The organism is Nocardioides sp. AX2bis (genome assembly GCF_902506435.1).
Classification (GTDB): Bacteria; Actinomycetota; Actinomycetes; order Propionibacteriales; family Nocardioidaceae; genus Nocardioides.
The window spans coordinates 1,009,028-1,066,061 of record NZ_LR733215.1; the positions used below are offsets into that span (position 1 = coordinate 1,009,028).

53 protein-coding genes (2 of these 53 cut by a window edge) are annotated in these 57,034 nt (G+C 71.3%); 26 read left to right on the plus strand and 27 right to left on the minus strand.

Features of this window, described 5'->3' with window-relative positions; all coding sequences use genetic code 11:
- A protein-coding gene (locus GV155_RS04825) for an acyl-CoA dehydrogenase family protein (protein WP_160005759.1) crosses the window boundary here: on the plus strand, window positions 1–1,147 show its 3' portion. 47 nt of this gene lie to the left of the window's left edge; only the last 1,147 of its 1,194 coding nucleotides appear in the window; the start codon falls outside the window, past its left edge; its stop codon occupies window positions 1,145–1,147.
- 287 nt (window positions 1,148–1,434) lie between these two features.
- Here the strand turns inward: GV155_RS04825 and GV155_RS04830 are convergent, their stop codons facing one another.
- The 6 genes from GV155_RS04830 to GV155_RS04855 form a co-directional block, all read right to left on the minus strand.
- Window positions 1,435–2,277, minus strand: a complete 843-nt coding sequence (locus tag GV155_RS04830; protein WP_160005761.1) for an alpha/beta hydrolase — start codon at window positions 2,275–2,277, stop codon at window positions 1,435–1,437.
- 10 nt (window positions 2,278–2,287) lie between these two features.
- On the minus strand, window positions 2,288–3,514 hold the full coding sequence (locus GV155_RS04835; RefSeq protein WP_160005763.1) for an MFS transporter: 1,227 nt from the start codon (window positions 3,512–3,514) through the stop codon (window positions 2,288–2,290).
- On the minus strand, window positions 3,511–4,140 hold the full coding sequence (locus tag GV155_RS04840) for a Maf family protein (protein WP_201300055.1): 630 nt from the start codon (window positions 4,138–4,140) through the stop codon (window positions 3,511–3,513). Before GV155_RS04840 ends, GV155_RS04835 begins: the two co-directional genes overlap by 4 nt.
- Window positions 4,137–5,873, minus strand: a complete 1,737-nt coding sequence (locus GV155_RS04845; protein ID WP_160005765.1) for an alkaline phosphatase D family protein — start codon at window positions 5,871–5,873, stop codon at window positions 4,137–4,139. The genes GV155_RS04840 and GV155_RS04845 overlap by 4 nt, the downstream gene beginning before the upstream one ends.
- Window positions 5,874–6,044: 171 nt before the next feature.
- A complete protein-coding gene (locus GV155_RS04850) occupies window positions 6,045–6,293 on the minus strand; it encodes an acyl-CoA carboxylase subunit epsilon (RefSeq protein WP_201300056.1) in 249 nt (82 codons plus the stop codon).
- Window positions 6,293–7,924, minus strand: a complete 1,632-nt coding sequence (locus tag GV155_RS04855; protein ID WP_160005767.1) for an acyl-CoA carboxylase subunit beta — start codon at window positions 7,922–7,924, stop codon at window positions 6,293–6,295. Before GV155_RS04855 ends, GV155_RS04850 begins: the two co-directional genes overlap by 1 nt.
- Before the next feature lie 79 nt (window positions 7,925–8,003).
- Here GV155_RS04855 and GV155_RS04860 point away from each other — a divergent pair, with 79 nt between their 5' ends.
- Genes GV155_RS04860 through GV155_RS04880 form a run of 5 tightly spaced genes read left to right on the plus strand, consistent with a single transcriptional unit; the run spans window position 8,004 to window position 12,802 of the window.
- Entirely contained in the window at window positions 8,004–8,843 is an 840-nt protein-coding gene (locus GV155_RS04860; RefSeq protein ID WP_236553995.1) for a biotin--[acetyl-CoA-carboxylase] ligase, read from the plus strand.
- Window positions 8,844–8,851: 8 nt separating this feature from the next.
- The gene (locus tag GV155_RS04865; RefSeq protein ID WP_236554000.1) at window positions 8,852–9,877 is read left to right on the plus strand and encodes an adenylate/guanylate cyclase domain-containing protein; all 1,026 of its coding nucleotides are present in this window, start codon (window positions 8,852–8,854) and stop codon (window positions 9,875–9,877) included.
- A 43-nt stretch (window positions 9,878–9,920) separates the two neighbouring features.
- Window positions 9,921–11,099: a 5-(carboxyamino)imidazole ribonucleotide synthase gene (locus GV155_RS04870; RefSeq protein ID WP_160005773.1), complete on the plus strand. Its 1,179-nt coding sequence runs from the start codon at window positions 9,921–9,923 to the stop codon at window positions 11,097–11,099.
- A gap of 4 nt (window positions 11,100–11,103) precedes the next feature.
- Entirely contained in the window at window positions 11,104–11,658 is a 555-nt protein-coding gene (gene purE, locus GV155_RS04875; RefSeq protein WP_160005775.1) for a 5-(carboxyamino)imidazole ribonucleotide mutase, read from the plus strand.
- Window positions 11,633–12,802, plus strand: coding sequence for a heparan-alpha-glucosaminide N-acetyltransferase domain-containing protein (locus GV155_RS04880; RefSeq protein WP_160005777.1), 1,170 nt, complete (start codon window positions 11,633–11,635; stop codon window positions 12,800–12,802). The genes purE and GV155_RS04880 overlap by 26 nt, the downstream gene beginning before the upstream one ends.
- Window positions 12,803–12,877: 75 nt before the next feature.
- Here the strand turns inward: GV155_RS04880 and GV155_RS04885 are convergent, their stop codons facing one another.
- Window positions 12,878–13,174 (minus strand): hypothetical protein, encoded by a 297-nt coding sequence (locus GV155_RS04885; protein ID WP_160005779.1) that lies wholly within the window; start codon window positions 13,172–13,174, stop codon window positions 12,878–12,880.
- A 95-nt stretch (window positions 13,175–13,269) separates the two neighbouring features.
- Window positions 13,270–13,695, minus strand: coding sequence for a CoA-binding protein (locus GV155_RS04890; protein ID WP_160005781.1), 426 nt, complete (start codon window positions 13,693–13,695; stop codon window positions 13,270–13,272).
- Between the two features lie 57 nt (window positions 13,696–13,752).
- Between GV155_RS04890 and GV155_RS04895 the strand changes: the two genes are divergently transcribed.
- Both GV155_RS04895 and GV155_RS04900 read left to right on the plus strand, forming a co-directional pair.
- Window positions 13,753–14,925 carry an acyl-CoA dehydrogenase family protein gene (locus GV155_RS04895; protein ID WP_328820786.1) on the plus strand — a complete coding sequence of 391 codons (1,173 nt, stop codon included), beginning with the start codon at window positions 13,753–13,755 and terminating at the stop codon, window positions 14,923–14,925.
- Between the two features lie 672 nt (window positions 14,926–15,597).
- Window positions 15,598–19,515 (plus strand): YobI family P-loop NTPase, encoded by a 3,918-nt coding sequence (locus tag GV155_RS04900; RefSeq protein ID WP_160005785.1) that lies wholly within the window; start codon window positions 15,598–15,600, stop codon window positions 19,513–19,515.
- Between the two features lie 635 nt (window positions 19,516–20,150).
- On the opposite strand, the gene GV155_RS04905 is transcribed toward GV155_RS04900, so the two are convergent.
- Window positions 20,151–23,171: a hypothetical protein gene (locus GV155_RS04905; RefSeq protein ID WP_160005787.1), complete on the minus strand. Its 3,021-nt coding sequence runs from the start codon at window positions 23,169–23,171 to the stop codon at window positions 20,151–20,153.
- 591 nt (window positions 23,172–23,762) lie between these two features.
- On the opposite strand from GV155_RS04905, the gene GV155_RS04910 reads away from it, so the two are divergent.
- Window positions 23,763–24,866, plus strand: a complete 1,104-nt coding sequence (locus tag GV155_RS04910; protein WP_160005789.1) for a 3'-5' exonuclease — start codon at window positions 23,763–23,765, stop codon at window positions 24,864–24,866.
- Window positions 24,867–24,935: 69 nt separating this feature from the next.
- On the opposite strand, the gene GV155_RS04915 is transcribed toward GV155_RS04910, so the two are convergent.
- Window positions 24,936–26,282 carry a DUF3987 domain-containing protein gene (locus tag GV155_RS04915; RefSeq protein ID WP_160005791.1) on the minus strand — a complete coding sequence of 449 codons (1,347 nt, stop codon included), beginning with the start codon at window positions 26,280–26,282 and terminating at the stop codon, window positions 24,936–24,938.
- Entirely contained in the window at window positions 26,279–26,446 is a 168-nt protein-coding gene (locus tag GV155_RS04920; protein WP_160005793.1) for a hypothetical protein, read from the minus strand. Before GV155_RS04920 ends, GV155_RS04915 begins: the two co-directional genes overlap by 4 nt.
- 1,017 nt (window positions 26,447–27,463) lie before the next feature.
- Here GV155_RS04920 and GV155_RS04925 point away from each other — a divergent pair.
- Window positions 27,464–28,771 carry a hypothetical protein gene (locus tag GV155_RS04925; protein ID WP_160005795.1) on the plus strand — a complete coding sequence of 436 codons (1,308 nt, stop codon included), beginning with the start codon at window positions 27,464–27,466 and terminating at the stop codon, window positions 28,769–28,771.
- A gap of 196 nt (window positions 28,772–28,967) precedes the next feature.
- Here GV155_RS04925 and GV155_RS04930 read toward each other — a convergent pair whose 3' ends face one another.
- The 6 genes from GV155_RS04930 to GV155_RS04955 form a co-directional block, all read right to left on the minus strand.
- Window positions 28,968–29,495, minus strand: a complete 528-nt coding sequence (locus GV155_RS04930; RefSeq protein WP_160005797.1) for a hypothetical protein — start codon at window positions 29,493–29,495, stop codon at window positions 28,968–28,970.
- 378 nt (window positions 29,496–29,873) lie between these two features.
- The gene (locus GV155_RS04935; RefSeq protein WP_160005799.1) at window positions 29,874–30,572 is read right to left on the minus strand and encodes a hypothetical protein; all 699 of its coding nucleotides are present in this window, start codon (window positions 30,570–30,572) and stop codon (window positions 29,874–29,876) included.
- 1,035 nt (window positions 30,573–31,607) lie between these two features.
- Complete coding sequence (locus GV155_RS04940; protein ID WP_160005801.1) at window positions 31,608–32,807, minus strand: DUF3179 domain-containing protein; 1,200 nt, start codon at window positions 32,805–32,807, stop codon at window positions 31,608–31,610.
- On the minus strand, window positions 32,804–33,694 hold the full coding sequence (locus tag GV155_RS04945; RefSeq protein ID WP_160005803.1) for a cytochrome c biogenesis CcdA family protein: 891 nt from the start codon (window positions 33,692–33,694) through the stop codon (window positions 32,804–32,806). Before GV155_RS04945 ends, GV155_RS04940 begins: the two co-directional genes overlap by 4 nt.
- On the minus strand, window positions 33,694–34,206 hold the full coding sequence (locus GV155_RS04950; RefSeq protein WP_160005805.1) for a TlpA family protein disulfide reductase: 513 nt from the start codon (window positions 34,204–34,206) through the stop codon (window positions 33,694–33,696). The genes GV155_RS04945 and GV155_RS04950 overlap by 1 nt, the downstream gene beginning before the upstream one ends.
- 37 nt (window positions 34,207–34,243) lie before the next feature.
- Window positions 34,244–34,525: a DUF427 domain-containing protein gene (locus GV155_RS04955; protein ID WP_160005807.1), complete on the minus strand. Its 282-nt coding sequence runs from the start codon at window positions 34,523–34,525 to the stop codon at window positions 34,244–34,246.
- A 176-nt stretch (window positions 34,526–34,701) separates the two neighbouring features.
- Between GV155_RS04955 and GV155_RS04960 the strand changes: the two genes are divergently transcribed.
- The 5 genes from GV155_RS04960 to GV155_RS04980 all read left to right on the plus strand — a co-directional run bounded on the left by GV155_RS04960 (window position 34,702) and on the right by GV155_RS04980 (window position 38,781).
- The gene (locus GV155_RS04960; RefSeq protein WP_160005809.1) at window positions 34,702–35,244 is read left to right on the plus strand and encodes a carboxymuconolactone decarboxylase family protein; all 543 of its coding nucleotides are present in this window, start codon (window positions 34,702–34,704) and stop codon (window positions 35,242–35,244) included.
- Window positions 35,245–35,431: 187 nt separating this feature from the next.
- Window positions 35,432–35,998 (plus strand): RNA polymerase sigma factor, encoded by a 567-nt coding sequence (locus GV155_RS04965; RefSeq protein ID WP_160005811.1) that lies wholly within the window; start codon window positions 35,432–35,434, stop codon window positions 35,996–35,998.
- Window positions 35,995–36,273: a zf-HC2 domain-containing protein gene (locus tag GV155_RS04970; RefSeq protein WP_160005813.1), complete on the plus strand. Its 279-nt coding sequence runs from the start codon at window positions 35,995–35,997 to the stop codon at window positions 36,271–36,273. The genes GV155_RS04965 and GV155_RS04970 overlap by 4 nt, the downstream gene beginning before the upstream one ends.
- Window positions 36,270–37,712 carry a dihydrolipoyl dehydrogenase family protein gene (locus tag GV155_RS04975; protein ID WP_201300057.1) on the plus strand — a complete coding sequence of 481 codons (1,443 nt, stop codon included), beginning with the start codon at window positions 36,270–36,272 and terminating at the stop codon, window positions 37,710–37,712. Before GV155_RS04970 ends, GV155_RS04975 begins: the two co-directional genes overlap by 4 nt.
- Window positions 37,702–38,781: an NAD(P)/FAD-dependent oxidoreductase gene (locus GV155_RS04980; RefSeq protein WP_160005815.1), complete on the plus strand. Its 1,080-nt coding sequence runs from the start codon at window positions 37,702–37,704 to the stop codon at window positions 38,779–38,781. The genes GV155_RS04975 and GV155_RS04980 overlap by 11 nt, the downstream gene beginning before the upstream one ends.
- Before the next feature lie 4 nt (window positions 38,782–38,785).
- Here the strand turns inward: GV155_RS04980 and GV155_RS04985 are convergent, their stop codons facing one another.
- The 4 genes from GV155_RS04985 to GV155_RS05000 form a co-directional block, all read right to left on the minus strand.
- Entirely contained in the window at window positions 38,786–40,060 is a 1,275-nt protein-coding gene (locus GV155_RS04985) for a radical SAM protein (protein ID WP_201300058.1), read from the minus strand.
- A gap of 164 nt (window positions 40,061–40,224) precedes the next feature.
- On the minus strand, window positions 40,225–40,917 hold the full coding sequence (locus GV155_RS04990; protein WP_236554002.1) for a TVP38/TMEM64 family protein: 693 nt from the start codon (window positions 40,915–40,917) through the stop codon (window positions 40,225–40,227).
- A 74-nt stretch (window positions 40,918–40,991) separates the two neighbouring features.
- Window positions 40,992–41,636: a CDP-alcohol phosphatidyltransferase family protein gene (locus GV155_RS04995; protein ID WP_160005821.1), complete on the minus strand. Its 645-nt coding sequence runs from the start codon at window positions 41,634–41,636 to the stop codon at window positions 40,992–40,994.
- Entirely contained in the window at window positions 41,636–42,316 is a 681-nt protein-coding gene (locus tag GV155_RS05000) for a TVP38/TMEM64 family protein (protein WP_160005823.1), read from the minus strand. The genes GV155_RS04995 and GV155_RS05000 overlap by 1 nt, the downstream gene beginning before the upstream one ends.
- Before the next feature lie 105 nt (window positions 42,317–42,421).
- Here GV155_RS05000 and GV155_RS05005 point away from each other — a divergent pair, with 105 nt between their 5' ends.
- The 8 genes from GV155_RS05005 to GV155_RS05040 all read left to right on the plus strand — a co-directional run bounded on the left by GV155_RS05005 (window position 42,422) and on the right by GV155_RS05040 (window position 49,118).
- The gene (locus tag GV155_RS05005) at window positions 42,422–43,660 is read left to right on the plus strand and encodes an ABC transporter substrate-binding protein (protein ID WP_201300059.1); all 1,239 of its coding nucleotides are present in this window, start codon (window positions 42,422–42,424) and stop codon (window positions 43,658–43,660) included.
- Entirely contained in the window at window positions 43,657–44,508 is an 852-nt protein-coding gene (locus tag GV155_RS05010) for an ABC transporter (RefSeq protein WP_160005825.1), read from the plus strand. Before GV155_RS05005 ends, GV155_RS05010 begins: the two co-directional genes overlap by 4 nt.
- Window positions 44,505–45,329 (plus strand): ABC transporter permease, encoded by an 825-nt coding sequence (locus GV155_RS05015; RefSeq protein ID WP_201300060.1) that lies wholly within the window; start codon window positions 44,505–44,507, stop codon window positions 45,327–45,329. Before GV155_RS05010 ends, GV155_RS05015 begins: the two co-directional genes overlap by 4 nt.
- A complete protein-coding gene (locus GV155_RS05020) occupies window positions 45,329–46,471 on the plus strand; it encodes an ABC transporter ATP-binding protein (protein WP_160005827.1) in 1,143 nt (380 codons plus the stop codon). The genes GV155_RS05015 and GV155_RS05020 overlap by 1 nt, the downstream gene beginning before the upstream one ends.
- Before the next feature lie 73 nt (window positions 46,472–46,544).
- Complete coding sequence (locus tag GV155_RS21100) at window positions 46,545–46,778, plus strand: glutaredoxin domain-containing protein (protein WP_442938859.1); 234 nt, start codon at window positions 46,545–46,547, stop codon at window positions 46,776–46,778.
- Window positions 46,775–48,028 (plus strand): bifunctional alpha/beta hydrolase/OsmC family protein, encoded by a 1,254-nt coding sequence (locus GV155_RS05030; RefSeq protein ID WP_160005831.1) that lies wholly within the window; start codon window positions 46,775–46,777, stop codon window positions 48,026–48,028. Before GV155_RS21100 ends, GV155_RS05030 begins: the two co-directional genes overlap by 4 nt.
- Window positions 48,029–48,030: 2 nt before the next feature.
- Entirely contained in the window at window positions 48,031–48,369 is a 339-nt protein-coding gene (locus GV155_RS21105) for a DUF427 domain-containing protein (protein WP_442938860.1), read from the plus strand.
- Window positions 48,366–49,118: a flavodoxin family protein gene (locus tag GV155_RS05040; RefSeq protein ID WP_160005835.1), complete on the plus strand. Its 753-nt coding sequence runs from the start codon at window positions 48,366–48,368 to the stop codon at window positions 49,116–49,118. The genes GV155_RS21105 and GV155_RS05040 overlap by 4 nt, the downstream gene beginning before the upstream one ends.
- Before the next feature lie 15 nt (window positions 49,119–49,133).
- Here the strand turns inward: GV155_RS05040 and GV155_RS05045 are convergent, their stop codons facing one another.
- The 6 genes from GV155_RS05045 to GV155_RS05070 all read right to left on the minus strand — a co-directional run bounded on the left by GV155_RS05045 (window position 49,134) and on the right by GV155_RS05070 (window position 54,252).
- A complete protein-coding gene (locus tag GV155_RS05045) occupies window positions 49,134–49,913 on the minus strand; it encodes a Crp/Fnr family transcriptional regulator (protein WP_236554004.1) in 780 nt (259 codons plus the stop codon).
- Window positions 49,914–50,036: 123 nt separating this feature from the next.
- A complete protein-coding gene (locus GV155_RS05050; protein ID WP_236554006.1) occupies window positions 50,037–50,642 on the minus strand; it encodes a hypothetical protein in 606 nt (201 codons plus the stop codon).
- A 365-nt stretch (window positions 50,643–51,007) separates the two neighbouring features.
- Window positions 51,008–51,325: a hypothetical protein gene (locus GV155_RS20395; RefSeq protein WP_201300062.1), complete on the minus strand. Its 318-nt coding sequence runs from the start codon at window positions 51,323–51,325 to the stop codon at window positions 51,008–51,010.
- Between the two features lie 302 nt (window positions 51,326–51,627).
- Complete coding sequence (locus tag GV155_RS05060) at window positions 51,628–52,947, minus strand: tyrosine-type recombinase/integrase (protein ID WP_160005839.1); 1,320 nt, start codon at window positions 52,945–52,947, stop codon at window positions 51,628–51,630.
- Complete coding sequence (locus tag GV155_RS05065) at window positions 52,940–53,284, minus strand: helix-turn-helix transcriptional regulator (protein WP_160005841.1); 345 nt, start codon at window positions 53,282–53,284, stop codon at window positions 52,940–52,942. Before GV155_RS05065 ends, GV155_RS05060 begins: the two co-directional genes overlap by 8 nt.
- Window positions 53,285–53,622: 338 nt before the next feature.
- On the minus strand, window positions 53,623–54,252 hold the full coding sequence (locus tag GV155_RS05070) for a hypothetical protein (protein WP_160005843.1): 630 nt from the start codon (window positions 54,250–54,252) through the stop codon (window positions 53,623–53,625).
- Between the two features lie 250 nt (window positions 54,253–54,502).
- Here GV155_RS05070 and GV155_RS05075 point away from each other — a divergent pair, with 250 nt between their 5' ends.
- The 3 genes in view from GV155_RS05075 to GV155_RS05085 are tightly spaced (at most 14 nt apart) and all read left to right on the plus strand, a layout consistent with a single transcriptional unit that may run on beyond the window.
- Window positions 54,503–55,927: a hemolysin family protein gene (locus tag GV155_RS05075; protein WP_160005845.1), complete on the plus strand. Its 1,425-nt coding sequence runs from the start codon at window positions 54,503–54,505 to the stop codon at window positions 55,925–55,927.
- Entirely contained in the window at window positions 55,924–56,961 is a 1,038-nt protein-coding gene (locus GV155_RS05080; RefSeq protein ID WP_160005847.1) for a CNNM domain-containing protein, read from the plus strand. The genes GV155_RS05075 and GV155_RS05080 overlap by 4 nt, the downstream gene beginning before the upstream one ends.
- Before the next feature lie 14 nt (window positions 56,962–56,975).
- A protein-coding gene (locus tag GV155_RS05085) for a DUF6153 family protein (protein ID WP_160005849.1) crosses the window boundary here: on the plus strand, window positions 56,976–57,034 show its 5' portion. Its footprint extends 331 nt past the window's final position; 59 of the gene's 390 nt are visible here — the first part of the coding sequence; the start codon lies at window positions 56,976–56,978; its stop codon lies beyond the right edge, outside the window.

The window sequence follows — 57,034 nt, forward strand, 5'->3', positions numbered from 1 at the left end:
CAGCGTCCGCGACTTCGCCGAGGACCGCATCCGACCGCACGCCGCCGACTGGGACCGCGAGCACCACTTCCCGGTCGACGTCGTGCGCGAGATGGGCAAGATGGGGCTCTTCGGGCTCACCGCACCCGAGGCGTACGGCGGGGCCGGCGAGGACGGTGACTTCACCAGCCTCTGCGTGGCGATCGAGGAGCTCGGCCGGGTCGACCAATCGATGGGCATCACGCTGCAGGCGGGCGTGGGCCTGGGGATCAACCCGATCCTGACCTACGGCACGGCCGAGCAGCGCGAGCGCTGGCTGCCCGAGCTGGTCGCGGGCGAGCGGCTCGCCGGGTTCGGCCTGACCGAGCCCGGCGCCGGCTCCGACGCCGGGGCCACCCAGACCCGGGCCGAGATGGTCGGCGACGAGTGGGTGGTCAACGGCGCCAAGCAGTTCATCACCAACTCCGGCTCGGAGATCACCAGCCTGGTCACCGTCACCGCCCGCACCGGCGAGCGCGAGGACGGCCGCCCCGAGATCAGCGCGATCATGCTGCCCTCGGGCACGCCCGGCTTCACCGTGGAGAAGGCCTACGACAAGCTCGGCTGGCACGCCTCGGACACCCACCCGCTGTCGTTCGCCGACGCCCACGTCCCCGCCGACCACCTGCTCGGCGAGCGGGGTCGCGGGTACGCCCAGTTCCTGGCCACCCTCGACGACGGCCGGGTCGCCATCTCGGCCCTGGCCACCGGCTGCATCCAGGCGTGCCTGGAGGCCTGCGTGACCTACGCCGGGGAGCGGCAGACCTTCGGCGGCCCGATCGGGCGCAAGCAGGGCGTGGCCTTCCAGGTCGCCGACCTCGAGGTGATGGTGCAGGCCAGCCGCCTGATGACCTACCGCGCCGCGGCGATGAAGGACGCGATGGAGCGGGGCGAGCAGGTCTCGACCAAGCAGTTCAAGCAGGCCGCCGCCGCCGCCAAGCTGTACACCACCGAGTCCGCGGTCACCGCGACCCGGATCGCCACCCAGGTCTTCGGCGGCTACGGCTTCATGGAGGAGTACCCCGTCGCGCGGCTCTACCGCGACGCCAAGGTGCTCGAGATCGGCGAGGGCACCTCGGAGGTCCAGCGGATGCTGATCGCGCGGGGGCTCGGCCTGCCGGTCGAGTGACCCCGTCGGTGGGCGTCACGAGACCTGGTGGGCCGAGTGACCCCGTCGGTGGTCGAGGAGCGAGCGCAGCGAGCGTCACGAGACCTGGTGGGCCGAGTGACCCCGTCGGTGGTCGAGGAGCGAGCGCAGCGAGCGTCACGAGACCCGGCCGGCCGGGTGACCCCGTCGGCGGTCGAGGAGCGAGCGCAGCGAGCGTCACGAGACCTGGCTGGCCGGGTGGCCCCGTCGGTGGTCGAGGAGCGAGCGCAGCGAGCGTCACGAGACCTGGTGGGGCGAGCGGCAGGCGCCTAGCCGCGCACGCCCGGCACGTGGCGGGCGACGAAGGCGAGCAGGTCGCCGAGCACCTCGTCGCGGTTGGTCTCGTTGAGGATCTCGTGCCGCGCCCCGGGGTAGGTGTGCTGCTCGGCGTCGGGGTTGCCGGCCGACAGCGCCTCCCAGCCCGCCCGGGACGGGCCGATCGGCACGAGCTGGTCGTCCTCGCCGTGCAGCCACAGCAGCGGCGTGCCGGTGACGGCGCCGGCCTCGGTGACCCGCCCCATCGCGGTCACCAGCGCCTGGAGCGTGGGGCGCTTGAAGGGGCCGTGCCAGACGAGGTCGTCGGCGACGTACGCCTCGCCGACCGCTGCGTCGCGCGAGAGCGTGGCCGGGTCGATCGGCACGTCGGGGATCTCCTCGGCCCCCAGCAGCGCGGTGACCGCGGCCCACTCGCCGAGCACGGGTCCGCTGAGGGCCACCGCCGTCAGGTCGGCGCCGTGGCGCTGGGCGTACCGGGCGCCGATCAGGCCGCCCATGGAGTGCCCGACGAGCACCACCGGGAGGCCCGGGTGCGCCTCGCGGGCAGCCTGCTCGAGCAGGTGCACGTCGTCGACGACGCGGTCGATGTCGCTCACCAGCACCCGCTCGCCGCCGCTGCGTCCGTGCCCCACGTGGTCGACGCCCCACACGGCCGCGCCGGCCGCCGTGAGCCGCGTCGCGACGTGCTCGTAGCGACCGACGTGCTCGCCGTAGCCGTGCACGAGCAGCGCGACCCAGGTCGGGTCGGTGGCCTCCCAGCGGCGTCCCACGAGGGGGCCGGCGTGGCCGTCGAGGTGCAGGTCGGTGCTGGGCGTGGCCGGGGACGTCGTCGTCATGGGGGCGACGTTAGCCCGCCGGCTCCTCCACGCGGGGGAGCGTCTCGGGCGCCCGCAGCCAGGGCAGCAGGGCGAGCAGGCTGACGGCCGCGGTGGTGGCGAACGCCCACCCGTACCCGACCTGGTCGGCGACGACCCCGACCAGGATCGGTCCACCGATCGCGCCGGCGTCCTGCGCCATCTGGAACGTCGACAGGACCGTGCCGCCGCTGCGCTCGGCGGTGACGACGTCGGCGACCGCGGCCTGCTGGCCCGGGTTGACCAGTCCGGCGCCGACCCCGGAGACCGCCGACAGCACGAGCAGCACCAGCAGGTCGCCGCTCAGCCCGATCAGGCCGAGACCCAGCGCGGTGACGACCAGCCCCACGAGCACGAGCGGACGCCGTCCGGTGCGGTCGGCGACGCGACCGGCGACCTGGAGGGTCGCCGCGGTCCCGGCCGCGGCGAGCGCGAGCGACACCCCGGCGACCCAGGTCTCGTCGTGCACGGCCACCGCGAACTGTGGCAGGACCGCGACCCGGACGCCGAAGTTGCACCAGCCGTTGGCGAAGGCCGAGGCCAGGCAGGCGCGGTACGTCGGGTGGGCCAGGGCCTCCCGCAGGAGCATCGGCGGCCGCGGTGGCGCGTCCGCGGGCGGGCGCAGCGCGGCTCCGCTCAGCCGGAACCCGACGACGGCCGCGGCCAGCACGAGCGCCACGGCGTACGCGACGAACGGCAGCCGCAGGCCGAAGGTGGCCAGCGCCCCGCCGAAGACCGGGCCGAGCATGCCGCCGACGAGGAACGAGCTGGCGTACGCCGAGGAGACCCGGCCGCGGATCGTCGGTGGTGCCAGGCGCACCAGCAGGGCCAGCGCGGAGACGGTGAACATGGTCGAGCCGATGCCGCCGAGCCCCCGCAGCACCAGCAGCTGGGCGTAGGACTGCGCGAAGGCGGTGGCCAGCGACGAGGCCGCGACCACCAGCAGACCGGTCAGGTAGACCGGGCGCTCGCCGAGCCGGGTGACCAGCGCGCCGCCGGCGGGGGCGAAGACCAGGCGGAAGAACGCGAACGCCGAGACCACCAGCGACGCCGCGGCCACCCCGACGTCGAAGCTGCGGGCGTAGGCCGGCAGCACCGGCGAGACCAGGCCGAACCCGATCGCGATCACGAACGCCGAGCCGATCAGGACCTTGATCTCGCCCGGGATCGGGATCTTCTCCGGCGGGGTCGTGCTGCTGCGGCGGGTGCTGTCCCTCATCGGCTCCAGAGCCCGGTCCAGGAGTGGTCCAGGGCGCGCACCATCGTGCGGAGCAGCGGCAGGCTGACCCCGACCACGGTGTGGAAGTCGCCCTCGATCCCGGTCACGAACGCGCCCCCGAGGCCGTCGACGGTGAAGGCGCCCGCGACCTGCAGCGGCTCCCCGGTCGCGACGTAGGCCGCGATCTCGTCGTCGTCGACGTCGGCGAAGTGGACCGTCGTGGCCGCCCCGCGGAGCTCGGTGCGCCCGGTCGCGGTGTCGCGCAGGCAGTGACCGGAGTGCAGGACGCCGGAGCGACCGCGCATCGCGTGCCACCGGCGTACGGCGTCCTCGGCGTCGGCGGGCTTGCCCAGCGCCTCCCCGTCCAGCTCGAGCACCGAGTCGCAGCCCAGCACGAGCGCGCCGGCGGGCAGGCCGTGCTCCTCGGCGCGGTCGGCGACGGCGGCGCACTTGAGCGCGGCCAGGCCCGGGGCCAGCTCGGCGGGGGGGAGCCCGTCGAGCACCGACTCGTCGACGCCCGAGACGACCACGAGCGGGGCGAGCCCGGCGCTGCGCAGGGTCGCCAGCCGGGCCGGGGAGGCCGAGGCCAGCACGAACGGGACGGACGGGAGGTGCGGGTCGGTCACGGGACGGTGACCTCGGAGACCGAGCGCAGGCGCGGGTGGGCGTGGTCGTCGCCCTCGACGTCGCCGGTGGCCCACCAGATCCGCAGGCCGGGCTCGGTGATCTCGAGGGTGGCCAGGTTGTTGTCGAACCACGGGCCGCGGGCCAGGCGCCAGCGCAGCGGCGCGTCGGGCACCTTGGCCGAGCGGGCGACGACGTGGCCGAGCGGGCCGGCGACGCCGTAGGAGGCGACGGCGGTGGCGTAGCGCCACTCGCGCTGCAACGGGTTGCGGATCGGCGAGCAGACGGCCTGGATGATCCGGCTCTGCAGCGGCGGACCGGAGCGGGCCTCCTGACGCGTGGGTCGGGCCTCGGAGACGTAGCTGTGGTGCACGTCGCCGGACAGGAACGTGACCGTCGTCGGCGCCCGGCCGCGCTGGCCGCGCGAGGTCTCCAGGGTCATCCGCGCGACCTGCTGGAAGGCGTCCTGGAAGGCGGCCCAGTGCTCGAGGTCGACACCCTGGCGGAGCTTCTCGCCGAGCTTCGCGCCGCGGGCGCCCCAGGCGCCGCCGGACAGCGCCTCGTTGAAGGCCTCGACGTAGTGCAGGCCGGGAGCGAGCAGGTAGGGCAGGGACGTGCCGACCAGCAGGTGGTCCACGTCGCCGCGCATCTGGTCGTCGAGCCACTCCATCTCGGCCTCGTCGAGCAGGCTGCGCTGGTCCTCCTCGAGGACGCGGGCGGCGCGGGAGTCGATGACGACCAGGCGCGCCTGCGAGCCGTACTGGCGCACGTAGCTCCAGCGGTACGACGTCGGCTCCTGGTCGGCGCGGTCGGCGAACTCGTCGAGGGCCTCGGAGATGTCGATCTCACCGTCGGCGTCGAAGGCGTCGCGGGCCTCGACGCGGTTCCAGATCGGGTCGGCGTTGCGCTCCTCGGGCGTCATGTTGCCGAGGTGCTGGTAGACCCAGTACGACGCCAGGCCGCCGACGATCCGGCTGTGCCACCAGTCGGTGGCCTCCATCTCGTCCTTCCACGCCTTGGAGGTGTTCCAGTCGTCGCGGATGTCGTGGTCGTCGAAGATCATCGCCGAGGGCACGGTCGAGAGCAGCCAGCGGTTGGCGGGGTCGTTCCAGGCCAGCAGGTAGAGGTGGGCGTACTCCTCGTAGTCCTTCAGTTCGGTCCAAGGCGCCTGCTCGATGTCGCGGCGCTCGGAGATGAACTCGCGCATCGCCGGGGTGGTCTCGTCGGCGTAGACCTGGTCGCCCAGGAACAGCACGAGGTCGGGCCAGCGGACCCGGCCCGGGTCGGGGTCCCCGCCCTCGGTGGCCTCGGTGACGCCGGCCATCCGCAGCGCGTAGGCCCGCAGGGCGTCCACGCCGTGGGTCTTGTTGCCGGCGGCGTCGTGCTCCACCGCGGTGCGGCAGGAGCCGAAGGCCATCCGCAGCGGCTTCTCGTGGTCGAGGGTCGGGATCAGCGACGGCGGGTAGGGCGAGCCGGCCTCGGGCCAGACCTGCTTCGCACCGGAGCCGTCGTCGACCTCCACGGTGTAGGGGTACTTGCCGCCCTTGGACATCCCGTCCACGTGCACCAGCGCGTAGTGGTGGCCGTGCACCCGGAAGGTGCGCGTACTACCCACGTGCTCCTGCTCGTCACCGGCGCGCACGGTCACCAGGGCGGAGGCGTCGGTCTCGACCCAGATCGAGGCGGAGGTCTCGTCGACGTGGCGGAGCAGGGGACCGAGGACGAGAGCAGACATGGTTTCAGCGTCGCACGCGGGGCCACGGGCGGTGTTCACCCGGTGCAGCGCCGCCGGCGACGCGTGGCCGGGCCGTCGTGCACCGGTCCTCGACGCTGCCTCACGTTCGTGTGGCCGCAGGGGTCGATCTGCCACACGAACGTGAGGCAGCGGGAGGGGCGTACGACGTCCTCAGCGCGGCAGGCCGCTGGCCCGCCAGCCCCCGGCACCGTGGGGCAGCGGCTCGCGGTGGCGCCGCCGCGGCGCCGACCACGCGGACGTACGACGCGGGGCCGGCGCCTCGCCGCCTCCCATCGCCCCGATCACGGCGACCAGCGCCGCGAGCTCCTCGGGGGTCGGGTCGCCCTTGACCACCCGGAGCGCGGGCGGTGCCGCCACGGCGTCCACGGCGTCGACGGAGGTCTCGTCCTCGGCGGCCATCAGAGGGGGATGTTCCCGTGCTTCTTGGGCGGCAGCGTCTCGCGCTTGGTGCGCAGCAGCCGCAGCGCGCGGACCACCTCGGCCCGCGTCTCGTGCGGCTGGATGACCGCGTCGACGTAGCCCCGCTCGGCGGCGATGTAGGGGTTGGCCAGGGTGGTCTCGTACTCGTCGATCAACTCGGCGCGGCGGGCGTCGACGTCGCCGCCGTCGGCCTCGACCTGGGCGAGCTCCTTGCGGTGCAGGATGTTGGCCGCGCCCTGGGCGCCCATCACCGCGATCTGGGCGGTGGGCCAGGCGAGGTTCAGGTCGGCGCCGAGGTGCTTGGAGCCCATCACGTCGTACGCCCCGCCGTAGGCCTTGCGGGTGATCACGGTGACCAGCGGGACGGTGGCCTCGGCGTAGGCGTAGATCAGCTTCGCCCCGCGGCGGATGATGCCGTTCCACTCCTGGTCGGTGCCGGGCAGGAAGCCGGGCACGTCGACGAACGTCAGCACCGGCACGTTGAAGGCGTCGCAGGTCCGCACGAAGCGGGCCGCCTTCTCGGAGGCGTCGATGTCGAGCGTGCCGGCCAGCTGCGAGGGGTTGTTGCCGACGATGCCCACGGAGTGGCCCTCGACCCGGCCGAAGCCGACCACGAGGTTGGGCGCGAACAGCTCCTGGACCTCCAGGAACTCCTGGTCGTCGAGGACGGCGGCGACCACGTCGCGCATGTCGTAGGGCTGGTTGGGGGAGTCGGGGATCAACGTGTCGAGGCCGCGGTCGAGGTCGGTGACCTCGAGCCCGGCGGCGTCGAGCTCGTCCTCGGGGAAGGACGGGGCCTCGTCGAGGTTGTTCTGCGGCAGGAAGGACAGCAGGCCCTTGACGTACTCCAGCGCGTCGGCCTCGTCGGCGCCGAGGTAGTGGGCGTTGCCGGACTTGGTGTTGTGCGTCCGGGCGCCGCCGAGGTCCTCCATCGTGACGTCCTCGCCGGTGACGGTCTTGATCACGTCGGGGCCGGTGATGAACATGTTGGAGGTGCCGTCGACCATCACGGTGAAGTCCGTGACGGCGGGGGAGTAGACGTGGCCGCCGGCGCAGGAGCCCATGATCAGGCTGATCTGCGGGATCACGCCCGAGGCGTGGACGTTGCGCCGGAAGATCTCGCCGTAGAGCCCCAGGGAGACCACGCCCTCCTGGATCCGGGCGCCGGCACCCTCGTTGATCCCGACGATCGGGCAGCCGGTCTTCATCGCCAGGTCCATCACCTTGGTGATCTTCTCGCCGTAGACCTCGCCCAGCGAGCCGCCGAAGACGGTGAAGTCCTGGGAGAACACGCACACCTGGCGGCCGTCGATGGTGCCGTAGCCGGTGACGACGCCGTCGCCGTACGGCCGGTTCTTCTCGAGGCCGAAGGCGGTCGAGCGGTGCCGTGCCAGCTCGTCGAGCTCGACGAAGCTGCCCTCGTCGAAGAGCTGCTCGATCCGCTCGCGGGCGGTCTGGCGGCCCTTGGCGTGCTGCTTCTCGACGGCCTTGGCCGACCCGGCGTGCACGGCCGCGTCGAGGCGGCGGTCGAGGTCGGCGAGCTTGCCGGCGGTGGTGTGGATGTCGAGGTCGTCGGGGACCTCGGTGCCTTCTCCGGGCTGGGCGCTCACGCTGGTCGGTCTCCTTCTCGCACGGCTGCCCGGGTGGGCCGCCCTGAGGGGATGCTGGGACCTGCGTCAATCTAGACCCGTGACCGCTCCTCCGGGCCCGCGCCCACCCCTCGACCCGGACGACCTGGCGGCCGGGCTGGCCCCGCTCGGTCTCCGGCTGGAGCTCGTCGCGAGCACGGCGTCGACCAACGCGCTGGCCGCCGAGCGGGTCCGCGCCGGCGCCGCGCCGGGGCTGGTGGTGGTCGCCGAGGAGCAGACGGGCGGCCGGGGCCGCCTGGACCGGCGCTGGGAGACGCCGCCCGGGACGGCAGCGGTCTACTCCTGCCTCCTGGCCCCGGAGGTGCCCGCGGCGTCCTGGCCGTGGCTGCCCCTGCTGACCGGTCTCGCCACCGCCCGCACGCTCCGTCGCCACGGCGTCGAGGGCGGGGTGAAGTGGCCGAACGACGTCCTGGTCGGCGACCGCAAGATCTCGGGGATCCTGGTCGAGCGGGTCGACGGCGCGCGCGGGCCGGTGGCGGTGGTGGGCGTCGGGGTCAACGCCGACCTGCGCGAGGACGAGCTGCCGGTCCCGACCGCCACCTCGGTCGGGCTGGTGACGGGCCGGCCGGTCGACCGCACGGCCCTGCTGGTCGACCTCCTGACCGACCTCGTGGCCTCCCACGACGACTGGCTCACGGCCGGGGGCGCGGACCGGCTGCGCGCGGCGTACGCCCGGGAGTGCGTCACCGTGGGCCGGCAGGTGCGCGTGGCGCTGCCGGGCGACCGGGAGCTGCACGGCCTGGCCCGCACGGTCGACGAGGCCGGCCGACTCGTCGTGCGCACCGACGAGGGCCAGGACGTGGTGGTCGCGGCCGGCGACGTCGTGCACGTGCGACCCCGGCCCGGTTCCGCGCCGCCGCCCTCCGGGTTGCTGGGATGATCGGGTCCGTGGCCCCCGACGAACCCTCCCAGGACGCTCCCGAGCTGCAGGACGACGGCCTGCCCGCGCCCGACGACCGGGTGGAGAGCGCGTTGCTGCGCGAGGAGCCGGCCTACGCCGCGGCGGAGGTCGCCGAGACCCTCGGCGTCCCGACCGCGCAGGTCCGCCGGCTGTGGCGCGCGCTGGGGCTCCCCGACCACGGCGACGCCCGGGCGTTCACCGACTCCGACGTCGCGGCCCTGGGCGACCTGGTCGGGCTGGTCGACGGCGAGATCGTCGACCTCGACCTGGCGGTCGGCACCACCCGTGCGGTCGGGCAGACGATGGCCCGGCTGGCCGACTGGCAGGTCGGCACCCTGGTGCACCGGGTGGAGGAGATCGAGGCCCGCGGCACCACCGCGCCGGCCACCGCCGCCGACGACGCCGTCCGGCTCGTGGAACGGCTGCGCGAGCCCTTCGAGGAGCTGCTGGTCTACGCCTGGCGCCGCCACCTCGCGGCCGCGGTCGGGCGGATCGAGGCGCTCGGCGCCAACGAGGAGGACCTGCACAGCACCGAGGTGACGGTCGGCTTCGCCGACATCGTCAGCTTCACCGCGCTGTCGAACCAGATCAGCCGTGAGGACGTCGGCGACCTGATCGAGCGGTTCGAGTCCCGCTGCGCCGACGTGGTCGCGCTGCAGCAGGGCCGCGTGATCAAGAGCATCGGCGACTCGGTCCTCTTCGTGAACGCCGATCCGGTCCGCGCCCTGGAGACCGCCGAGGGCATCATCAACAAGATCGGCCGTGACACCCGGATGCCCGACGTGCGCGTCGGCCTGGCCAGCGGCTCGGTCGTGCTGCGTCTCGGCGACGTGTTCGGCCCTCCGGTCAACCTGGCCGCGCGGCTGACCAACGTGGCGCGCCGCAACCGGATCATCATCGACGCCGCCACCGCCGACCAGCTGCCGGCCGACCAGTTCGAGACCCGCCGGCTGCCCGGGCGTCCGGTCCGCGGCTTCGGCATCCTCGAGCCGCTGGCGGTCTGGCGTCACTGATCCTGCGCCGGGTGCTCCCGCGGTCTCCGGATAGGGTCGCCGCGTGTCCGAGACCGCGCCCGTCCTCGCCGTCGTCGGAGGAGGCCAGCTCGCCCGGATGCTGGCCCAGCCGGCCATCGCGCTGGGCCTGCCCCTGCGCCTGCTGGCCGAGGCCGAGGGGGTGAGCGCCGCCCAGGTGATCCCCGACCACCGGGTCGGCGACCACCGCGACCTCGACGACCTGCGGGCGCTGACGGCCGGCTGCGCCGCGGTCACCTTCGACCACGAGCACGTCCCGACCGCGCACCTGCACGCGCTCGCGGCGGACGGCCTGGCCGTCCGGCCCGGGCCCGACGCGCTGGTCCACGCCCAGGACAAGGCGGTGATGCGCGCGCGGCTGACCGCGATGGGCGTGCCCTGCCCGCGGCACCTGCTGCTCGGCGAGGACGCCGGGCCCGACGACGTGGCCGCCTTCGGCTTCCCGTGCGTGCTGAAGACGACCCGTGGCGGGTACGACGGCAAGGGCGTGTGGGTGGTGCGCTCCGTCGCCGACTGCGCCGAGCCGTTCGCCGCCGCCCGGGAGAGCGGGGTCCCGCTGCTGGCCGAGGAGCTGGTCGACTTCCGGCGCGAGCTGTCGGCGCTGGTGGCCCGCTCGCCCAGCGGGCAGGCTGCGGCGTACCCCGTCGTGGCCTCGACGCAGCGGGACGGCATCTGCCACGAGGTGGTCGCCCCGGCGCCCGACCTCGACCCCGACCTGGCCGCCCACGCCCAGCAGGTCGCGCTGCGGATCGCCGGCGAGCTCGACGTGACCGGCATCCTCGCCGTGGAGCTGTTCGAGACGCGCGACGGCCAGATCCTGGTCAACGAGCTGGCCATGCGCCCGCACAACACCGGCCACTGGACCCAGGACGGGGCGGTGACCTCGCAGTTCGAGAACCACCTCCGTGCGGTGATGGACCTGCCGCTGGGCTCCCCGCAGGCCCGCGAGCGGTGGACGGTGATGGTCAACATCCTCGGCGCCCCCGAGCACGACGGGGAGCCCGTCGGCCGGCTCTGGGACGGTTTCCCGCACGCGATGGCCCGCGACCCGCGGCTGCGGGTGCACCTCTACGGCAAGGACCTGCGCCCCGGTCGCAAGGTCGGGCACGTCAACGCCTACGGCGACGACCTCGAGGACTGCCTGGAGCGGGCGCGGCACGCCGCCGCCTGGTTCCGCGGCGACCTCGGCAACGAGAGCGAGTGAGCAGATGAGCGAGCAGACCGACGCCCCCGTCGACGGGCGGGCCCGGGTGGGCATCGTGATGGGCTCGGACTCCGACTGGCCGGTGATGAAGGCGGCCGCGGAGGCGCTCGAGGAGTTCGACGTCGCCTACGAGGCCGACGTGGTCTCGGCGCACCGGATGCCCGACGAGATGCTGGCGTGGGGGCGCGGTGCCGCGGGTCGTGGGCTGTCGGTGGTGATCGCCGGCGCCGGAGGTGCGGCCCACCTGCCCGGGATGCTCGCGGCGGTCACCCCGCTGCCGGTGGTCGGCGTCCCGGTGCCGCTGCGCCACCTCGACGGCATGGACTCGCTGCTCTCGATCGTGCAGATGCCGGCCGGGGTGCCGGTGGCGACGGTCTCGATCGGTGGGGCCCGCAACGCCGGCCTGCTCGCCGTGCGGGTCCTGGCCGCCACGGACCCGGCGCTGCAGCAGCGGATGGTGGCCTTCCAGGCCGACCTGCGGACCGCGGCGCAGGCCAAGGGCGAGGCGGTGCGCGGGAGCGTACGAGGTGGTCGTGGCGGGTCGCGCGCCGGCTTCTGACCGCACCCGGACGACCGGCTCGGCGGGTCCCGGCCGCGCCGGGCGGCTGGTCGGGCTCGACGTCGCCCGCTGCATGGCCCTGCTCGGCATGGTGGCCACGCACGTGCTGCCCGCGACCGGCGTCGACGGGACGCTGACGACGACGCAGTGGCTGGCCGGCGGCCGCGCCTCGGCGCTGTTCGCGGTGCTGCTGGGCGTGTCGCTGGCGCTGGTCAGCGGCGGGTCGCGCCCGCACGCCGGCGGGTGGCTGGCCCGCGACGCCGCCGGCCTGGCGGTGCGCGCCGTGCTGGTCGCGGCGATCGGGCTGCTGCTGGGGGTGCTGGACACCGGGATCGCGGTGATCCTGACCTACTACGGGGTGGTGATGCTGCTGGCGCTGCCGTTCCTGGCGCTGCGAGCGCGGGCGCTGCTGGGCCTGGCCGTGGCCTGGGCCGTGCTGTCGCCGCTGGTCTCGCAGGTGGTGCGGCCCGAGCTGTCGCCACGGCAGTTCGAGAGCCCCGCGCCGGAGCAGCTCGAGGAGCCCGGACGGCTGCTGGGGGAGCTGCTGTTCACCGGCTACTACCCGGCGTTCTGCTGGCTGGCCTACGTGCTGCTCGGGATGGGGCTCGGCCGGCTCGACCTGCGCCCGGTCGGCACGGCGCTGCGGCTGGCGGTGGTCGGGCTGCTGGTCGCGGTCGGCGCGACGATCGCCTCGTGGGTGGCCAGCGCGGCGGTCGGGTTCACCGGCGACGACCTGGCGGCGGTCGAGGGCGGCATGTTCGGCCAGACACCGCTGGGGGAGTGGCGCTGGCTGGCCGTGGTCGCCCCGCACAGCACGACCCCGTTCGACCTGCTGCAGACCGGGGGCAGCGCGGTGCTCGTGATCGGCGGGTGCCTGCTGCTGGTCGCGGGGGTCGGCCTGGCGGGCGACGGGGCCGTCCGCGTGGTGGCCGTCGTGTTCGGGGCCGGGACGGCCACGCTGACGCTCTACGCGCTGCACGTGGTCATGCGGACCGAGCAGGTGTGGCCCGCCGAGGAGCCGGGCTCGTTCCGCTGGCACCTGCTCGTGCTGCTGTGGGCCGGGGCCCTGCTGGTCGCGCTCGGGCGGCGCGGACCGCTCGAGTGGGCCGTGGGCCTGCTGCCGCGACGGATCGCGGGCCGCTAGCCGGTCACCGGGTCGCGTGCATCATCCGGCGCGGCGCCTGGCGACGGTGCCAGGCGCATGACGTCCCGGGTGTGCTCAGGCCGCGGGGAGGTGGCCGGCCGCAGCGGAGCGCTGGACCAGGCGGGCGACCATCCGACGGACGCGGCTGGGGCGCGGCGCGGGGGCGAAGAGGTGCAGCTGGTCGGTGCGGCCCTCGCGCTCGGCGATCAGCTGCACGACGTCGCGGTCGTAGGCCGCCGCGAGCTCGTCGACCAAGTGCATCCGGTCGTCCTCGACGGCGTCGTTGATCGCCCGGGCGTAGTAGTCGTGCAGCTCGTCGACCTCCTCGACGAGGCGGCGGGTGGCGGGGACGGGGGGTGCGGTGGTGGTCATGAGACCAGTCTCCTCCGCGTGTTGGAACGATCCAAGGCGGTGACGCGGTGACCTTGGGCACGGCCGGCGCAGGCTCCGCCCGCCCGGGACCCGCGTCAGCGCCGCCGGCGCCACTCGATCGCGGGGCAGGTGTCCATCACCATCGGCACGCCCGCGGCCCGGGTCCGCTCGAAGGCGGCCTCGTCGAGGACGCCGAGCTGGAACCACACGCCCCCGGCGCCGATCGCCACGGCCTGGTCGGCGAACTCGCCGGCGGCCTCGGAGCGACGGAAGACGTCGACGACGTCCACCGGGAAGGGGATCTCGGCCAGGGTTGCGTACCCCTGCTCGCCCAGCACCGTGGCGGCCGAGGGATGCACCGGCACGATCCGCTTGCCGCGCTCCTGCAGCAGGCGCGCGATCTCGTACGCCGTCCGCGAGCGGTCGCCGGACAGGCCCACCACCGCCCACGTCGTGGTGTCGTCGAGCATCGCGCGGACGACCTCGGGGTCCTGCCAGGTGGTCGCGCCGTCGGTCTGCATCCGCTCAACCTACGGCCTGCTCGGCGCTCCGGGGGGTCCCGACCTATGCTGTTACCCGTGAGTAATGACTTTCCGCTGTACGCGCTGTCCGAGGAGCACCAGGCCATCCGGGAGGCCGTCCGGGCGATCTGCACCGACAAGGTCGCCCCCTGGGCCGCAGCGGTCGACGACGAGGCCCGCTACCCGCAGGAGGCGCACGACGCGCTGCAGGCCGCGGACTTCCACGCCCCGCACGTCCCCGAGCAGTACGGCGGTGCCGGTGCGGACGCGCTGGCCACCTGCCTGGTGATCGAGGAGGTCGCCCGCGCCGACGTGTCGGCCTCCCTGATCCCGGCGGTCAACAAGCTCGGCTCGCTCCCGGTCCAGATCGGCGGGGGCGAGGCGATCAAGGAGAAGTACCTGACCCGGCTCGCGGCCGGCCAGGGCGGGTTCTCGTACTGCCTCTCCGAGCCCGACGCCGGCTCCGACGCGGCTGCGATGAAGACCCGTGCCGTGCGCGACGGCGACGACTGGGTGCTCGACGGCGTCAAGCGCTGGATCACCAACGCGGGCGTCTCGGAGTACTACACCGTGCTCGCGGTCACCGACCCCGAGAAGCGGACCCGCGGCATCACCGCCTTCGTCGTGGAGAAGTCCGACGAGGGGGTCAGCTTCGGCGCCCCGGAGAAGAAGCTCGGCATCAAGGGCTCCCCGACCCGCGAGGTCTACTTCGACCACGTCCGCATCCCCGGGGACCGGATCATCGGCGAGGAGGGCCAGGGCTTCGACCTCGCCATGCGCACCCTCGACCACACCCGCGTCACGATCGCTGCGCAGGCCGTCGGCGTCGCGCAGGGTGCGCTCGACTACGCCCTGGAGTACGCCAAGGAGCGCCAGCAGTTCGGGAAGTCGGTCGCGGAGTTCCAGGGCATGCAGTTCATGCTCGCCGACATGGGCATGAAGGTGGAGGCCGCGCGCCAGATGACCTACGCCGCTGCCGGCCGGTCCGAGCGCAACGACGCCGACCTGACGTTCTTCGGCGCCGCGGCGAAGTGCTTCGCCTCCGACGTCGCGATGGAGGTCACCACCAACGCGGTGCAGGTGCTCGGCGGGTACGGCTTCACGCGCGACTACCCGGTCGAGCGGATGATGCGCGACGCGAAGATCACCCAGATCTACGAGGGCACCAACCAGGTGCAGCGGATCGTGATGGCACGTCAACTCCTTGCGGGGGTTCAGTCAGAGCTCTGACCTGCGGTTTCCCCGCGTCCTGGCTCCGACGTCGGAGCCATTGTGCCGTAGAACTGATGCCGTGCAGTCGCCCTGGCACGGCATGAATCGGCACACCCAGGAACCGATCGGAACGGTTTGTGTGTCGGCTGTGTGACACCAGCGGATGCTCGGCACGGCCTCGCGCTGCCTCGGTTGGGCGTGACGGCGAAGCGACGTCCCTCGAGAACCAGGCAGTACCGATCCCGCTTGGGAGATGAGCGAGATGCGCTGAACGCCAGCCACCGCGCATCACTGCCCCAGCCCTCTTCTCGGCTCACCTGAGAAGAGGGCTGGACTGTTCCATCGGTCGGATCGGCTGGACAGCTGAACTTGAGACCCCGCCAAGAAATGCGCGGTCCCTGCAACGTCCCAGGCGATCTCCCACAAATGCCCTAGTCGGCCCCCCGGGGCAAAGGAGGTCGGCCGGGCGTGAGCCAACCGCGTCGAGGTTTGCGTGGCCGGTGGTGTCGGTTCCCGCACCTACACTCGCGGCCGTCGGGCTCACGGCCCGGTCCACTAGGTGGCCGCGGGCCTGTCCGAGACCGGCAAGGTCGGGAGCCGAGATACGCAACGACGTTGGGAGCAACGGTGCCTGAAACAACACCCCAGGACGGGGACGGTGCCGACGCGGTCGCGTCCGACCAGGACCGCGTGACCGGAAGCCTCGGGGTAGACGCCGCCCCAGGAAGCGTCACGTCGCCGCAGGTGCCCGCGGTGGTCGCACGGACGGGGGCGGCGGTGGAGCTTTCGTCGTTGGCACCCGAGTTCAGTGAGGCGCAGCACCAGTCCTACCTGGACCGTCTGACCGCTGCTCTGGGTGACGACCGCAACCGCAACATCGCGCTCACCGGCCGCTACGGGGCGGGCAAGTCCAGCATCCTGGGCAAGTACGTCGACGAGCATGGGGACACCACGCTGAGGCTGGCGATCTCCTCGCTCGGCCCTAACGACGAGGGCGCGTCGCTGACAAACCGGATCCAGAAAGAGGTCGTCAAGCAGCTGATCTACAGCGCCGAGCCGCGCACGCTCGAGCGCTCGCAGTTCCGAAGGCCGGTCGAGCTGCCGTGGCCGAGGGCGGCGTTGCAGGCGGCGGCGGTGCTGGTCCCGCTGGCCGTGTTGCTGGTGCTGATGGGCTGGTTGCCGGCACCTGCGGTCGCGGCGTCGGATGGCCCGCTCGCACAGGTCCTCGTTTGGCTCGTGCTGGCCGGCATCGTGCTGGCTGCAGGCACGGGCGTGCGGCTGCTGACCCATGAGAAGTTCTTCGTCTCGGACGTCGCGGCAGGTGGCGCGATGGTGAAGCTATCCGAGAAGAAGCTCACCTACTTCGACGAGTACCTCGACCTCATCGTGAACTACTTCGACTCTGAGGACATCGACGTGGTCATCTTCGAGGACCTCGACCGGTTTGACGACCCGCAGATCTTCGAGGCGCTGCGCGAGCTGAACACACTGCTGAACGGCCCCAAGCGGGGCAAGGCCCGGTCCTGGCGGCCGTTGCGGTTCGTGTACGCGGTGCGCGACAGCCTGTTCGAGCAGATCGGCGCCGAGCAGGACGATGCCGTGTCGGGCGACGGCAGTACAGGCGCCGCGGCCGGGGGTATCCCGGCCACCCCGGCCACCCCGGCCACCCCGGCCACCCCGGCCGGCTTGGGTGCGCGGGCGGCCGATGACGCGGCGAAGGCTGAGACATCGCGTGCGAACCGCACCAAGTTCTTTGAGGTCGTCATCCCCGTTGTCCCGTTCATCTCGCACCGCAACGCCCGCGACCTGCTGAAGGGCCTGCTCGAGGGTGCCGGCGTGGTTGTGGAGCGTCGCTTGATCGACCTCGTCGCTCGCCACTGCACCGACATGCGACTGCTGCGCAACATGGTCAACGAGTACCTAGTGTTCGCTGAGCGGCTTCTTCACGGCGAGAAGCAGGCGCCGGAGCTGGACGCATCGAAACTGTTCGCGCTCGTGGCTTACAAGAACTTCCACATGGACGACTTTGAGAACATCGCGCGACGCACCAGCGCCCTGGACGTCCTCTACGACGACCGCCGCGGCATCATCCGGCTCGGCGTGGAACGGCTCGAGGCCGAGAAGCGCGAGGTGCTCAAGGCCGGGGCGCGACCGGCGTCTGTGAAGCCGTTCATCCGCGAGATGACAAGGCGACTGAACGCAGTGGCGACCATGCTGCTCGAACAGAAGGGGTACTCCGACAGCGTGTTGTTCTACCGGGTCGGCGACAAGGACTACCCGACGTCCGCGGCAGCATCGGCTGCGTTCTGGGATCACGCGCTCGACACCGCTTCCATCACCTTCATGGCGCGACGGTCCGCGTACGGGGATGCGTCGTTCGGTTCACTGACGCAGGACCAGCTCGAGAAGCTCTACCCGGAACTACTTGAGGGGCGGTGGGTCGAGCGGAACGAGAAGGCTGCCCGCGCCAAGGCGGCGAAGCTCGACGCCAAGATCGCCGCCCTGCGAGGAGCCGACTTCCGTCGCCTCATCGAGGCCTCGGACAACTACACGATGCCGGAGCGCCTGGCTGGCGCCGGTGGCCCCGGCACCGTCGCGTGGGAGGCCGCCGTCGCCGCGGGCACCGCAACCGACACGCAACCCGGGACAGTGACGATGGCGGACCGCGTGCACGAGCTACTCGGTTCAGAGCTCGCGCGGGACTTGGTCCGCGGCGGGCACATCGACCTGAACTACAGCGTTTACGCCGCGCAGTTTTACGGCAACTTCGCGGGCGTTGACGTCCACACGTTCCTCATCCAGACCGAACAGACCAACAGCTCCGACATCGACTACAAGTTTCACAGCACCAACGCCGTCAAGAATCTTCTCGCCGAAGCCAGCGCCGACTTCACCAGTTCGGTCAGCGCGTTCAACACCGACGTCCTCGACTGGCTGTTGAAACACGACCAGCGCGGTGCCACCGACGTGGTCTGGCACGTGATGCAGACCAATGGCGCCAGCGAGGTAGCGCGGCGGTTCATGGCCACCTACCTGACCTCGGGGCAAGCGCGCACCGAGTTCGTAGCCCGTCTCGCGCATGAGGAGTGGCAACCGGTCTTCACCCACCTGTGCACCAGCGCCGACGTTCCCGACGACGTGCGCGCCGACCTCGTTGACGCGGCCCTGCGTGCTACCACCGCGAACGCCATCAGCGCCTTCGACACCCCTACCGACGTCGCGGGCTTCGTGCTCGGCCACTACCAGCAGATGCCGGCCTACACCGACCCCCAGGACGCCACGGTCGCGGGCGCCGCCGTCGCGCTGCTCAAGCGGGCCGACGTGCGCTTGCCGGACCTGGCCGGGCTCGACGACGACATGCTCGACCGCGTTGTGCAAGCAGACCTGTACGAGCTCAGCGCCGACAACCTGCGCCTCGCTGCACGCATCGACGGCGCCGTGAACCTCGATCGACTCCGCGACGCGGCACCGGACACCGTCTACGGCTACTGCCTGCGCAACCTCGAGCAGTACGTGGACGAAGTGGGCGGCGACGTCAGCACCAAGGCCGCCGTCGCTGACGAATCGACGCTCGCCCACGTGTTGAACACCGACGCAGGCGCCGAGTGGTCGTCTGCGCAGCAGGAGGCTCTCTTTGCTGGCGCCATGAAGACGGCCGCCCTGAGCGACATCCAGGCGGTACCCCCGGCTACATGGGAGGCACTGGCCGAAGCTCGGCTGTTCCTGGCCACCGCGAGCAATGTCGAGGCCTACCTGCACCAGATCGGCAGCATCGACACCTGCCTCGGTGAGCTGCTGACCGCTGCCGGTGCCATCACCGTCGACGCTCCCGACTCGGACTCCGCCACCGAGGCGGACGGGGGTGCGGAGGGGCGGACTCCTCCGGACGTTCGCAAGATCGCGGTCGCCGTGCTGAACGCCCGCGAAGCCATCGAGTCCACCGAGACGCGGGTCCAGCTCGCCAAGAGCCTGGGCCTGGGCACCCAGCTCGCCGCGACCGAGGTCGCCGCGGAGAACAGCGACCTGTTCGCCCGCCTCCTGCGTGCGGATCTGGTAGCCGATGACGCCGACACGTTCACACATCTCGCGACCGGCGGCTGGGGAGCGGTCAGGAACGGCATCGCGGCCTCCGCACACGTCGCGACGTTCCTGACACCAGCCCACATCGCCGGCATCGCCGGCGATGTGCTCGAAGACCGGGACACGGCCGACAAGGTCGGGCACCGCATCCTGGGCGACCTGGACTCGTACGTCCCCGACCCGGATGACTACGCCTGGACGCAGGTCGCTCAGTATGCGTCGCGGACCCGAACCACCTTGTCGTGGGCGCACCTGAAGCAGGTCGCCGCGAACAGCACGGGGCCGGCGAGGCAGACGATGCAGCTCATCCAGCTCGCCGACCCGCAGCCGCAGCACGTGCAGGACGTTCTCGCTGTCCTGTCGCATCTCGAGGAGCCGTGGTGCTACCCGTCGACGCAGGAAGTTACGCAGTTCGACGCACCCGATGACGGGCCGGCCATCGCTGTGCTCCAGTTCCTGGCGTCGCAGGCCGTGCTCAAGGTCAACAGGCCGAAGCGCAACGGGAAGCGTGCCGTCACCCTCCGGTAGGGCCCAAGGGCCCGTTCAACGGGCTGAGCGCCTCCGCCCGGCGCACCACCACCGCCGCCAGAGAGGTGGCACAGCGCAAGAGGCGTCATGCCCTGTCGGGCGTGAAGCCGACTTCGCTGCTGCCTTCGCTCGACCCGTGCCTAGACTAGGCCGTGCTCGAGGTCGTCGCCCGCACCGCTGTCCCGGATCCGTGCGGAAGGGGCCGGGTTGGGCCGGGCCGCTGGAGATGGGTCTGCCGCGCCGGCAGCCCGCCGCGGATCGGCCGTCGCCGCGGACCCCTCGGTAGCGGTCCTCGACGCGGGCCCGCGGGTGAGGGCCCGGCGTTCCCAGACGGCACCGAGGCTCGGCCACGCCGCCGGCAGTTTGGATGACGTCGCTGGCCTGGTCGGAGCCGGTGGCTACGTGGGCGTGCGCTTCCGCCAGGTCGTCAGGGGTGGCCCCGCCGCCGACGGCAAATGAGTCGGATCACACGGTCCAACTCGTCCGGCTTGCGCTTTTGTTCATCGGACCTCCTGTTTGTGGGCAGGTGTCGGCGTCCTCACCGGGACGTCGGGCTTCTTGGACGCGTCGCATGCCGACATGAGTGCTGCGGCGGCACCCTGTCAGGCAGGCCAGTGGTCAGGCAGGCCCAGTGGTCAGGCAGGTCTCGAGGTAGGGACGGTCTGGGCTTCTGTGCGCAGGCTGCCTCCGGGCCCGCGGTTGGTCCAGGACTCTAGGTAGGTGGTGGGGAACTGGGTGCGAGGCCACGCTTCGTGTGTAGCCGGCGTGCGTCGGCAGTGGATGCAGACGACGCCGTACCCGCTGGCCGCGACCTCGGGGAGCAGCACGACGTGGCTGGCGAAGCGGCGACCCTTGCAGCGACCGTGGGGGCAGCCGATGGCCTTCACGTGCGTCTTGGCCTTGTTGGCGTAGGCCAGGTAGCAGGGGCGCGTGAAGCCGCCGGACCGCTTCTGCGGCTTGACCAGTTCCCGGACCTCGGCCTCGGACCTACCGAGTGCAAGCGCGACATCGAGGACCGGGAGGCCGTGCTTCCGCGTCTCAGTGTCGACGGCGAGCAATCGGAGAGCCTCCGCGATCCAGGTCGTGTCGTCGGGCACCGCCGAGTCGCCCCAGGCCAGGTCCGGGTCCTCGTAGGTAGCCCGAAGCCGGTCGAGGTAGGCGCTGCTCGTGGTGGCCGTGGTTGCGCCGGGATCGCGCGTCAGCCATCTGTGGAGCTCCTGGCGCACGGCTGGCACCGGGTGGTCGACGAGCGCGCACTTCGCGCCGCGTGCGGTCACGCCCTCGCTCACCAGCCACGGCATGACGCGCTTGATCAGGAGCGTCTTGCGAGTCACCTGGAGCAGGTCCGCGACCTCGGTCAGGTCGCGGCCCTCCTCGAACACGTACCGCACCACCGTCTCGGCGTTGGCGAGGGTCTTGCCCGTGCGGGTCCGGACGTTCCGGATGGTGCCGGCCAGCGGCAGCCGCGCATGCCCGCCGGAGCTGAGCGGGAGCAACGCGGCGCAGGTCCACGCCAGATCCTCGCCATCCGGGCGGAGGCGCCAATCGGTGAACGTCTCGTCACACAGCCGTCCCAGGCGGGCAGGCGCCTCGCCGTTGCGCCGCGCCGATCCCTCGAGGCCGGCGACAAGGTACGCCGCCACCGAGACGTCTGCTTGGTCGTCGTGGGCGGTCGAGGCTCGCTGCTGGTCCCGATGCGCTTGCACCTTGGCCGCGATCCGGGCGATCTCGGCTTCGACATCTCGCACCCGGGTTCGGACCTCCGATGCCTGCGCGGCGTACGCCTTGGCCTCGTCATCGTCGCCTGCGCCGGCGGCAAGGGCAGCCATGGTTCGGTGCCCTTTGGCCTCGGCCTCGAGCTGGGTGAGCTCGGTGCGCTTGAGGTCGATCCTGTGCTCCCAGGTGGCCGTCTGGTCGTACGTCTGCTCCTCGGCCGGGAGTTCGGTGAGCGTCGAGATGGAACCGAGATCCGCGAGGCTCCGCACGGCCCTGTCGAGATGGGTTGCGACCGATGCTGCCAACTCGGCCAACGACCCCGTCGCCGCGATGTGGGCAGGCTTCGACTCGCCCGGCCCGAAGTAGCTCCACCCCCGGCCTGTCCTAGGGCCAGCCCCGGCGGACTCGCGGCGGAACAGGAGAATGAAGTTGGCCCGCCCAGAGAGGTTGTTGCGCGCCTCGACCCCCCACTGCGTCGGCTCGTCGTCGTACTTGGAGCCAGCCTCTGCAGGCTGAACGGTCCAGTTCGTGAAGCCTCGAAGGACCCTGCGGGTGCTGGTTCGGTGCGCCTGACCGCCGGTGGCCGCCTTGGGCGCGCGGAGCTCGCCGAGCAGCCGGGCGGCCACCTTGCGGCAGGTGTCGTCAGAAAGGCCGAACCGCGGGACCTCCCGCCCAGCATCGTCGGTCGGCCATGCCCAAGGCGCGGAGAGGATGTCGAACCAGCCGTACTCGTCGCGGTCGTCGCGGTAGGTGGCGGGGATACCGTCCAGCACGATGTTCCGGCCTCTGATGTCGTTGCGCAGGCGACGGAAGTAGCGGCCTGTGCGCAGCAGCTCCACCTTGGCGATGTAGAGCCGCGTGTCGGCGTCGAAGACGTCTGCGGGGTCCTCGCCGGCCAGGTAGCGGGCGATGTCCTGCTCGGACGGCGCGATACGGGGCCGGAAGCTGCTGCGGACGAAGAAGCTCTTGGCCGCGTCGTAGCGGGCTAGCGGGTCGTCGACGGTCTGGGCGTAGGTGTTGTCGAGGTTGGTGTGGTCCCGTCGCCTCAGCCGGCCGTCGGCCTCAAAGGCCACCATGCGCTCCGCGATGACCTGGTAGCTCTCGCCGGCGGCACCGGCGTCGTAGAGCGCCCCGAAAACGGGGATCATCGCCGGGTTGGCCTCGGGGATCAAGCCCCGGTCGCCTTCGTTTACCGGCCGGCCGTGCCTGTCCTTCTTTTGGTGCCAGCCATGCGGCATCTGCATCTCCGAGATGGCCGCACCGCCAAGCTTGCACTTCATGAGGCGCTTGCCGGTGAGCTTGCGGCGGCGGTTGGGGTCGTCGTTGCCGCCGACCAGGCCGAGGGCGCCGAGCGCGAGCTCGTCGCCCGGATTGCGCTGGTCGTAGCGCTGGCCGCCGAACACCAGTGCGATGTCGCGGTGCTTGCACTTGGTGGTGATCTGGGTCCAGTCGGCCTTATCGCGGCCGGCCCGGGTCACGTCGTCGGCCCAGCACATCTCGCGAAGCGAGGGGAAGTGGTTGAGGAGCGCCATGATCATGACGGTCACGCCGTTGAGGTCCTCGCCGTCCTGCCGAGAGATGTGCTTGAGCGTGGAGGACAGCGTGATGTTCAAGAAGACCACGCCGTCGACACAGACCACGGCCGCGATGGGGTCGGTTCCACGAGCCGTGTGGTGGAGGTCGGCCATGGTGATCCAGCTGATGCCGTACTTCGCGCCGACTTCCGGCGAGGAAGGGTCCCAGGCATCGTCAGGGAAAGCGCTGATCTTGGCGATGGCCGGGTTGTCGCCGTAGATGCTGAAGTGCGCCGCTCGCTGCGCGGCGATGCCGCCGGCGTCGCCGATGACGGAGAAGCGCACCGCGTGTCCGCTCAGGGGGCTTCCCGTGCCGAGCTTGTCGGCGAAGGGGCGATGGACCTTGCGGTCGGTGTACGTGGACAAGGAGTCCTCCTCGGGTAGGTGAGGTGCACCGTGCCGACGAGGTGACGTTGTGCAGTGGTCCGATGTAGGAGTTCTGGTCCACCGAGATGGACGATGACTTCTATAACTCGGGAACAACCCTCAAAGAGACCCATAGCGGGACCCGCTCGTCCACCTCTTGCGCAAGTCCGTCCGGAGTGAGGGTGTGCAGCCTGGCGAGCTCGGCGACGTAGCTCTGGAGGGCGGGGTGTTGTTGAGGGGAAGACATGAGGTGACCGGTCGGCGCGGGAGGGGGCTCTGCAACCGGGCGACGGGCCGGCCACGCCAAACCGGGTACGGCCGTCGGTAGCCCGCCTACAGTCGGCGCAACGTCAACACACGGGGGTCAGCATGTGGGTGCTCACGGGCCTACTCATCGCCCTGCTCGTCGTCGGCCTTGTGGTCTACGCGGTACGTCGGGTGGTCGACGGCAGCGAGACGCATCAGCGCGGGCCAGTCCCACCGACGGTGACTCCGGCTAGGCCGCCCGGGCGTACGGAACCGCGGGCTCCCAGTAACGGAAGCTCCGATCGGGACCGCATGCCCTTCGCGTCGGCGGGCATGCGCGGGGAGATGTTCACCTACGCCGGCTTGGGTGGAAGCGGACGAGAACACGCCGGCCCGTACGCCGTCATCGACTTCGAGACCACCGGTCTGTCCCCGGACCGTGGTGACCGGGTGATCGAGATCGCCGTCTCCCGTGTCGACGCCAGCGGAAGGGTGGGGGACGAGTTCGCCACACTGGTCAACCCCGAAGGTCGTGACACCGGACCGGTGTTCATCCACGGCATCAGCAACCGGGACGTGGCCAAGGCGCCGACCTTCGCCGAGATCGTTCCCGAACTGCTGGCCCGCCTTGACGGGGCGGTCGTGGTGGCCCACAACGCGCCCTTCGAGGAACGGTTCCTGACCGCCGAGCTCGCCCGGGCCGGGCACCTCGGACTCCGGATGCCTGCCCTGTGCACCCTGTGGCTCGGGCGCAAGACGTTCCAGACCCCCAACCACAAGCTCGGCACGATCGCCCGCGAGGCCGGATTGCCGCTGGTCGACAAGCACGCCGCTCTCGGCGACGTGCGCGCGGTCTCGCAGTTGCTGCCGCTGATGCTGCACAGGCACGGCAGCCCGCTGCGATTCGCATGCCCCGCCTACTCACACGGTGGCAACCTTCGCAGCGGCGTGCCGCTGCAGTTGGTGACCCGAGCGGTCGAGCTCCGCAAGGGCACCGACGGTTGGATGCACTCGCTGATGAGCCGGCTGCCCATGAGCGCCAACGACGCTGACGATTCTGCTGCCGAGGTGTACCTCGAAGCGCTTGGTGAAGTGCTCGCCGACGGCAAGATCGTCGGGGACGAGGCCAAGTCTCTTGCCCGGCTGGCTGGCGACGCCGGGATGGGAGGAGAGCAGGTCCGCGCTCTCAACGAGCGGTTCCTGGAGGCCATGCGCGAGGCCGCCCTCGCAGACGAGGTCCTGACCCCGGTCGAGCTGCGTGGGCTCAACGCGGCTGCCAGGGCCCTCAGCGTGCCGGACTACTTCGACGATCTATCGCCGACCGCGGTCGCCCCTCAGCGCCCCCGCGTGTCCGGGTCGTCCGCGGCCGCTGCGGCGAAAGGTGGACGCCGGTGCGGCCACTGCCGCGTGCCGGGGCACTACCGCTCCACCTGCCCAGAGCTCGTTTGACCCGGAGGCACGAAGAGAACGAAAGAACGAAGGAAGTCGCCGACTTCCTTCGTTCTTTCGTTTTGTTCGTCAACTGGCGATGCTCAACACCTGGCGCGGCCGCCCGCCGGTGCTCTGGGACTCGATGATCGCGAGGCCCATGTCGAGGAGCTCGAACTCGAGCGCGTCGAGCTGGTCCTTCCGCAGGTTGTTGGAAAACACGCCGTTGATCTGGGTTCGGTCCAGTCCGGTCGGTCCTGCGGCTGCGAGAGCCGTGTACAGCTTGTCCAGTCGCGGACTTCCCAGGGTGGCGCCCCAGATGTGCGCCACAGAGGCCTCGCAGTAGTCCCAGAGCGCCGCGGCCGCGCGCAGGTGCACCTCCTCGAGGGTCTCCGAGCGGTCCAGGAGCGCGTAGACCAGGGCCAGACGCAGCTGATAAGCGCTCGCGCGAGCCGTCAGCGAGTCGTAGACCATGCCGCCGCTGGGCTGCGACTCCACGACCCGGTACAGGCGGTCCCAGGCACGCGTGAAGGCCGCGCTCCGCATGATCTCGCTCCCGCCGTGAGCGAAGTCGATCGCCTCTCGAAGCCGACCGCCGAGTACACCGACGACCTGGTCGGGCAGGCGGCCCGGCTCAGGCAGGAGGCAAGTGCGGTGACTCAGCACGTGCAGGAAGCGGTTGGCGTAGCCGTTGGTCACGTCTACCGGCTTCAACAACTTCGTCAGCTCGGCGGTCGTGACCTGGCCCAGGACGGCGACATGGGCATGTTCAGCGGTCAGCGCCTGGGTCTTCGTCCTGGCGCTCAGGACGTCGCTGTCCCATGCGGACCGCAGCGTCGTTGACAGGGTGGACCCCTCCCGCCCGGCCACGGTGAGGAGGCGCGCGTACTCCTCCTCGACGACAAGTAGCCGCTGATCAGGGCTCGCGGACGACGTGGCGCCCGCCGTGCTTGATCCAACGGCCGCCTGAATCAACGCCTCGCCCGACTGGATGCCCCCGCGGATCTGTCGTTCGGTCATGAACGGAGTGGCGGTGTCTGCGGCGTCAATGACCGGACGCACCGCAGCGGCCGAGGTTCCCTTGCGGTCCCGCGCGGACCGCCCGATCACGACGCCGTACAGCAGCGGATAGTGCTTCTTGGGTCCGACGTAGACGAACGCGTTTTGGCCGGCCATCGCACTGTAGGTGACGAGCAAGGTCAGCAACATCGCCGGACCGGACGCCTCGGTCAGGGGCTCCAGCGAGTGCACGATGTCGCCGGCCAGACCGTGGTAGGCGTCCTCGGCAAGCCGGGGAACCTCGCCCCTGCGCTCCAGCCGTGCGGCAAGGCGCAGCCTGCCCAGGAGCTCGTAGGACGCATCGGTGACGGCGGGGTCTCCGGTGCCTCCCAGCTGGCCGAACGCGAAGGGTGTCGTCGGCGCCTGCTGCCCGCTCACAGCGCGCCCTCGTCACCCTGCAGGTAGGCGCGAGCGGCGACTCGGAGCAGGGACGCGAGGGAGCGGTCCTCCAGGGCGGCCCGCTGCTTCAGCGCGTCGCGGAAGTCGCGGGGGAGCCGGACGACGACGACGGCGACGTCGTCGGTGGTGGTGGTGGTCTTCACGTCGGAACCTCTCGATGATTCGGTGTGATCTTGCGCCGCAAGCGCGGCGAGACACGAAGGTCCGCGACGTGATCGCTTTGCCAATCACCCCGCGTCAGCCCACCGGCTTGTGGTGCCGACCGGTGCAGCCACAGTGCGCGAAATGGACACAACCAAAGCCAAGAAGTGCCGATGCGGCCACGACCTCGACCCGCACCAGATGGTCCTCGTCATCCAGAGCCCGCTGCCCGCGGGCGTGATGGTCTGCCCCGTCCAGGACTGCGCATGCTGGTCCACCTGGGGGATGAACCCAGACGGACGCCCATCCACACCGGAGCAGGCGGCCGCTACCCGGAGGCTCGTCGTCGACGCCCTCCGCATCAACCAGAACTGAATCGACCCCCGCACCATCGGTGCGGGGGTCTTCGTTGTGCGTGCGGCGCCGGACTAGCGCAGGTGGACATTCTCGCCATCGTCTTCGGGCCGGCGTCTGGCGATGTGGGTAGTCGAAAGAGTCCGCACGAAGCGGGGGTTCGCAATGAACCCACCCATGTCGCAGAAGACGTTGCGCAGCTCGCGTGGGCGCCCACCAGTAGGGCCGGGCCACAACAGAAGGCCCCCGCTGACGGTGGGGGCAATGGGCCCCTACCGCTGCGGTCACACCCGCTGGAGGGTCCCTGTGACACCAACATCCCAGCCGCAGTCCGCGCACGTGCGGGCCGCCAACCGCGTCTCTTCGTACGACCAAGAGACCGCACGACTCCTGCGCATCTGGGTCGACCTGACCTGGCGCGCCACCTCCGCTGCCGCACATCACAACGGCGATGCGGACGTCCTGCTAGAGCAGCAACAGTGGGTCGAAGACGCGATCTCTGACCGGCTCTCGCCGGAGGACAACCTCCTAGGCGCACTCTGGGCCTGGGAGGTGGGACTGGCCCACGAGGCATCGACGCCAGTCGCGACCTGTTTGATCTGCCGCAAGGCCAGCCTGGGCCTACCGCCGGATCTGCCGCTCCCGGCAGGCCTGGGAGGTGCCCGATGACGGTCTCCCGCATCAGCACGGACTCCTCCTCGGAGGTCACCACCGACGGCCACACCCTGGTCATCCGCGACCTGAGAGTGACCCACGCCGAGGCCGCTTCGTATGTCCGTGGCCAGCTCGACGACCACGGCCCCGAGGCCGCCGCGGACCTGGTCCGCCGAGCGCTCCCGGTAGGGCTCGTGGCACTGGCCATGGGTACTGCAGGGCTGGACACTGGCGCGCTCACGAGAACGCTGTCGGCCTTCGAGAAGACCGTCGGCGAGAAGTCCTCTGCGGCTCTCGTCGGCCTCGATGAGGCCCTCGATCGTCTCCGGGTCGGAGAAGAAGCAGTGACCCGCACAGCGGCGTCGATCCTCGACGGACTCCCGGCGCAGGTCGAGGCCGCCCTCGCGGGCCAGGCCACCAGCGTGCGAGCCAGCGTCGCCGATGCCACCCGAACGGTCCAGACCGCGGGTCTGCAGGAACTGACCACGGCACTGGGCAGGCACTCGGAGTCGGTGCGAAATGCACTCTCCCTCGATCGGGCAGACGGTCCGGTGCGGATGCTTCGCCAGGACCTCCTGGATGAGTTCGCGGGTACTCGCCGCGAGCTCGTCGAGCAGCTCTCGGGCGTACGCAGTCTCCTCGAGGCCGCGCAGGTCGCGAAGGTTGCCGGTGCGAAGAGCAGCCGCGCTGTCGGCGCAGCCAACGAGGCCGAAGCAATGACGCTCCTCGAGGGCATCGTCACCGCCGCCGGCGACCTCTTCGCGCGCGTCGGGGACGAGGCCGGAACGGGCGGCACCACCCGCCGGTCCGGCGACGGTCTGATCACCCTGAGCCCAGCCATCACCGGATCGGGCCGCCAAGTCCGCATCGTGGCTGAGGCCAAAGCCCGGACCAGGCCGATGAGCGTCCGGGCCCACCGCGACGAACTGGCGGCCGCCTGCCGGGTGCGAGACGCCGCCGGTGGCCTCACCCTGGTTCCCACCAATGAGCAGGTCCCCGGGGGAGGCGCTTTCACCCGCATCGACACCTGCGCCTACGTCGTGAGTTGCCAGGACTTGGGCACCGCGGAACTCATCTACCTACTCTTGCGCGAACAGGTCGCCTTCTTGAAGGTGCGCGCCAGCGAGGACGCCGAGGTGGACCTTGCTCAGGTCGAGGCACGTTTCGACCGAGCCCTCAGCGAGATCGGCCAGCTCGATGAAGTCGGCCGGCTCGCCGTGCAGGCCCACAAGGCCTTGGAGAAGCTGATCGCCCTCGGGCGTGAGACCCAGCAACGGGTCCGGAGCAGCCTGACCGAAGGGATCACTCTGCTGCACTGAAGAACCGGGGAGGGGCGCTACGCGCCCCTCCCCGGTTTCTGGTCTAGGTCTGCCCCTTCTACGTGCGGGCAACCCGGGGTCCTCACCCGCGCCGAAGGACGCGTCGTGGCGGCCCGAGGTGCGCCTTCGTCGCCAGGACACGAGCGGGGCGGGACGTGGCGAGCCGGGTGCATCTAGCTGGTGGGAGCCCAAGCGGTCAGGCTCGAAGATGACCGAGCGCCCGCGTCTGCTCCCACCAGTCCGCGTTGGACCGGTGCAGGCAAAGCGCCGCGTCCCATCGGAGGCCGTCGTACTCACCGAACGGGTGGTGCCCGTACTCAGCACACCGGGGGTTCGTGCTGTCCATCGTCGGTGTGTACTGCGACCCCTCGCCGCAGGTTACGCAAACCGGTTCTAGCGGTGCCGCATCATCCTCCAGCGGCCGTACCCGCTCAGCGCGGTCGGTGCCGCCCACGGCCAGCATCACGGCGGCCTGGAGGGCTGGCAGAAGCTGCCTGGCCTCCGACCGGGTAATGCTTCCGAAGCCCGACACCCGGGCGGACGCCGGGTCATCGCTCAAGGCCAGCGCGGTGACGGACGCGAGCGCCGCGCCCAGCTGAGATCCGCGGACCGCGACGATGTGGGTTCCATCGGGGGTGGGCTGATCGCTGCCGACGAGGACGACGCCGTGCCCGGGGTCTTCGACGTGGATTTCGCGGGGGCTGGAGAACCAGGAAGAACTCACGGGCGATGGGCCTTTCGGTAGAGGGCGATTGGTCATGCACCGCGCCGGGTTGGCGGGGGCTACCAGACAGTGGCGGCGAGCGCTACGGCACTGTGCTCTGGATCCGTTGAACAGCAATCGCTGCGGTGGGGAGCGTCGTGTTGTTGGTCGGTGGGTGTGCCACCGCCAGCGCCACCGAGGGCACCGAGGGCACCGAGGACGAACCCAGCCACCACGTGGACGGGCTTTGGCGGCCGGTTCAGGTCGGTCTTGCGTCCGCTTATGCCAGCGACGGCGGCCTGGAGGACCACAACAGAGTCAGCAACGGGCAGCGGCCGCAACGCCGACAACGGCAATGGCGGCGCTGGGGCTCTGAAGTGCCGCTGGCTCTCCTGACGGTCAGAGCTGGGCAGACAGAAACGCCCGGGCTGCGGGGAGGTCGGCACAGACAGAGGCCACCGCGAATGCCCGGTCCTCAGCCGCGCCCGCGACGGCCCGATGGTCATCGTCGGGTCGGGCGCACCGCATGGCCGTGAGGGTGCGCAGTGCGTCGCTGGCGGTCGCGACGTCGGCGGGGGCGGGGCGGCTGAGGTGCCGGGTCACGAAGTCGTGGACGCCGCGGACGTCGACCGAGCAGGTCACCCAGGGCGCGGTCGCGTCGCGCGCCCACTGCTGCCACCGCGGGTCGGGGTCGCCCAGTGCGGCGGTGATCGCGGAGACGGTGTGCGCAGGGTCCTCGGGGTGGTCCTCGATGGTGGCGGCGAGGTCGGCGAACGCTGCGGTGCCGCCACGGGGGAGGAGCGTCTCGACGACGCGATGGTCGGCCGGTTGCCACAGCCAGGGCCCCAGCGATGCACCGAGGGTGGGGGTGTCGAGGTGGTCCAGGACGGCGACCGCCGCGAGAGCGGTGCTGAACAGCTGGGTCAGCAGTGACTGGTACTGCCCGCGGAGGGGACCGGTGGCGTGCGGGTTCTCGGTGACGAAGGAGCACCCTGGGCGCAGGTGCAGGTCGGCCAGGTCCTGGGCGCCGCGCTGGACGGTACGCAGGACCTGGGGCCGGCCGCTCTGGCGGACCCGGGACCACACGAGGTCACTCACCTGGTCAAGCAGAAGCGACGCAGCGGGGTGCTCGGCGACCCAGAGGGCCCGGCTGAGGTGCGCTTCACTCGCACCTGCCAGACGCAGCGCCATCGCGGACACCGCCTCGGACCAGGGCCCACCCTCAGCTGGAAGGAGGCCAGCCAACGGCGCCGCATCTCCTCGGCGGGTGACCTGGGCCCGGTGACCTCTCTCAGGCAGCGAGGGTGGCGGTGGGACGGTCGGTGAGTCGACGGAGGAGGTCAGTGCTGCCACCAGCGCGGCTTGCGCGGGCGAGAGTCCCACAGTTCGCAGGAGAACGGTCTCGGGCTGTACGGGTGGCGGGGGTTTCACTAGGCTCCACCGCAGGACTAGCGGGGCGGTCTGCGCAGGTCCGGTGTTCGGGAGGCTCACGGCGATGATGCCTCTGCTCGTGGTGCCGCCGCGGCGTTCGGGTGCGCCCCGGTGGACCGTGAGGTCGTCGAACCACACGGTGTCGCCGAGGTTCAGGTGTCCGGCGAGGAGTTCGCGGGCTACTTCATGGACGACCTCCGTGCGCGCTCCAGCTCCCAGCAGGAACCCTTGCGGCCCGGCGGCCCTCAGGTGGAGCTCGGGCCGGCCGAGGTCGGCAAGACCGCGGGTGGTGGTCTGCTCGTCCTGGGCCATCGCGGGACTGATCGTGTGCTCGATGCAGAACAGCGGTTCGCGCGAGGGCGTCATGGGAAGAGCCGAGGGGTCAAGTTGAGGGAAGGGCTTGAAAAGGGATCGTGGCACGTCCTAGGAGCTGCTGGCGCAGGCGGCGCCTCCTGTTCAGGGGTGGTCATGCCGTCAGTGTCGCGGGCCGTCACGACATCCGCACGAATTTCTCCGGCTGTCGGCTCGTTCGCGCAACCCCATAGGGAGCGTGGCCTGATGCGGAGCCGGTATGCGCGGGGCTGGCCACCGCGATCGACTGCACGGACGGTGGCCACCCGTCGTACTTCGGGGCGCCGGACCTGCGGGCGACGTCGCTGGGGGAGGTCGCTGACGCACTGAGGTGACGCCTGCGGAGGCGCGTCAGCCTCCGGACACGAGCCCCGTGTCGGGCTGGAAGGCGGCCCAGGCGAACCAGAACGTGTCGAGGTACTCCACGGCCGTGAGCTGCTCGCCGGCGAGCGGCCCGTTGAGGGCGCGCCCGAAGAAGTTCCACACCGACCCGGTCTGCTGGTCTTGAAACGTACCGTCGTCGGCTCGGGTGAAGTCCAGGGTCCTCCCGCCGACCTCGGGGGCGAAGGCGGCGACTGACCCGATCTCGGCGCCGTCGGGGATCTGCTGGGTGTCAAGAGCCGACACCTGCCCCGGCGCGTGCCACAGCACGACACGGTCGGAACCCACTTCGACGTGCTGGACGCCTCGATCGGCCAGCAGGTCCCGCGACACGGCAACCGCGTCCTCACCCTCCCCGACACCGACCACGCGAGACTTCGCGGGAGAACGGGTGTCCGGGCCGTTCGGGAGCGCGAAGAGAGGCTGAGAGTCTGGGTCGTCGTAGCCGACGTAGGGGTTGGTGAGGTAGTCGCGGTCGTGACCGGTCGACCTGCTGAGCACGCGCGCGTCCGGGTGCTCCTCGCGGAACTGCGCCCAGCCGACCGCTCCGACCGGGATGCTCTCGAGCTGGGTGCCCGTGAGCGTGCCCACCGAGGCCCGTCCGGTCAGCTGGGGCCACAGCGACTCGGTGAGCCGGTCGTACATCACGAGGTTGTCGGCGTAGAGCGTGCCGGAGACCCCGAACGTGGTGGTCTGCCCTGAGACGCTGCGCTCGAAGGCGACCCCGGAGTTGCAGAGCGGGCAGTACGTCACTGCGACCGGGACCCCGGCAAGCTCATCGTTGACGATCTCGTGCCATGTCACGATCCGGATCGGGTACGCCTTTGTCTCCTTGTCGATCGTCAGCGAGAGCACCGGTTCGTCGTCGTCGAGCCAGTCCACTTCCGAGACCGGTTGAAAGAGGGGGGCGTCGATGGAAGGGATGCCGTCCGGCGGCGGCCCGCCCTGCAGGAGGTCATCGAGGTCGATCAACGGCTCGGGGAAGTCGGGGTGTGCCGGGTCATCCAGCGCGGACGGTGGTCTCTCGCCGGCCGTAGCGGTGCCGCCGTTGTCGACCTCCCCTGCGGACCGGAGTTCATCGCGGTCGCCGCGATCGTTCGGAGCGGTCGCGCAGGCCACCAGCACGAACGACAGTGCTCCTGCCGCCGTCAGGCGCCCAGTGACCTTCATCGTCCCGCCCTCTCGCCCATCGCCAGGTCGTTCCGGGCGCCGCGGGCGCGTCGCCGCGTGACGAGGGCGGCGAGGAGAAGCAGCGCCCCGGCCGTCAGCCACCCGAGGGGGCCGATGGAGTCCACGAGCCGCGCTAGCTGCTGCTGGAGCGACGCGGCCGCGTCGATGACCGGATCGTCTGGGTCTTCGCCGGCCAGGACCCGCAGCTCCCACCAGCCGTAGTAGGCGACGTAGGATCCGGCTGCTGCGAGCAGGGCGCCCGCCGCTCGGGGCGCCCAGCGACCGGCGCCACGGAGGCGCCCAATCGTGGTGGGCGAGGCGAAGACCGTCGCCAGTGCGAGCGTCCCCACCACCAGCCCCATCCCGACGGCATACGCCACGAACAGGGTCAGCCCCTCGAGGACCGAGCCGCTGCGGAACCCGCCGACGACCACGGCCAGGAACGGTGCGATCGTGCAGGAGATGGAGGCGATCGCATAGCTGGCGCCGAAACCGGTCATCGACCAGAAGGAACGGGTCAGTGGTCGGGCTCCCGTGGAACGCGACGAGCGGCCCAGTCGTGGGAGCGAAAGCGTGCGACCCGCTACCAGCCACACGCCCATGAGTGCGAGCGTGGCCCCCAGCACGACGGTGAACCACGGCAGGTGCCGTTGCAGCTGACCTGCGACCGGGGAGATGACCAGGCCGAAGACGACGAACACGCCGGCAAAGCCTGAGGTCATGGCGATGCTGAGGGCTGCGGCGCGTCTCGCGGCAGCGGGGCGGGACAGCGACTCGCTCCCGGCGAGGAGGAGCGAGACGTACGCCGGGAGCAGGGCGAAGCCGCACGGGTTGACGGCGGCGAGCATGCCGGCGCCGACAGCGACGACGAGCAGGCCCTCGGACATCAGCCCACCAGATCCTCGACGAGGGCGGCCAGCTCGGCGTCGTCCAGGTAGCCCGAGGCCTGCTCCGTCCCGGTCTCGTCGAGGACGAGGTAGGTGCTCTGGGCGGTCACGCCGAACTGGCGCCACACGGCACCGTCGGGGTCGGCGAGCAGTGTGACGTCGGTGGACACCTCAGCGGCAAAGCCCTCGATGGCCGCCTGCTCGTCGAGCGACCCGACGCCGACGACGTTGACCTCGTCGCCGTAGTTCTCGGCGAGCTCGCCGACACCGGAGATCTGGGCGCGACAGGTGGGACACCACGGTGCCCAGAACCAGAATACGGTCGGCTTGCCGGCGAGAGTGCTGGCGTCGAAAGCGTCACCGTCGACGGTCTCCGAGGTGAAGTCGAGCACCGCCGACGTGGCCGCCCTCGACGTACCGGTCGAGGTGTCGTCGATCGCTGTCTCCCCGGCGGCGAGGTTCTCCCCTCCGGTGCCACATCCTGAGAGCAGCAGCACGAGGAGGGCGACCAACCCGATCAGAGGTCGAGTCCGTGTGCGCGCACCCATGTCAGTCCGCCACCTCGACGGCCTTCCCGAAGGCCACCCGGCCACTGATCTGGGCGGCTTCGGGGCTGGGGTCGGGGTAGAACCAGGCCGCGTCCTCGTTGATCTGGCCGTCGACCTCGAGTGAGTAGTAGGAGGCCTGCCCCTTCCATGCACAAGAGGTTCGCCTCGACGACGGGCGCAAGAGGTCCTCGCGGACCGAGCTCACCGGGAAGTAGTGGTTGCCCTCCACGACTACCGTGTCGTCGCTCTCGGCGACCGTGGCGCCGTTCCACACTGCTTTCATGCTGACCTCGCTGCTGGGTCGGTGACTGGGTGCCTAGGAAACCCGGCGGAGGATGGGGTTCCTTCCCACTCGGTGAGAAGAGGTGCGTGACGCCGTCCACGCGGTCGAGTCGGAATGCTGTCCGACCGTGGCCGGGTTCCCCAACGGACAACCGAAATCCATCCCTCGGAGGAGACATGCCCCGCATTCCCGTCCACACCACGGACAGCGCACCTCAGGCCAGCCGCGACGCGCTCAAGCAGCTCGAGGCGAAGTACGGCAAGGTGCTCAACATCCACGGCGAGATGGCGCACTCACCCGCAGTCCTGCACTCCTACGTCGCTCTGCAGGACGTGATTCGCGAGCACGCGCTGCTCGACGCCCGGGTCCGTGAGGCGATCGCCCTCGCGGTGGGCAACCAGGACGAGTGCACCTACTGCCAGTCCGCGCACACCGGAGGCGGCAAGGCGGCTGGCCTTGGCGACGACGAGATGATTGCCATCCGTCGCGGTGAGGCCGACTTCGATCCTGCCCTCGACGCGCTGCTCAACCTGGCACGGGAGTACACCGCCAAGGTCGGCAACACCAGCGACGCCGCGTGGCAGGCCGCACTGGACGCGGGGTGGAGCCAGGAGCAGCTGACCGAGCTCTCGGCCCACGTGACACTGAACCTGCTGACGAACTACTTCAACCACCACGTTCACACCGAGCTCGACGTGCCCCAGGCACCCGAGATCTGAGGAGCGGACCACCCGTGCGAGGGCCGACGCCGACCAGGCGTCGGCCCTCGCGGCTTCGGGCGGCTCGTTGATCGGGACAGCCGTGCCAGGCTCGCCGCATGCCGCCTCTCTGTCTGTGCCCCGCCCCGGCCGCGCGGGCCTGCCCCGCGTCTGGAAGACACTCGGACCGTCGAAGGGTTCCCGTGGCATGAGTGAGGCGAGCGCCCCCGACGATGCCGCGCGGAGGTGTGCCTTCGCGGAGATCGTCGAGCCGGAGATCGAGGTGATGTTGCGGGTGGCGCGGAGCATCACCGGCAGCACGGCTGACGCAGAGGACCTCGTGCAGGAGTCGCTCGTACGTGCCTTCCGGGCCATCGACCGGTTCGACGGCCGCCACCCGCGCGCGTGGTTGCTCACGATCCTGCGCAACACGAACGCCAACATGCACCGCAGGCGCCGGCCGATCGCGGTCGACGACTGGGAGCTGATCCATGCCTCCCGACCCGCCTTCGGGACAACGGAGTCCCCGGGCGCCGAGGAGGTGTACGTCGTGGAGGAGCTCGACGGGGCGCTCCAGGCCGCCGTCTCGGGACTGGACCCGAAGTTCCGCTCCGCGCTCGTGCTCGTCGACGTCCACGACCTGTCGTACGCCGAAGCCGCCGCGGTCCTCGACGTGCCCGTCGGCACCGTCATGTCCCGGCTGAGCCGCGCACGCGAACGCGTGCGCAAGGCACTCGGCCCCACCTTCACCACCACCCGAGGGGAGCAGTCATGACTGGAGCGCTCCGGCAGATGATCACCTGCCACTGGACCGCACGCCGCCTCCAGCGATACCTGGACGCCGATCCGGCCGCGCCTCTGACGCCGGGAGAGATCACCCGGCTCGAGGAGCACATCGCCACCTGCGAGAGGTGCAGCGAGGTCATGCGCCAGCATCGCCTGCTGCACCGTGCCCTGTCCTTGTGGTCGGGCCGACGACCCGTGGACCCGGCCTCGGTCGACCGGATGCGCACCGTCCTTGACGACTTGATCGACGGGCGGCAGAGGTGAGCGCGCCTGACCGCTGGGACCTGCTGGTCCTGGGAGGCGGCACCGCCGGGATCGTCGCGGCGAAGACGGCAGCCCGCCTCGGTGCACGGGTGGTCCTGATCGAACGGGACCGCACCGGCGGCGACTGCCTATGGACCGGGTGCGTGCCGTCCAAGGCGCTGCTGGCCGCAGCGGACGCGGCTGCTGGCGCCCGTAGTGCTGGACGGTTCGGGGTCACGGTCGATGAGGTGCGGGTGGACTTCGCGCGGGTGATGGAGCACGTGCACGCAGCGATCCGCCAGATCGCGCCCGTCGACTCGATCGAGGCGCTGGAAGCAGCTGGACTGACCGTGCGCACCGGCGAGGGCAGATTCGTCGGGGACAACACGCTGGACCTTGACGGCGAGAACGTCCGCTTCACCCAAGCGGTGGTCGCGACGGGTGCCGCGCCGGCCGCGCCGCCCATCCCGGGACTGGCAGAGCTCGACTTTCTGACCAGCGACACGGTGTGGGACCTCACCGAGGCGCCGCGCCGGGTGGCGGTCCTCGGTGGGGGCAGCATCGGCTGCGAGCTCGGACAGGGGTTGTCGCGGCTCGGCATCGAGGTGAGTGTGGTCGAGGGAGCGCCTCGCGTGCTGCCACGTGAGGACGCCGCGGCTGCTTCGGTCGTGCACCGCGCGCTGGAGTCCGACGGTGTCACGATCCTGACCGGTCAGTCGGTGACGTCAGTCGTTGCGTCGGACTCCCAGTCGGGATGGCTGGTCCTCGACGACGGAGAGGAGGTCGCATTCGACCGGTTGCTGGTCGCCGTCGGACGAAGACCCCGGACCACCGACCTCGGGCTGGACACTGTCGGGGTCGACGTGGACGAGCGCGGATTCGTCGTCGTCGACCGGCGGTTGCGGACCACCAACCCCCGCATCTGGGCGGCCGGCGACCTGACGGGCCATCCCCAGTTCACGCACGTCGCCGGCGTCCACGGCAGCCTTGCCGCCAGCAACGCGGTCCTGGCCGTACGGCGTTCGGTGGAGACCACGGCCGTGCCGCGCGTCACCTACACCCATCCCGAAGTCGCCGCCGTTGGCGTCGACACCGGACGCGAACGCGACGGGATCCGCATCCTCACCCTGGACCACCGCCACGTGGACCGAGCCGTGACCGAAGGCCTCACCGACGGACTCACGCGCCTGGCCGTCGACGGCAGGGGCCGGATCCTCGGAGCCACCGTCGTCGGCCCGCGGGCGGGGGAGACGCTGGGCGAGCTCGCGATCGCCGTCCGCCGAGGACTGCGCACGCGCGACCTGGCCGGCATCACGCACGCCTACCCGACGTGGAACGACGGACCGTGGAACGCCGCCATCGCCGACGTCCGGGAGCAGCTCGACCGCCCCACGACGCGGCGCGCCCTGCACACCCTGGCCCGGACCCGTCGATGGTGGCTCGAACGCCGTGCCGCCTGAGCGCCGCCTGCTGCTGGTGGGCGCCGGCCACGCACACCTCCACCTCCTGCACCACGCATCCCGCCTCGACGCCGCCGGCTACCGCACGACATTGGTGGCACCCGCGTGGTTCGACTACAGCGGAGCGGCGTCGGGCATCGCGGCCGGTGACCGCGACCCTGCGGAGGGCCGGCTCGACGTCGCGGCGCTCGCCCGGCGCAACCGGGTCAACTACAGGCAGGGCCTCGTCACCGAGGTCGACCCGTCGGCGCGGACGGCGACCACCGACGACGGGTCCAGGCTCGGGTGGGACGTGGTGTCGTTCAACATCGGCAGCGTCGCCGACGTCGGCTCCGGGGAGGGCGTCGTCGGGGCAAAACCCCTCGTCGACCTCGCCCGCCTGCGCGAGCGGCTCCGGGTGCCGCCGGCCGGGCGCGGCCACCACCTCACCGTCGTCGGCGCGGGAGCCAGCGGCATCGAACTTGCGGCACACCTCGCTGCCCGCGACGACACCGACCGTGTCCGCCTGCTGGAGCGCTCGTTGCGCGTCGGCGCCTTCCTGCCTCCTCGTGCGGCGCTCCGCCTCACCCGCCTGCTCGCGAGCAGGGGCGTGCAGGTCCTGACGCAGGCCGACCCCGTGCGCATCGAGGAGAACGCCGTCGTGCTGCGCGACGGGACGCGCCTCCCGCACGACACGGTGGTAGTCGCCACGGGACTCACAGCCCCACCACTGGCCACCCGGGCGCCGCTGGGCGGTCCAGGGGGCTTCGCGGTGCGGGCAACCCTCCAGCACCGCGACCACGACGACGTCTACGCCGTCGGCGACTGCGCCGATTTCCTCCCGGCCCCTCTCCAGCGCATCGGCGTGCACGGTGTCCGACAGGGGCCGGTGCTGCTCACGGCCCTCGAGGCCCGCGCGGGTGGCGCACCCGCGCCGGTCTACCGCCCGCAGAAGCGCGTGTTGTCGATCCTCGACCTCGGAGGTGGCACAGCGCTCGCGGTGCGCGGCCGGTGGTGGTGGCTCGGCCGCTCAAGCCTGGCACTCAAACGGCGCATTGACCGACGATGGCTCGCGACGTACAAGGGCTGAGGCATCAGCGGCGCGTCGGCATGGGGAGCAGCGTGAGTAGCTGTTTGTTCTCCACGGGATCGAGCACCGAGTGCTGTACGCAGGCGGGGACCAGCTCGCCGGTGTCGGGGTGGGCCATCGTGTAGACGCACGCCTGGAGCCGCTCCTGAGTCGCCTGGGTCTCGGCGTCGGCAGCGACTTCCCCCGCCTCCATGGCGCGCCAGGCGGGGATGACGGTCGCGGCGTCCATGAAGGCGTGCACGACGAAGGTCAATCCCCTGACCTCGCGGTGGGCAGCGGCACGGACCAGCGTCGACAGGCCGCCGGCGCGGCGGACGACCCGTCGGCTCCAGCGCAACGACATGGCGGCCAGGCGGGGCTCCCGCAGCGCCAACCGGAACACTTTCGCGACCGTGACCCACGGATGCTCGCCGCTGAGGGAGACCGCCGGGACGCGATTGAACACCTCGTCGCGGAAGCCCAGGTCAGCCGCCACAGCGGGATCGAGGAGCGGGACCCAGGTGTCGCCCACGACGATGCCGAAGGCCGAACGATTGCACCGCGGGTCACCGAACTGGAGAGCCTGCCACGCCACCGGCTGCTCCATGCCGGTCTCGATCTGCTTCCAGACCTCGTCGATGCTGACGGACTGCTCGTCGACGCCCCACCTGCGGGGATCACCCACCCGGGCGGCCGGCTGGAACGACATCATCGAGTAGCCCATGTGGCGCACGGCAGCGACGACACCGGCGACCTGGTCGCGGTTCGTGCGGGTCACCGTCATGTTGTGGGCCAGGAAGTAGCGCAGGCCGGTCTGCTGCTTGACGCGCTCGAACATCAAGGCGAACGCGGCACGATGTTCGTTCAGCTCTCGTTCGACTCGTGGCCGCGGCATCCCGCGACGCCCGCGCATGAGCGAGTCGAAGTGCGCCGCAAAGGACACGCGCGGCAGCCGGAGCCCTCCATCGGTTCGGGCGACGAGCGCACGGAGGTAACCCTCGTCGAAGTCTCCGTGGGTCATCGACATGGGTTCTCGACCTGCCGCCCGCATGGCTAGGAGGGACGCCGCGTGGTCGTCGGGCGAGAGCAGCGAGACCTCGCCACCGATGAGCTGGGCGTGGGCACGTGGCCCCCGTCGCTCCCGCAGCAGCGCCATCTGGCGCCGAACCTGGTCGAGCGTGTGGGCGCCGTCGGTGGGGACCTTGTTGGCGTCCGCGGAGTGGTAGCACGGAGAACAGGTCAGGTTGCACTTCGGGAAGACGCCGTGCGTGCCTTCGCAGCCCACGCCGATGCGGCCCAACGTCTGTGCTGCGGTCCTGGCCGTCGTCGGGAGCTCGGACCAACGGCGCCGCATCGCTGCGAGGGTCGCCGGGTGGACGGGCTCCGTCAGCTCAATGATCGAGCGAAAACGGGTCCGCAGCGCGGAGACACGGACCCTTCTGGTCGACCCCCGGAGGTTACCGATCATGAGTTGGAAGCGGGTGCGGGGCGGGTGCTCGTGGCCAGCAGCCGCCGGCCGATGGCGCCGCCGAGGAGGGTGAGCACCAACAGGCCTCCGACGCCGATGACGATGCCGCGCGGGTCTGCCCCCGAGGCGCCGACAGCGGCGTACGCGAGGGCGCCGGGCACGATGCCGAGCGCCGTACCGAGCACGTAGTCGCGCAGGCGCACCCCGAGCAGCCCGGAGGCGTAGTTGATCGGTGTGAAGGGGAACAGCGGCAGGAGCCTGACGGCGAGCACCGCGACCAGCCCGTGGCGAGCCAGCACCCTGTCGGCGTGCTCGAGCCGACCGCGCAGCATGCGATCGACGGCCGGGCGGCCCAGACGTCGGCCGAGGAGGAAGCCGCCGAAGGCGCCGAGCAGTGCGCCCGCCCAGGCCAGCAGGGTGCCCCACCACAGCCCGAAGAGCACACCGCTGAGAATCGTGAGCAAGGAGGCAGGTGACGGCACGAGCACCAGCAGGGCGTACCCGACCACGAACACCGCCGCCCCAGCCCACCCCGCTGACTCCACCAGCGCCTGGAGGCGCTCGGGTCCGCTCCAGCCACTCAGGTGCAGCGCGACCGAGGCCGCGGCGAAGGCGAGGACCAGCGCCACCAGGCGCAATCGATCCGACCGGGATGACACATCTTCGCCACCCGTCACATCGTCGGCCACATGGTCGCGAGCTGGCGGAGTCCTCATGTGACAGGGAACCCTCCGACTGCCCCGGTGGCTTCCACTCGCCCCGGTCACGAGCTCGCGGCGGCCGGCCCGCGCAGGGTGCGATAGCCGGCGATGATCCGGTGGGCGGCGCTGAGGCCCACCACGCCCGCCCACACGGTGGCGACCTGGGGGGCGTACGCAGGCACGAGCAGCCACAGGGAGTGCACGAGGATCGTCTCCGCCCCCTCGGCGATCCCGCCGAGGAAGCTCAACGACCGGCCGTCGTCGATGCGGTGCCCCGTCCGCTCCGCGATCGAGGAGAAGGCCAGGAACGCGGTGCCGTTGACGTAGTAGGCCAGCAGCACGGCCAGGAAGGGGAGCCAGTCGACGAGGGTCGCCGGGGTTCCGGTGGTGCCGACGGCGACCCCGACGACCGTGGCGCCGTAGGCGACGAAGTCAGCGGTGATGTCGAGGAAGCCGCCGGCGGGGGAGCCCTGCCCGGTGCCTCGCCGGCGGGCGAGCGGCCCGTCCAGGCCGTCCAGGGCGCGGGAGATCAGCCACGCGAGGAGTGCCCAGCCCCACATCTGGCCGGCCGCGAGCGCGGCGCTGGCCAGTCCGAGCACCAGCCCGGCCACCGTGAGGCGGTCGGGCGTCACCCACGACCGGTCAATCCGCCCGGCGACCGAGGCCAGCGGGCCGTCGAGACGACGACGGAGCATGGCATCGAACATCACGTCTCCTCTGCGTCGGGGGCCGGCGCGGGCGCAGCGCGGCCATCATCGCGCACCAAGCGTCGGCCGAGGACCGTGCCGAGCCCGACGAGGGCCACTAGGACCGCGACCCCGGCGAAGATGCCCCAGGGGTCGGCGCCCCACGCACCCAGGGCGGCGTAGGCGAGGCTCCCCGGCACCATGCCCAGCGCCGAACCGAGGAGGTAGTGGCGCCAGCGCACCCCGGTGAGCCCGGCTGCGTAGTTGATGACGGTGAACGGGAGCACCGGCGTGAGTCGCGCCGCCAGGACCGCGCCGAACCCGTGGTCACCCAGCAGTCGGTCGGCGCGCTCCACCCGTCCGCTGGTCAGCCGGTCGACCGCGTCCCGCCCCAGGGCACGGCCCAGCCCGAAGGCGGCCGCGGCCCCGCCCAAGGCCGCGATCCAGGACAGAAGGGCGCCGAGCCAGAGCCCGAACAGCAGCCCGCCCAGCGCCGTGAGCAGTGCCTTGGGCGCCGGCAGCAGGCACAGCAGGGCGTAGCCGGCGACGAACACGGCGGCACCCCACGGTCCTGATGCGTCTACTTGGTCGCGCAGCAGCCGGACGTCGTCCCATCCGCGCATCTGCTCGACGACGAACACCGCGAGCAGGAGCGTCGCCAGCGCGCCGAGCCGTGCCCACGCCCGGGTCCGGCTGGTCACCCGCGTTGGCTCCACACGGAGGGAAGTCTGCACGACCTCCACCGTGTTCCCGGTACGACAAGGTTGGACCTGCCCAGCCACATCGCTTGAGGAGACACCATCGCCGTGAGTGCCCGCCCCATGACCCTGGCAGCGACCGCGCTTGCCTCGGCGCTGCTCGTCAGCGCCTGCGCGGCCCCGTCTGCCGACAGCCCCACGGCGTCGGTCGACCGGCCGTGGGACGAGGTGTTGGCCGAGGCGGAGGGCCAGACGGTGGACCTGTGGATGTACGGCGGCGACGATCGCGGCAACGCCTACGTCGACGACGTGCTGGCTCCGGCGGCCGCCGACCTCGGTGTCACGGTGCGGCGGGTGCCGGTGGCGGACACCAAGGACGCGATGCGACGCCTCCTCGCCGAGCGGGCCGCCGGCGAGGACGATGGTTCCGTCGACCTGGTGTGGGTCAACGGCGACAACTTCGCCACCGGCCAGGAGGCCGGCGCGTGGCTGTGCGGCTGGTCCGACGACCTGCCGAACATGCGCTACGTCAGCGACGAGGACCCCTTGGTGAGTGAGGACTTCGGAGTGCCGGTCGAGGGGTGCGAGTCGCCCTGGCACAAGGCGCAGTTCACCTTCGCCTACGACTCCGCCCGGGTCACTGATCCACCCACCACCGTCGCCGGGCTGCTCGACTGGGCCGAGGCCCACCCCGGCCGCTTCACCTATCCCGCGCCGCCCGACTTCACCGGCTCGGTCTTCGTGCGGCAGGCCCTCTATGCGCTGTCCGGGGGCGCGGAGGGGGTCCCGGCGGCTTACGACGAGGGTGCGTACGGCGAGTTGACGCCTCCGCTGTGGGAGCGGTTGCGCGACCTCGCGCCCGCGCTGTGGCGCGAGGGACGCACGCACCCGCGGGACCAGGTCGCGCTGGACCGGCTGTTCGCCGACGGCCAGGTGGACTTCACCATGACCTACGGTCCCGCGACCCTCACCGAGCTGGTCGCGGACGGCACCTTCCCGCCGACCACCCGGGTGCTCGAGGTCGAGGACGGGACCATCGGCAACGCCAGCTTCCTCGCGATCCCCGCCAGCTCGCCGGACCAGGCCGGGGCGATGGTCGTCGCCGACCTGGCCCTGTCGCCCGAGCAGCAGGTCGCGAAGGCCGACCCCGACGTGTGGGGACAGTTCACCGTCCTCGACATCGCGCTGCTCGAGGACGAGGCCGCGCGTGCCTTCGACCGGCTGCCTGACTCACCGGTGGTGCCGGCGTACGACGACCTGTCCCGCAACGCGCAGCCGGAGCTTTCCTCGTCCTGGGTGACACCGCTCGACGAGGGCTGGCGACGCGAGGTCCTCGGTCGCCCATGACGAGTCGGGGGGCGGGCGGGGCCGCGCCCGGGATCGTGGCCATCACCGTGGTCGCGGGGACCGGCATGGCTGCGGTGGTGGCGACCTCGGTCGGGTTGATGCCGTTGTACGGCGAGCCCGCGCCGAGCCTCGACGGCTGGCGGTCGGCCGCGCCCGACCTGGTGGCCGGGATCGGGGAGTCGCTGCTGATCGCCGTGCCGGCGACGGTCCTCGCGGCCCTGGTCGGCTTCCTCCTGGCGACGCTGATGCTTGGAGGCGGCCGGGCGGCGGCCGTCCTACGCCTGGCGTGCCTCGCGGTGCTCGCGGTCCCGCACCTGGTGGGAGCGACCTCGGTGTCGCTGCTCCTGGGCGACGGGGGAGTGGGTGCCCGCCTCGCCGCGCGGGCGGGCGGCGACGGCTGGCCGGCGCTCGTCGGCGGGTCGTGGCCGGTCGCGACCGTCCTCGAGCTTGCGTGGAAGGAGTCGGCGTTCGTCGCCCTCGTAGTCCTGGCCGCGGTCGCACCGGGTCACCGGATGCGCATGCAGGTCGCGGCAGGCCTGGGAGCCCGTCCTGTCCAGCGGCTCGTCCGGGTGCTGCTGCCCACGGCCGCGCCCGCGGTCGGCGCCGCCTCCCTGGTCACGCTCGTCTACGCCATCGGGTCTTACGAGGTGGCCTGGCTGCTCGGACGGGCGGTTCCAGAACCCCTACCAGTGCTGGCCTTCCGGCTCTTCGGCTCCATCGAGCTGACCGATCGTCCGGCCGCCGCGGCCGCCGCGGTGACCGGCTCCGTCCTCGCCCTCTGCGTCGCCGTCCCGGCGCTCGCGGCGCTCCCGCGCCTGCGGGCGCTCTCGTCGGGTGGTGCGCCGTGAGACGGGTCCTGCCGGTGGCCGGTCTGGTGCTGGCGCTGCTCTGGCTGGTCGTGCCGCTGGCGCCGGTCCTGGTGTGGGCGGGAGCGGAGCGGTGGAGCTACCCCGACCTGCTTCCCGGCGCCTGGGGCGTCACGGGCTGGCGCGACGCCGCTGCGGCCGGGCTGCCGTTCGCGCTGCTGCGTTCGCTCGCGTTGGGTCTCGCTGTTGCTGCCGTCGCGACACCGCTGGGGGTAATGACGGGGCGGGTGCTCGGCTGGCGGCTCACCGGGCGACCCCGGCTGGTGGTCGCCGCTCTGCTGGTGCCGCTGGTCCTGCCGCCCTTCGCCGTGGCCATGGGCCTCGACGTGGTGCTGATCCGCGTCGGCCTTCCCGAGCTGGTGTCGGTGGTGCTGCTCCTGTCGGTGGTGGCGATCCCCTACACGGCGTACACGAGCGCGACCGCGTTCGCGCGGACGTCGCCGGAGCTGGAGGCCCAGGCGCGAGCCCTGGGTGCGACCCCCCGCCAGGCCCGTCTGCGGGTGGTGCTGCCAGCCGTGCGGGGCAGCATCCTCGTGGCGGCGCTGCTGGCCTTCCTGGTCGGGTGGAGCGACTACGTCGTCACGCTGCTGGTGGGTGGCGGGCAACTCGTGACCGCGCCCGTCCTGCTGGGAGCCGCGGCGTCCGGCTCCGGGAACGACGCTGCGGTCGCCGCGATGGCGCTGGCCACCCTCGTGCCACCCGTGGCTCTGGTGACCGTCGCCGCCCTGCGGGTCCGAAGCAGCGGTCGCACCGCGGCGGACCGTCTGCCCGAGTCCGTGCCCCCCGAGGAGAGGATGCGCTGATGAGCACCCTCGAGGTCCGCGGCCTGTGGCACCGTTATGCCGACGCGGACACCCCCGCCCTCCGGGGCGCATCCGTTGCGGTCGCGGACGGCGAGATGGTCTCCGTCGTCGGACCCTCGGGATCCGGCAAGAGCACCCTCCTGCGCGTCGCGGCCGGCCTGCTGCGCTCCACCTCCGGACAGGTGCTGGTGGACGGCCGCGACGTCGCCGACCAGCCCACCGAGCGGCGCGACCTCACGGTGATGTTCCAGCACCCGCTGCTCTTCGAGCACCTCGACGTAGCCGGCAACATCGCCTTCGCCCCCCGGCTTGCCGGTTCCGGACGTCGGGAGGCCCGCCGGTGTGCCCAGCGCTACCTGCGGCTGGTGCATCTCGAAGGACTGGACTCGCGCGACGTCGCGTCGCTGTCCGGTGGCCAGCAGCAGCGGGTCGCGCTCGCCCGGGCGCTGGCGGCCGAGCGCGGTGCGTTACTTCTCGACGAGCCCTTCAGCTCTTTGGACCGCGAGCTCCGGGCGTCGATGCACGACCTGCTCGCAGAGGTCCGCGCGGCGCTGGCGCCGACCATCCTCATGGTCACCCACGACCTCGACGAGGCGGCGCTCGCCGAGTCGACCGTCGTGCTCGTCGACGGGAGCGTCCACCAGCATGCGCCGATGGCCGAGGTCTACCAGCGGCCCGCGACGGTGGCTGTCGCCCGCCTGCTGGGCGGCTTCACCGAGGTCGCCGGCACGGTCCGCGACGGCGCACACCACTCAGCGTGGGGGCGGCTGCCCGTCGCGGCCGAGGCAGCGGGTGACGGTGCCGCGGTTCTCCTGGTACGCCGGGAGGCGCTGCGTATCGAGCCCGCCGATGGCGGCACCACCGGCACCGGGCTCGAGGCCCACGTGGTGCGGCGCCGTCCCACCGGGACTCGCGTCGTCCTCTCCCTCATGGGCTCTGACGACTCACGCATGGAGGTCGAGCTCCCGATCGGCGAGGACGTCGGCCCGGGCACCCGAGTCCGAGTGCTGCCTCCAGACGGTCGGTCCTCGCTGTGGGCGGTGCGGGGCGTCACATCCGGCGGGAACGCCCAGGGCATCTCGTCGGGTTCCCACGACAGCCCGTACGTGGCGCGAACACCATTGAAGGAGACCCGGTCATGACGTCATCGTGGAGCGGCGAGAACGCCGTCAGGTTCGGCCCGGAGGCGTGCCAGTGAACGCGCCCTTGGTAGAGGTGTTCTGGCGGCCCGGTTGCCCCTTCTGCCTCAGGCTCCGTGTCGCACTGGCGCTGCGGGGCGTGCGGGCCACGTGGCGGAACGTGTGGGACGACCCTGAGGCCTCCGTGTTTGTGCGAACGCACAACCAGGGCAACGAGACCGTCCCGACGGTCCGGATCGGCGCCACGGTGCTCACCAACCCGTCTGCTGGCGTCGTAGGCTCGCTCCTGCGCCGCTCCCCGGGCCGATGAGGATCGAGGCGGAGCTTCAACGAAGGCAGGTTGCCTTCCTTGGCAGCAGCGGGTCTGACCTCGCCGGCACCCTCGACCTTCCGGCCGGTCCAGTCCGAGCAGTTGCCCTCTTTGCCCACTGCTTCACCTGCGACCGCACCTCGCGGGCAGCATCTCGCGTCGCCAGGGCCCTGACGAGGGCCGGCTACGCAGTCCTGCGCTTCGACTTCACGGGGCTCGGGGACTCCGACGGCTCCTTCGCCGAGACCACGTTCAGCACTAATCTCGAGGACCTCCGCGCCGCCGCTCGCTGGCTCGCCGACGAGCTCGAGCCTCCGCGGCTGCTCGTCGGCCACTCGCTCGGAGGCGCAGCCGTCCTGGCCATCGCCGGGGAGCTGAAATCCGTCGGAGCAGTCGCGGTGATCGGTGCCCCGTCGACTCCGGCCCACCTCACCAGGCTCCTGTCAGGTGCGGAGCCTGCGCCCGACGGACACCTCGCCGTCACCATCGGCGCACGGAGCCTCCACATCAGCCCGGACCTGGTCCGCGACCTGTCGGCCCGACCCCAGCGCGAGCGCATCTCCGCGCTCGGCAGACCCCTCCTCGTCCTGCATTCGCCGCGGGACGCCGTCGTCGGCATCGGGGAGGCGCGCGCGATCTTCGACACCGCACGGCACCCGAAGTCGTTCGTGACCCTGGACGACGCCGACCACCTGCTGCTGCGCGCCGAGGACGCCGACTACGCCGGATCCATGATCGCGACGTGGGCCGGCCGGTACCTCCCGGTTCGGCCGGCGTCGCCGTCCACGGCCCCCGCAGCGCCCTCGGGCGTGGTAGTCGACGAGATCGATGACCTCGAGGGCTACGCCCACCGGGCCCGCGCGGGGCGCCACACCTGGCTCCTCGACGAGCCACTCGACGTCGGTGGTGCCGACACCGGTCCAGCTCCGTACGACGTGTTGCTCTCCGCGCTCGGGGCATGCACGTCGATGACCATGCGGATGTATGCGCGGCGCAAGGGGTGGGATTACCGGCCATCACGGGTGACGCTTCGCCACGGTCGCATCCACGCCTCCGACTGCGAGACCTGTGAGACCACCTCAGGACATGTCGACCGGGTGCACCGGCACATCGAGCTGGACCCCTCCCTGCCCGAGGATCAGCGTGCGGCACTCCTCTCGATCGCGGACCGCTGCCCTGTCCACCGCACCCTGCTGGGCGAGATCGACATCGTCACCACTCACGCATCCGACCATGCCCTGACGCCATGACCATGCGCGCCGAGCTCGAAGGAACCGTCCTGGCGGAGGGCCAGGACACCGTCGCTCGCGGCGGCTTCCGCTACTTCGCCCCGCAGGACGTGGCGTTCCGGTACCTGCGACCGGTCTCCCTGCGTCCGTCCCTGCGCGGCACGTCCGCCCGCTTCGATGTCTGCATCGGCGGAACACGAGCCGTCGACGCGGCCTGGTGCATCGCCCGCCCACGATGGTGGTCGCAGCCGGTCCGCGGACGGGTGGCGTTCGCCCCACCGGTCGTCGTCCGTCGGGTCGACGACGCGCCGGGTCCGTCAATCCGCCCGACGCGGTCCCCCCAGTCAAGGAGATCCACATGATCCCCGCATCCGTCGTCACATTCATCGACGCGGAGGTGGCCGCCGCGACCACCTCGTACGACGACCTGCGTGTGGTCGTCCTCAACGGGACCCTCAAGCGCTCCCCCGAGCCGAGCCACACCGACGGGTTGCTGGCGGTCACCCGTCGGGTGCTGGAGGGCGTCGGCGCGCAGGTCGACGTCGTGCGGCTCGTCGATCACGTCGTTCCACCGGGGGTCCAGCCCGACATGCGTGAGCACGGGTGGGAGCGCGACGACTTCCCCGACCTCTACCGCTCGCTGGTGGAGCCGGCGGACATTGTCGTCCTCGCTTCCCCGATCTGGCTGGGGGACCAGTCCTCACTGACCCGGCTGGCGATCGAGCGGCTCTACGGCTGGTCCGGCGAGATGAACAGCGCCGGCCAGTGGAGCTACTACGGCAAGGTCGGCGGGGTCGTCATCACGGGCAACGAGGACGGCGGAAAGCACTGCGCGGCCCAGATGCTCTACGCGCTGAGCCACATCGGTTTCACCATCCCGCCCCAGGTCGACGCCTACTGGAACGGCGAGGCCGGCCCCGGACCGTCCTACCTCGACGACGACCGAGGGGCGCGCAACCACTGGACCACGCGCAACGCGGTCTTCGCTGCCTGGAACATGCTCCACACGGCCCGCAGGCTCAAGGACGCCGGGGGAGTGCCCGCCCACGGCAACGTCACGACCAACTGGGACCTGTCCGACCCGGACCACCCGAACCCGGAGTACCGCTGACGGACTGCGTCCTGCTCAGTAGCCGCCGAGCTCGCGCAGCCTGTCCTGATCGTGCACGGTGATCTTGCCGCGACCCAGCGAGATCAGTCCGAGGTCGGCGAGTTCGCCCAGGATCTTCGTCGTCGTCTCGCGCGACGTCGCCGCCAGCGCGGCGAGCTGTTCGTGGGTGAGCTTGACCTGGGCATCTCGTCCGAAGGTGCCGCTCGAGCCCTGGGCGAGCGCCAACAGCGCACCGGCAACGCGCTCGGGGACCGACTTGAAGACCGCGTCGGAGAGTCGCTGCTCCAGCTCGCCCAGGCGTCGTCCGAGCGTCTCGGAGATGCGCGTGGCGATCCGCGAGTCGCCCAGCAGGAGGCGGCGTACGTCGGCCTCGGACATGACGCACACGACGATGTCCTCGAGGGCTTCGGCGAAGCTGTCGTGCATCTGCTGTCCCACGATCACCATCTCGCCGAAAATGGTGCCAGGCGAGATGATGGCCGTGGTCAGCGCCCGCCCATCGGGGGAGACACGGAAGATCCGGATCCGACCCTGCTTGAGGATGAACAGGGCCTCGAGCGGTTGGTGGGGGGTGTAGACCAGCTCACCGGAGCCGTAGCGGCGCATCGGCGCCGCCTGGGACAGGGCGCCCATCTCCGCGTCGTCCAGGTCGCAGAAGATGTCGACTTCGGCCATGCACCAAAGCCGCTCTTGCTGGCGATCGGCGGCCCGCTCGATGTCCACGTCTTCCTCTCTGCGGCCGGGGGACCACGGCCGGCCGCCTCCGGCGAGGTCCTCCGGTTGGGTGTCGTTCACGCAGGCGCTTGTTTCCGGTCCCATGGTCTCAGCCTTGTCGAGGAGGGGTGGTCGTGAGGTCACGCTGGCGGGCCGGGTGGTGTTGGTGCGCCACCCGGCCCACGACGAGGTGCTGAGCGGGTCTCAGCGTGCGGCAACCTTTTGTGTCGGCGCGTCGGCATTCCGGTGAGCCAGGGAGAGGAGCGCTGCCAGCACCAGTCCGAAGATGAGGTGCTCGACCGCGAAGGTCGTCCACCCGGCCATTTCGGCCATGTTGCTGATGGGGTCGCCCGCGTCGAAGATCGCAGCAGCGAGGGGCAGCCCGACGAACGCGCTCATCACGAAGACCAGTGCGCCGTACGCCAGCCCGGCGGCGAGTAGGACGCCGAACCGCAGGTGCAGCCTGGAGAGGACGAGGCCGAACACCGCGCCGTACATCGCGCCGGTCATCATGTGAATCACCGCACCGAGGACTGCGGTTCCGGCGGTGATGCGGAAGTCGTTTCCGCCCATCGCCGCCTCCATCGACGTCATCATCGCGTCCGGGGCTGCCCACAGTGACGCGATGTGGTGCAGCGGGGTGAAGAAGCCGGTCCCGTTGACCAACCCCGCCACCATGGCGAAGATCCCCATCGCGATCGACGCGAGCACGCCGGCCACAGCGCCGGACGCGAGGGCTCCACCCACACCGGCGCGCTTGGATGTCTGAACAGCACTGGTCATGATGATCTCCTGGTCTTCGGTCGCCACCGCGCGGCGAGCTGGGAGACGGAGTCTTCTCGTGCTGACGTGCCCGTTCCGTAAGCACGCTCACAGAACGCCGACAATGCGTGTCGGCAGGATGGCGGCATGGCTGAGTCGGTCCGGGTCTAGGTCCTGCACGTCCACGACTGTCCTTCGCTCGAGCGTCTTCGTGCCGAGGTCGAGTCCGCGCTGGCCGAGGTGGCGCCTGACTGCCGGCTCTTCCTCGTGGGAGAGGACTACCCGTCGCCGACGTAGTTCGTCGACGGGATGGACGTCACGACGGGTGCGCCCGTGTCGGTCGAAACGCGGTGCCGACTCGATCTGCCTACATCCCTACTGATCCGCCTTGCGCTCAGCGCGCTGGCCGGGGGTCACAGTAAGTCGGCCAACCCCGCGTAGCCGCCCTCGGCGAGGCGCTCGCCTGACGTCTCGAAGTAGTCCCCGCTGATGAGCCTGTTCGTGAGGTTGGACCGGCCGCAGATCGACACGGCGTCGTGCGGGGGCTTCTCAAACCAGCCCGCTGACAGCACGGCCTCGGCGTCGGACGGGGTGATGCGGTCCGGCGTCGCAGCCAGCTTGGCGACGTACGCGAGCGCCGGCCGGAGACGACCGACCACCGGTGCGCTCTCCAAGTGCGTCGGGAGAGCGGCGAGCAAACTCTCCTCGATCCCGAACCTGGCGGCTGTCACCGCATTCATCCCGTGGCAGTCGTCGCAGTCGTTCAGGCCCGACTGTAATCGGCGATGAGCTCGTGGTCGGCGGCCATCAGGTCGGACGGGCCTCGCATGAGCACCTAGTGGTAAGCGAGGAGCGGGCGTGATGCGTCCGGGAGCTGCGGAAGACGTCGAGAAAACGAGGCTCAGCGGGTTGCGAGGGGAGGTAGGACATGAGTTCCTCCTAGGTCATGGGTGAAGGGCATGTTCGGGCGTCTCACACAGTAGGTTCCGGCCGCCGTCCGAGCCTTCGGCGACGCACTCGGGCTTCCGCGAGATCAAGCAACCTCGCCGGCCGCCGGAGAGGCCGAGGCGGCCTCGCGACCCATCACCTCCCAGGGAAGTGTCCGTGACATCTCGCGAGCGGCATCCCCCTCGCCGGCGATGGGGGACTGGTACCGGTCCGTCGTCGTAGTGGGCTTCCTGTGCCCCAGCTGTCCCTGCACGTAGGTCACGCTGAAGCCGAGGCCGCCGTGCTCCTTGGAGGCCAGGCTGTACGAAGCGTGAGCGTGCCTGAGCCAGTGGAGGGTCCACATCCACGGCGTGGAGTCCACATCTTCGTGAGGACCGTTGGTGCACTCCTGGTTGAAGAGAGTCTTGGCGTCCTGGTTGATGAGCCGGTTGACCCGGTCTGCCCAGCGCTTGACCTTGCGATCGGGCGGGAACAGCCAGCCGGCTGCATCACCCTCGTGGGTCGCCGCCTGCGCGACGAGGCGGTGAAGGACCCACTCGTAGGCGGCCCACATCCGGACCGTGCGCCCCTTGCCGCCCTTGGGAGGCGCCACCGCGGGCCACGCCCGGTAGCGGTTCAGCTGCTGGACGACACGAATCTTTCCGGCGTTGAGGTCGATGTGCTCCACCCGGAGCCCGAGGCACTCCGTGAAGCGAAGACCGCTGGCGAACGCGAGAAGAATCAGCAGGAACCCGTACCCGGGCAGCAGTCTTTCCGCGACACCGGCGAACCGGTGGATCGTGGCGGGCGCCGGGCAGTGCTCGACACCGATCCGTTCCTGGTCCGCGGCGGCCGGTGCCTTCTTCGCGAGCTCCGCCACGATGCGGCCGCGGCGACGCGCGGAGACTCCGAACGCGTCGCGGTCGCCGAAGAAGTTGCGGTTCTCGGCGTAGGTGATGAGGGCGCCGAGCGTCCGCGCGACGGCACGCATCGTCTCCTTCGTGGCGCCCCCGAGCAGCATCCCCTCGAAGACCTGGGTCCAGTGTCCGACGGTGAGGTCGCCACAGGCAACGTCTGCCACAGCTTCGGGCATGTGACAGTTCCAGTTCGACCGGTACTGGTCCGTGGTGCCCTGCGGGGTGTTCGAGGCGCCGAGGAAAGAGATGAAGCGCATGTAGGTGAAGCCGAAGGGCTCATGGCTCAGCGGTCCACGCGAACGGTGGCGGTCGATCTCGGCGTACTTCTCCGCGGCGAACGCCTCTGCCTCATCCCGGCTCTTGCAGCGCTGCTGCCTCCGTTTGTTGCCCCGACCCGGGACACCAGCGGGATACCACGAGACCCGGAAGTCGCTGGAGATTCGGACGGGGTCGTCGTCGCGACGGCGGGTGATGTTCTGCTCGGCGGCAGCGCGCCTGCGCTCAGACACTGTACTTACCCGCCTTGTGTGCGGACCTCTTCGCCTTCGCGGTGTCCTTGGTCTTCTCGGCCTCTTCGGACGGGCCCGCCTCCTCGGCGGACCCGATGGTGCGGGCGCGGGTGCCGGCTTTGCTCGCGGCGCTGATGAAGGCGTGGACGTCGTGGAGCATCCACACCGGGAGGGAGTTCAGCCAGCAGGGCTCGGGCAGCTTGCCGCCATCGAGGAGGTTGTCGATGGTCCTCTCGCAGATGCCAAGCTCGAGGGCAAGGTCTCGCTTGCGCAGGACGCGGTCGGGGTAGTGCCGGACGCAGCAGGCCATCGAGGTCAAGGTGTTGTGGTCAGTCATGTCCCTGACCCGTCCCGCGCGACCGGAAGCTGGGCAATCACTGCCAGCACCAGTCCGAACGAGTCGGCATGGTGAGGAACGCGCTATGTGACTCTGCGTGACAGGCCAATGGGGAAGTCGCAGGTCAGAAGGGGTGGGCCCCGGATGGGGCCAAGACCACCCAGATCTACGAGGGCACCAACCAGGTGCAGCGGATCGTGATGGCGCGCCAGCTGCTGGCCGGGGTGCAGTCCCAGCTCTGAGGCCGAAGCCTCCGGTACGACAGCAGCGGATCACTGCCACCTGGTGGCACTGATCCGCTGCTGTCGTCGGGGCCGGTGTCGGCCGGTGGCCTCAGGTCAGTCGCACTCGTCGCAGACGCCGTTGGCCGGCAGGGCGAGGTTGCAGTCCGGGCACAGCGGGATCTCGCGCGCCTCCCAGGCGTTCTTGCGGGCGCGGGAGCGGCTGGCGGCCAGCTTCGGGGCCAGGGCGGCCTGGCCGCCGGACTCGGGCAGGTTGGTGGCCTCGAAGTGGCGGTGGCAGGCCAGGCGCTGGGTGGCGGCGTGGTCGTCGGCGTCGGCCGGCTCCTCGCCGGTCACGGCCAGCACCGCGGCGCGGTACCCCTCGCCGACGCTGCCGGTGTTGTTGACGCATAGCGAGGCCAGGTTCGGCTCGTCACGGGCGGCGCACTCGCGGGCGACGCGCAGCAGGACGTCGCTGATCCAGTACTGGAGCAGCTGCTTGGTGTGCACGCCGGTGCGCTCGACCACGGCCGCGCCGAGCGCCTGGTAGGTGATGACGTCGTGGTAACGACCTGCGGTGCCCAGCAGGACCTCGCGGGCGGCCTCGGCGCGTGCCACACGGAGCTCCTCGCCCTCCAGGACGGGCGCCTCCTCAGGCGTCTCCTCGTCCTCCAGGACGGACGCCGCCTCGGGCGTCTCCTCGTCCGTGCGGTCGTCCTCGGTGTTGACAGTGCTGGATTCGACCATGGCTCGACAGTACCCGCGTCCGGGGCCTGCGCCGGACACGCCTCGGCTCCCGGCCCGTCATCGGCCCGTCACGGCTGCGCCACCCGCTCGTCACCCGGGCCGCGCGTCACCGGGCGTCTGCCACCATGGATGGTCCTGCCCGTGCAGGCGGCGCCGTGCCGCCCTGCGACCCGAAAGGCCGACAGCCCTTCATGGACTGCCACAGTAGACAGCCCCTCCTGCGCACCACGACCGGGAGGGGCCGCTCCTGATGTGGGTGCTCACCCTCCTCCTCGGCCTGCTGGTCGTGCTGGCGATCACCGCCGCCACCGGCTACTTCGTGGCCCAGGAGTTCTCCTACATGGCCGTGGACCGCTCCCGGCTCAAGGCCCGTGCCGCGTCCGGCGACAAGGCCGCCGCCCGGGCGCTCGACGTGACCGGACGCACGTCCTTCATGCTCTCCGGCGCCCAGCTCGGCATCACCGTCACCGCCCTGCTCGTCGGGTACGTCGCCGAGCCGCTGATCGGTGAGTCCCTCGGCACCGCGCTCGGCGGGGTCGGCGTGCCGACCGGCGTCGGCATCGCGGTCGGCACGGTCGTGGCCCTGCTGGCCTCGACGATCATCCAGATGCTCTTCGGCGAGCTGTTCCCCAAGAACCTCGCCATCGCCCGGCCCGAGCCGGTCGCCGTGCGCCTGGCGTCCTCGACCCGCGTCTACCTGCGCGTGCTCGGTCCGGTCATCTCCGTCTTCGACCAGGCCTCGAACCTGCTGCTGAAGGCGTTGCGGATCGAGCCGGTCCACGACGTCGAGCACGCCGCGACCGCGCGCGACCTCGAGCACATCGTGGCCGACTCCCGTGCCAGCGGCGACCTGCCGCGCGAGCTGTCCCTGCTGCTGGACCGGATGCTCGACTTCCCGGCCCAGGACGTGGAGCACGCGATGGTGCCGCGGGGGCGGGTCGACGTGCTGCGGGCCGACCAGACGGTGGCCGACGCCTGGGCCGCGATGGGCTCCGGCCACTCGCGCTACCCCGTGCTGGACGGGGGCGAGGTGGCCGGCGTCCTGCACCTGCAGGACGTCCTGGACGCCGGACCCACCGGTGCTCCCGTCACCACGCTGACGCGCGAGCCGGTCCTGGTGCCCGAGGTCATGTCGCTGCCCGACGCCCTGCGCCGCCTGGCGCAGACCCGCAACCAGCTGGCCTGCGTGCTCGACGAGTACGGCGGGTTCGCCGGCGTGCTGACCATCGAGGACCTCGCCGAGGAGCTGGTCGGCGAGATCGCCGACGAGCACGACCCGGTCGACGCCCTCGACGCCGGCGTGACCGGGGACGAGGACGCCGGCGCCTGGGAGGTCCCCGGTGACCTGCACCTCGACGAGGTGCAGCGGCACCTCGACCGCGAGCTGCCGCGCGGCGACTACGAGACCCTCGGCGGTCTCGTCATCGCCGAGGTCGGCGAGCTGCCCGCGGTCGGGCACCAGGTCGCGGTCGAGCTGCCCCAGGACCCCGCCACCCTCGGCGAGGACGACGTCCTCCCGGAGGTGCTGACCATCACCGTGCTCGAGGTCGAGCGCCACGTGCCCTCGCGGCTGCGCCTGGCGCTGCCGCCCGACCGCGCCGGTGCCCCCGTCGGTGACCCCGCCGACGAGCCCGTCGCCCCCGCGGCGTCGACCCAGCAGGAGGAGCGGGCATGAGCCTCGACAACCCGTACGTCGTCGTCGTCGTGACGACCGCCCTGATCGCGCTGAGCGCGTTCTTCGTGGCCGCCGAGTTCGCGCTGCTGGCGGCCAAGCGCCACCGGTTGCAGGACCAGGCCGCCACCAGCCGCTCCGCGAGGGCGGCGCTGCGCAGCGCCGACGAGCTGACCGTGCTGCTGGCCGGCAGCCAGCTCGGCATCACCGCCTGCGCCCTGGCGCTCGGTGCGATCACCAAGCCTGCGGTCAACTACGCGCTCACGCCGCTCTTCGCGGACTGGGGCGCCCCGTCCTGGGTCGCCGGCGCGCTCGGCTTCGCGCTCGCGCTCGTCGTGGTGACGTTCCTGCACCTCGTCGTCGGCGAGATGGCGCCGAAGTCGTGGGCGATCGCCCACCCGGAGTCGGCCGCGACCCTGCTGGCGCTGCCGATGCGGGGCTTCATGTGGCTGTTCCGACCGCTGCTGGTCGCCCTGAACGAGGCCGCGAACTGGTGCCTGCGCCGGGTCGGGGTGGAGCCCCAGGACACCGTGTCGTCGGGCCAGACGCCCGACGACCTGCGGCAGCTGGTCGAGCACTCCGCGGCCGCCGGCACGCTGGACGCACGCTGGTCCTCGCAGATCACCGAGGCCCTGGACCTGGCCGACCTGACCCTCGACGACCTGGTGCGGTGGGACCTCGCCGTCACGGCCGTCGGGACCGGGGCCAGCGTCGGCGAGGTCCGCGACCTCGGCCGCTCCTCGGGCCACCTGCGGATCCTGCTCCGCGACGGCGGGCCGACCGGTCCCGCCGGCGCGGTCACCGGGGTCGTGCACGTGCGCGACACCCTGGTGCTCGAGGCCGACGACACCGTCGAGCAGGTGGCACGCCCGCCGTACCACCTCGCGGCCGCGACCCCGGTCTACGCGGCGCTGGCCGACATGCGCGAGACCCGCCAGCACCTCGCGGTCGTGACTGCCAAGGACGGTCGGGTCGGCGTGGTCACGATGGAGGACGTGCTGGTGCGCCTCTTCCCGCCGGTGGACGCGGCCGCCTGACCTAGGCTCGGAGCATGGGCACAGCACGACGGGGCGGCGGGCGCTGCTGGCGCCCGCTCCTCGTCGTGCTCGC

Bases quoted from the DNA above. Each gene is read 5' to 3' on its own strand.
- GV155_RS04960 (WP_160005809.1), top strand. From the start codon at position 34,702: ATGCCCCGCATTCCCGTCCACACCACGGACAGCGCACCTCAGGCCAGC.
- GV155_RS04940 (WP_160005801.1), bottom strand. From the start codon at position 32,807: ATGAAGGTCACTGGGCGCCTGACGGCGGCAGGAGCACTGTCGTTCGTG.
- GV155_RS04910 (WP_160005789.1), top strand. From the start codon at position 23,763: ATGTTCACCTACGCCGGCTTGGGTGGAAGCGGACGAGAACACGCCGGC.
- GV155_RS05040 (WP_160005835.1), top strand. From the start codon at position 48,366: ATGATCCCCGCATCCGTCGTCACATTCATCGACGCGGAGGTGGCCGCC.
- GV155_RS04850 (WP_201300056.1), bottom strand. From the start codon at position 6,293: ATGGCCGCCGAGGACGAGACCTCCGTCGACGCCGTGGACGCCGTGGCG.
- GV155_RS05065 (WP_160005841.1), bottom strand. From the start codon at position 53,284: ATGACTGACCACAACACCTTGACCTCGATGGCCTGCTGCGTCCGGCAC.
- GV155_RS05030 (WP_160005831.1), top strand. From the start codon at position 46,775: ATGAGGATCGAGGCGGAGCTTCAACGAAGGCAGGTTGCCTTCCTTGGC.
- GV155_RS04955 (WP_160005807.1), bottom strand. From the start codon at position 34,525: ATGAAAGCAGTGTGGAACGGCGCCACGGTCGCCGAGAGCGACGACACG.
- GV155_RS05080 (WP_160005847.1), top strand. From the start codon at position 55,924: ATGAGCCTCGACAACCCGTACGTCGTCGTCGTCGTGACGACCGCCCTG.
- GV155_RS04835 (WP_160005763.1), bottom strand. From the start codon at position 3,514: ATGAGGGACAGCACCCGCCGCAGCAGCACGACCCCGCCGGAGAAGATC.
- GV155_RS05070 (WP_160005843.1), bottom strand. From the start codon at position 54,252: ATGGTCGAATCCAGCACTGTCAACACCGAGGACGACCGCACGGACGAG.
- GV155_RS05075 (WP_160005845.1), top strand. From the start codon at position 54,503: ATGTGGGTGCTCACCCTCCTCCTCGGCCTGCTGGTCGTGCTGGCGATC.
- GV155_RS05010 (WP_160005825.1), top strand. From the start codon at position 43,657: ATGACGAGTCGGGGGGCGGGCGGGGCCGCGCCCGGGATCGTGGCCATC.
- GV155_RS04945 (WP_160005803.1), bottom strand. From the start codon at position 33,694: ATGTCCGAGGGCCTGCTCGTCGTCGCTGTCGGCGCCGGCATGCTCGCC.
- GV155_RS04970 (WP_160005813.1), top strand. From the start codon at position 35,995: ATGACTGGAGCGCTCCGGCAGATGATCACCTGCCACTGGACCGCACGC.
- GV155_RS05020 (WP_160005827.1), top strand. From the start codon at position 45,329: ATGAGCACCCTCGAGGTCCGCGGCCTGTGGCACCGTTATGCCGACGCG.
- purE (WP_160005775.1), top strand. From the start codon at position 11,104: ATGAGCGAGCAGACCGACGCCCCCGTCGACGGGCGGGCCCGGGTGGGC.
- GV155_RS04885 (WP_160005779.1), bottom strand. From the start codon at position 13,174: ATGACCACCACCGCACCCCCCGTCCCCGCCACCCGCCGCCTCGTCGAG.
- GV155_RS04845 (WP_160005765.1), bottom strand. From the start codon at position 5,873: ATGTCTGCTCTCGTCCTCGGTCCCCTGCTCCGCCACGTCGACGAGACC.
- GV155_RS04965 (WP_160005811.1), top strand. From the start codon at position 35,432: ATGAGTGAGGCGAGCGCCCCCGACGATGCCGCGCGGAGGTGTGCCTTC.
- GV155_RS04925 (WP_160005795.1), top strand. From the start codon at position 27,464: ATGACGGTCTCCCGCATCAGCACGGACTCCTCCTCGGAGGTCACCACC.
- GV155_RS04830 (WP_160005761.1), bottom strand. From the start codon at position 2,277: ATGACGACGACGTCCCCGGCCACGCCCAGCACCGACCTGCACCTCGAC.
- GV155_RS04995 (WP_160005821.1), bottom strand. From the start codon at position 41,636: ATGTTCGATGCCATGCTCCGTCGTCGTCTCGACGGCCCGCTGGCCTCG.
- GV155_RS04890 (WP_160005781.1), bottom strand. From the start codon at position 13,695: ATGCAGACCGACGGCGCGACCACCTGGCAGGACCCCGAGGTCGTCCGC.
- GV155_RS21105 (WP_442938860.1), top strand. From the start codon at position 48,031: ATGCGCGCCGAGCTCGAAGGAACCGTCCTGGCGGAGGGCCAGGACACC.